Origin of the sequence: Streptomyces sp. NPDC096193, from assembly GCF_040302905.1 — a bacterium.
In the GTDB taxonomy this organism is placed as follows: domain Bacteria; phylum Actinomycetota; class Actinomycetes; order Streptomycetales; family Streptomycetaceae; genus Streptomyces.
Window position 1 is genome coordinate 172,093 of the sequence record NZ_JBEOSJ010000006.1, and the last position, 57,671, is coordinate 229,763.

Here is a 57,671-nt window from a genome sequence, read left to right on the forward strand (position 1 = left end):
CGGGCATGGCCGCGGTGTTCGTGCTGATGGCGCGCGAGGCGGAGACGCGGACGCAGCTCCTCTACACGGGCGGGCTGACGCTCGCGCTGGCGGCGGTCGGATACGCGCGGCAGGTGCACGCACGCCGTTCGCAGGCCTGATCACGTCCCACTGATCCACTGTCCGTGGCCCGCCCCCGACCGGGGCGGGCCACGGCGCGTCTTCAGCCCCCGGACGGGCCGGTGTCCACCGGCACGTTCAGGGACAGCAGCGCGGCCGTGCCGCCGGACAGACGCAGTTCGCTGAGCGCCGCGTTGCGCAGTGCCGGGAACACCCGCCGGTACGCGGACAGTTCGATGCCCAGCAGCTCGCACAGCACCAGCCGCAGCAGGGTGTTGTGTGCCACCACCAGTACCCGCTGTCCCTCGTGCTCCCGCGCGATCCGGCTCAGCGCGCCCGCTCCTCTGGCCGCCGCCGCCCGTGGGTCCTCCGCCTCGGGGAACGGGTGGGCCGCGGGATCCCTGGTGAACGCCGCCGCCGCGGAGGGGTTCCGGGCGGCGAACTCCGCGAGCGTGCGGCCCTCGACCACACCGAAGTCACACTCCCGCAGGGCGGGTTCGCGCCGCGCCGTCAGCCCGAGCGCCCGGCAGGCGGGTTCGGCCGTCTCGATCGCGCGGGAGACCGTCGAGGTCCACACCGCGTCGACCGGATGCCGCGCCACCCACTGCCCCAACTGCTCGGCCTGTCTGCGGCCTTCGTCGGTGAGGGCGACATCGCTCACCCCGGCGTAGCGGTTCTCGGCGTGCCACACCGTCCGGCCGTGCCGGGCGATCAGCAGGGTCGTACTCATGTCGGCCTCTCCGTGCTTCCTGGGCTCTCTGTACGTGCCGTGCTTCCGGCGTTTCCCGGGGGCTCCGTGTTTCCGGCGCGTCCCGGGGGCTCCGTGTTTCCGGCGCGTCCCGGGTTCTCCGTGCGCGCGCGGGCGTGTGCGGCCAGCGGGCCGGGCAGCCAACCGCGCCGTTCCAGCTCGCCCACCATCGTCAGATACGGCTCGGTGAACCGTTCGCCGCCACGCGGCCGCACCACATGGCGCAGCCGGACCATGCGCTGTGCCGCGTCGGCGACCGTGTCCGCGGCCCCGGCCCCGTACGCGGCGAGTACGGCCATGCCCAGGGCCGGTTCGCTGTACTGCGGGACGCGCACCGGCCGCTGGAGGACCTCGGCCCGCAGCCGGGTCCAGTAGCCGCTGCGGACCGCGCCGCCGGTGAAGGTCAGCGGGCCGTCGACGGGCGCGCCCAGCAGGTCCAGACAGTCGAGACACAGCCGCTCGGTGAAGGCCACGCCCTGGAGCAGCGCCGCCCAGTGGTCCGCGTCGGAGGCGGGTCTGCCCAGAAGGAAGGCGGTGGCCTCGGGGGCGGTGAAGGGGAACCGTTCGCCCGGGGAGCCCAGCGGATAGGCGACCGCGCCCGCCGGCTCGAAATCCGCGGCGCGCGCGTCGAGGGCTGCCGGGTCGGCGTTCGGGAAGGCGGCGCGCAGCGCCCCGCCGCCGACTCCGGACGCCCCGCCGGGCAGCCAGGTCCCGTCCGCGGACAGATGGCTGTAGACGACGCCGGAGGGGTCGCGCAGCGGCCCGGCCGTGACCCCCTTGAGAACGAGAGTGGTGCCGAGGACCGAGTTCCAGGAGCCGACGGTGAGCGAGCCGGAGGCGATCTGGGCGGCGCATCCGTCGGTCATGCCGGCCACGACCGTCGTACCGGCCGGGATGCCGGTCTCCTCGGCGGCCTCGCGCGACACCTCGCCGAGCGGGGTGCCGGGGCGCACCACGCGGGGCAACACGCCTTCCGGCAGGCCCGGTCCGGCGAAGACACCGCGCTCGGCGTCGTACCCGGTCTTCAGGGCGTGGCTGGAGTCCGTGGGCAGCAGCCGGCCCGCCAGCCGGGCCACGATCAGATCGGCCTGGTGCAGGACGCGTGCCTCGCCCCCGGCGCCGTACTTGCGCAGCAGCCACAGCGCCCGCCCGGGTCCGCGGCCCGGCGCCCTCCCGTCGTCGTACATCAGGGCGGGGGTGAGGGGGTGTCCGCTGCGGTCGGCGAGCAGAACCGTGCCCGAGGTGGAGCAGACGGCCAGGGCGCGGGGACGGTGGCCGTCGCGCAGGGTCTCGCGGGCCGCCGTGCGCACGGCACTCCACCAGTCGTCCGGGCTCTGTTCGTGGCGTACGCCGTCGCGGCGGCCGTTCAGTGGCGCCGAGCCGCTGCCGAGGACCGCGCCGTCGTCGGAGGCGACGACCGCGCGGACGCTCTGGGTGCCGAGATCGATGCCCATCCACATGGCGGCTCCGTAAGTTGTTAGGCGGCCCGGGAGGGCCGGGTGTGGCTGATGGCAGCTTGTCTTGTGTGACTCGGCAGGAGTGGCCGCCCGGCTCTTCGGGGCGCCCTGGCTGCTGATTGAGATGTGCGTTGTAGTCGCTGTTTACGGAGATGACAGCGGGGTGTTCCTCGGGCCGACGGCATGCTGCGCGGAACGAGGAGGGGCGAGTGAGCAAGCGGCGGGCCCGAGTCTGGGCCAGGATCGACGCAGGCAAGGGCCACCACTGGGTTGCGGTGGTCGACGAGGCCGGTGCCACGCTGTGGTCAAAGCAGATCGACAACGACGAGTCGGCAATTCTGGCCGCGCTCGTCGAGATCCTGGACCTGGCGGGCGAGGTCTACTGGGCGGTGGACATCTCTGGGACGTCGTCCGCGCTGCTGCTGGCCCTGCTGGCAGTCCATGGCCAGCGTGCCGTCTACGTGCCCGGTCGGACGGTCAACCGTATGTCGGGCGCCTACCGAGGCGAGGCGAAAACCGATGCTCGCGATGCCTACGTCATCGCCGAGACTGCGCGTCACCGCCGGGACTTCGCCGCCATTGACGTGCCCGCCCAACTGGCCGCCGACCTCGCGCTGCTGACTGCCCACCGCACCGACCTCGTGGCCGACCGGGTGCGGATGATCAACCGCCTGCGGGACGTGCTGACCGGTATCTTCCCCGCGCTGGAACGAGCCTTCGACTACAGCGCGCAGAAGGGTGCACTCGTGCTGTTGACCGGTTACCAGACGCCGGCCGCGATCCGCCGCCGCGGCCGCGCCCGACTGACGGCCTGGCTGACCAACCGCAATGTCCGAAGCGCCGACGCGGTCGCCGCGACCGCGCTGGAGGCTGCGCAGGCCCAGCAGACCGCGCTGCCTGGGGAGGACGTCGCCGCGCAGATCGTCGCCGACTTTGCGGCGCAGATCCTGGCCCTGGACGACCGGTTGAAGCGGATCGACAAGCAGATCCGCGAGACGTTCCGCAGCCACCCGCAGGCGGAGATCATCGAGTCCCTGCCCGGCATGGGCCCGATACTCGGGGCCGAGTTCGTCGTCGCGGCAGGCGACCTGTCGGCCTACACCGACGCCGGTCACCTGGCTTCGGCGGCCGGGCTGGTGCCGGTCCCGCGCGACTCCGGCCGCCGCACCGGCAACCTTCATCGCCCGAAGCGCTACAGCCGCCGACTGCGCAGGGTGTTTTACCTCTCCGCGCAGACCAGCATCATCCGCGAAGGACCGAACCGGGACTTCTACCTCAAGAAGCGCGGCGAGGGCTGCAAGCACGTCCAGGCCGTAATCGCTCTGGCCCGCCGACGGGCGAGCGTGTTGTGGGCGCTGCTGCGTGACGGACGGGTCTTCACCGCCGCCCCGCCCGTCACGCAAGCGGCTTGACATCGTCATTGAGACTCCTTCCGTGGGCCTCTCACTGTGCACCGGCGGAAGGGCGTGCCGGAGGGATTGACGCTCCCGAGCCGCTGTCCCACGCTCGGTTGACCGGTCGGCGGACGCTGCGGCGTCCGTGCGTCGTCCGGTGCCGGCCGCGCGCCGTCCACCGGACGGGGTGCGGCGGCGGCTACGATCCGCTGCGTTCCTCCTTCCCCGGCCGCGCGCGTGGCGGCCGTGCGGTCGGTGCACGAGCACAAGGTCCCTTGTCAGGTCTGCGCTCAGGGCCGTTGGAAGGCGCCCCGGCACAGGCCGCGTACGACCCCCGCGGAGGCACTGCATGAAAGTCCTGGCTGCCGGCGACCACTTCGTCCTCAACTCCCTGATCGCCGAGGCCCTGCGCCACGATCTCGCCGGCTCCCCGCCCGACCTGACCGAGCTCACGCTGCCGTGGCCGCTCGAACCCTTCGGCAGGGTCGCCGAGGTCGACGAGGCGAGCGACGTCGAGGACGCGCTGATCGAGGCGCTCGACGGGGTGGAGGTGTGCGTGACGCAGATGGCTCCCTTCACCGAGCGGGTACTCGCCGCGTCGCCCTCGCTGCGGATGATCGCCGTCTGCCGCGGCGGCCCGGTCAACGTCAACACCGAGGCGGCCGGGGCGCGGGGCGTCAAGGTCTGCTTCGCGCCCGGCCGCAACGCCGCCTCCACCGCGGAGTTCACCGTGGGGCTGATGGTGGCGGCCCTGCGCTCGATCCCCGAGGCGCACAACGCGCTGACCGGCAAGGCCGGCTGGGACGGCACGTACTACACGTACGAGCGCAGCGGTCTGGAGCTGGAGGACACCCCGGTCGGTCTGGTCGGTTACGGCGCGGTGGGCAGCCGGGTCGCGCGGGTGCTGTGCGCGTTCGGCGCCGAGGTGGAGGTCTACGACCCGTATGTGCGCGGCGATCTGCACGGCATGCGCGCGCCGACCCTGGACGCGCTGCTCTCCCGCTCCCGTGTCGTCACCCTGCACGCCCGCCTCACCCCCGAGACCCAGGGGCTGATCGGCGCCCGTGAACTGGCCCTGATGCCCCGCGGATCGGTGCTGGTCAACGCGGCACGGGGCGGGCTCGTGGACACCGGAGCGCTGTGCGACGCGCTGGACGACGGGCAGCTGGCCGCCGCCGCGCTCGACACCTACGAACAGGAGCCGCCGTCGCCAGGCTCACGGCTGTTCGACACCCCGAACCTCGTGCTCACCCCACATCTGGGCGGCGCGAGCCGTGCCGTCGCCCGCAAGGCCGCCGCCATCGCGGCGGCGGAGGTGGCCCGCTACGTCCGCGGAGAACCGCTCGCGCACTGCCTCACCTGAGAGGACTTCTGCGATGACAGCCACGGCAGCCACGCCGGCGTACGTCGGGATCGATGTGGGCACATCGGCGGTGAAGGCGGCGGCCTTCGACGCCGGGGGCCGTACGCTCACGGTCGAGTCCCGGCCGGTCGGTCTCGACATCGGCGACGGCCGGGTCGAGCAGGACATGGACGAGGTGTACGGCGCGGTCGTGGACGTCCTGGCCGCGGTGACGGCCGCCGTGCCGGGGCGCCTCGAGCTGATCGGGCTCACCGGGCAGGGTGACGGCGTCTGGCTGGTCGACGACGCCGGCCGACCGGTGCGGCCCGCGATCTCCTGGATGGACGGCCGCGCGCATGCCCTGGTCGACGCCTGGCAGGAGTCGGGGGTCCTCGCGTCGGTGTTCCGGCGCAACGGCGGTGCGATGTTCCCCGGGTCCCCCGGCCCGGTGCTCGCCTGGCTGGACCGGCACGAGCCCGCGTCGCTGGACGCGGCGTCGGCCGCCCTGTCCTGCAAGGACATGGTCTTTCAGCGGCTGACGGGCACCCGGGCGACGGACGTCTCGGACGCGTCCATGCCGTTCCTCGACCCCCGCAGCCGCACCTACGACGACGCGGTGCTGAAAGCGCTGGGGATCGCCCACCGCCGGAGGCTGCTGCCGGAGGTCAGCGACCCCGCCGCGACCGGCGAACTCGCCTCGGGGACGCGGATCACGAGCGGCCCCTACGATCTGGCCGCCTGCGCGCTCGGCGCGGGTGTCACCTCCCCGGGCGACGGTCTGCTGATCGTCGGCACCTGTCTCGCCTCGCTCGTCGCCACCCGCGAGCTGGATCTCACGGGTGAGCCCGCCGGGCTGTACATCTCCACCGACCGCAGGGGGCGGTGGCTGCGCGCGATGCCGGCGATGGTCGGCACGGCCGCCCTGGACTGGGTGCTGAGGACCACCGGCGTACGGCACACCGAGGTCGACGCCCTGCTCGACGCCACCCCACCGGGCTCGCACGGGGTACGGGTGCTGCCGTACTTCGCGCCCTCGGGTGAGCGTGCGCCTTTCGTGGAACCGCGGCTGCGGGCCGAGGTGACCGGGGTGTCGCTGGAGTCGACCACGGCGGATCTGGTGCGTGCCACCTGCGAGGGCATCGGGTTCGCGGCCCGGCACTGTCTGGACGCGGCGGGGCTGTCGGGGTCCCTCGCGATCTGCGGCGGCGGCACCCGCTCCCCGGCCTGGATGCGGCTGTTCGCGGAGGTGCTGGGCAGGCCGCTGCGGATCGTCGAGGGCGAGGTCGGAGCGCGCGGCGCCGTGCTGGCGTCGGCGGAGCGGCACGGTGTGGAGCTGGACACCGCCGCCTGGACCGCACCGACCGCGGTCGTCGAACCGGACCCGGAGCGCTCGGAGTTCTACGCGCAGGCCTACGAGGAGCATCTGGAACGGCTGGCCGGCTCACGGGCCCGCGCCCGCGCCGTCCGGACATGACCTGGACACCTCCCATCTCCCCGGCCGCCACCCGGCGTGGCGAGCGTGGTGCTCCGCGTCACCCACCACGACCCCGTGCCTCAGAGGGAGACCCGTATGTCCGCAATGCCGAGACGCCGTTCGGTCCTTCTCGCGGCAGGCGCGGCGACCGCCGCGTCCGCCCTTCCGTCCCCCGCCCTGGCGGCCCGTCAGCGGCCGCGCCCCGGACGTCCGTTGGTGATCGGCCACCGCGGCGCCGCGGGCTGGCGGCCCGAGCACACCGCCGCCTCGTACATCTTCGCCGTCCGGGCGGGTGCCGACTGGATCGAACCGGATCTGGTGCCGACCAAGGACCATGTGCTGGTCGTCCGACACGAGAACGAGATCTCGCAGACGACCGATGTCGCGAAGCGCCCGGAGTTCGCCGGCCGCCGCACCACGAAGACCGTCGACGGGCGGGCGGTGACCGGCTGGTTCACCGAGGACTTCACGCTCACCGAGCTGAAGACCCTGTGGGCCGTCGAGCGTCTTCCCCTGGTCCGCAACCGCAACACCGTCTTCGACGGCACCCAGCGGATCATGACGTTCCAGGAGGTCGTCGATCTCGCCCGCCGGCTGTCCCGGAGCCACGGCCGCACGGTCGCCGTGTTCCCGGAGACCAAGCACCCCACCTACTTCCGCTCGATGGGGCTGCCGCTGGAGCCGGAACTCGTGCGGGTGATGTGGCGCAACAGGCTCGGCGCGCGCGAGTGCGTCGTCCAGTCCTTCGAGCCGTCGAGCCTGTTGCACCTCGCCGAGGCCCGGCTGCGTCTGCCGCTGTGGCAGGCCCTCGGGACCACGGGCGGTCCCTTCGGGCACGACACGACCTACGCGCGGATGATGACGCCGGAGGGACTGCGGAGCATCGCGGAGTACGCGGACTGGATCGGGCCGGACAAGTCCTCCCTCGTCGCGCCCTCTCCCCTCTTGGCGGACGCGCACGCGGCGGGCCTGCGGGTGGGCGCCTACACCTTCCGGGCGGAGAACCAGTTCCTGCCGCAGGCGCTGCGCCGGGGCACGGACCCGAACGGCTTCGGAGACGCGTTCGCCGAGTACGCCCTGCACTACGGATCGGGCGTGGACGCGGTCGTCACCGACTTCCCGGATCTCGCGGTGATCGCTCGGGACGCGGCGGACACCGGGGCGCGGTGACGGTTGCGGGACAGAGCACCGGCGGAAAGTCCTAGGACGTACGCCTGATCACCTCCGGTCCCTCTTGCTGCTAGCGTGCACTTGCATAAGATGTGCAATAAGCAGTCGGAGGGACCGGTCATGGCCATTTACACGCTTCCTGAACTTCCGTACGACTACGCGGCGCTCGAACCGGTCATCAATCCCCTGATCGTCGAGCTCCATCACGACAAGCATCACGCCGCCTACGTCAAGGGCGCCAACGACACCCTGGAGCAGCTGGAGGAGGCGCGCGACAAGGAGGCGTGGGGGACGATCAACGGGCTGGAGAAGAACCTCGCGTTCCATCTGTCCGGCCACATCCTGCACAGCATCTACTGGCACAACATGACCGGTGACGGCGGCGGCGAGCCGCTGGAGAAGGACGGAGTCGGTGACCTCGCGGACGCGATCGCCGAGTCGTTCGGCTCCTTCGCCAAGTTCAAGGCCCAGCTCACCAAGGCCGCCGCGACCACGCAGGGCTCCGGCTGGGGCGTGCTCGCGTACGAGCCGGTCAGCAGGCGGCTGATCGTCGAGCAGGTCTACGACCACCAGGGCAACGTCGGCCAGGGCTCCGTGCCGATCCTGGTCTTCGACGCGTGGGAGCACGCCTTCTATCTCCAGTACAAGAACCAGAAGGTCGACTTCATCGACGCCATGTGGGCGGTCGTCAACTGGCAGGACGTGGCGAAGCGCTACGCCGAGGCCAGGGAGCGCACTCCGCTCATCGCCCCGTGAATCCCTGAACCGCCCCTCGGACGGGGGCACCGGACGTCCTGCTCGTGATCGTCTTCTCAACCTTCGCGCGCGGACGGAATGACGAAGGACCCCCGCGAGGACATGACTCGCGGGGGTCCTTCCGGACCGGGGGCCGGGCCGGGGGCCGTGCCGTCCGGGGGGCGGGACGGCCCCCGGACGGACGACTCGGCGCCGGAGCGACGCCCCGGCTCAGAGGTTGGAGAAGTCCGGGCCCTTGGTGCGGGTGCGCTTGATCTCGTAGAAACCGGGGACCGAGGCCACCAGCAGCGTGCCGTCCCAGAGCTTCGCCGCCTCCTCGCCCTGCGGGGCGGGGGTGACGACGGGACCGAAGAAGGCGATCTGGTTGCCGTCGGCGCCGGGGACCGCGATGACCGGGGTGCCGACGTCCTGGCCGACCTTGTCGATGCCCTCCTGGTGGGAGGCCCGCAGCTCGGCGTCGTACTCGGTGGAGTCGGCGTAGTCCGCCAGCTCGGCCGGGAGACCCACGTCCTTCAGGGCACCGGCGATAGCCTCGGGCGTCGGACCCTCGCCCTGGTTGTGGAAGCGGGTGCCGAGCGCGGTGTAGAGCCGGCCGAGGACCTCGTCGCCGTGCTTCTGCTGGGCCGCGATGACCACCCGGACGGGGCCCCAGGCCTGCTTCATGCCCTCGCGGTAGTCCTCGGGGAGCTCGTCGAGCCTGTGCTCGTTCAGCACCGCCAGGCTCATCACATGCCAGTGGACCTCGATGTCCCGGACCTTCTCCACCTCCAGGACCCAGCGGGAGGTCATCCAGGCCCACGGGCACAGCGGGTCGAACCAGAAGTCCACGGGTGTCTTGCCGTTCTCGGACATGTCTCTCCTCATCGGGAACACGGCGTGCGCCTGGATCGCACAACGCCGCCCGTCACCGGTCGATTCCCGGATACCGGCCGCCAGGTGCACATGGGAAGATCGGTGCTGTCGAACGAGTCACGAAGGAGTGCCCGTGCCCGGTGAGAATCTGTCCCGTGACGAGGCCCGTCGCCGGGCCGAGCTGCTGTCCGTCGACGGGTACGAGGTCTTCCTCGACCTGCGGTCCGCGGTCGGGGAGCTCCCGGAGGGCTCGGGGCCGCGCACCTTCCGTTCGGTGACGACCATCCGGTTCCGCTGCGCACAGCCGGGCGCCTCGGCCTTCGCCGATCTGATCGCCCCGTCCGTCACCGAAGTGACGCTGAACGGCGAGAAGCTGGACGCGGCCGCCGTCTTCGACGGGTCCCGTATCGCGCTGGACTCCCTCGCCGCCGAGAACGTGCTGGTGGTGGACGCCCAGTGCGCGTACAGCCGCACGGGTGAGGGGATGCACCGGTTCGTCGACCCGGAGGACGGCGAGGTCTACCTCTACACCCAGTACGAGCCCGCGGACGCGCGGCGGGTGTTCGCCTGCTTCGAGCAGCCGGACCTCAAGGCACCGTTCCGCTTCGAGGTGACCGCGCCCGAGGCGTGGACCGTCTGGAGCAACGGCGCCGGAGAGCGGGAGGCCGACGGGGTGTGGCGGTTCGCCGGGACCAAGCCGATCTCGACGTACATCACCGCGGTGGTGGCGGGCCCGTACCACTACGTCACCGACCTCTACACCCGCACTCTGGACGACGGCACGACCCTGGAGATCCCGCTCGGCGCCATGTGCCGCAAGGGGCTCGCCCGGCACTTCGACGCCGGTGACATCTTCCTGGTGACCAAGCAGGGCCTGGACTTCTTCCACGACCGGTTCGACTACCCGTACCCCTTCGGCAAGTACGACCAGGCCTTCGTGCCCGAGTACAACATCGGCGCGATGGAGAACCCCGGCTGTGTGACCTTCCGCGAGGAGTTCGTCTTCCGCGGCCAGGTGACCCGGGCCTCCTACGAGCGCCGGGCCAACGTCATCCTGCACGAGATGGCGCACATGTGGTTCGGCGACCTGGTGACCATGGTGTGGTGGGACGACCTGTGGCTGAAGGAGTCCTTCGCGGACTTCATGGGCACCTTCTCCATGGTCGGCGCCACCCGCTTCACCAACGGCTGGATCACCTTCGCCAACAACCGCAAGTCCTGGGCGTACCGAGCCGACCAGCTCCCCTCCACGCACCCGGTCACGGCCGACATCCGCGACCTGGAGGCCGCCAAGCTCAACTTCGACGGGATCACCTACGCCAAGGGCGCGTCCGTCCTCAAGCAACTGGTGGCGTACGTCGGGCAGGACGCCTTCCTGGAGGGCGCCCGCCGGTACTTCAAGCGGCACGCGTACGGCAACAGCCGGCTCGGCGATCTGCTCTCCGTGCTGGAGGAGACGTCCGGGCGCGACATGGCCGCGTGGTCGCGCTCCTGGCTGGAGACCGCCGGGGTCAACTCCCTGACCCCGCTGGTGACCTGTGACGCCGCCGGCCGGATCACCGAGCTCGCCGTCCTCCAGGACGGCGACCAACCCCGGCCCCACCGGGTGGCGGTGGGCCTCTACCGACGCGAGGACGGCGACCTGGTGCGCTACGCACGCGCCGAGGTCGATGTCACCGGCGCCTCGACGGCCGTCGACGAACTGGCCGGTGAGGAGCGGCCGGAGCTCGTCCTGGTGAACGACGAGGACCTGACCTACTGCAAGATCCGCTTCGACGAGAGCTCGCTCGCCACTCTGCGCGCCCACCTCGGCGATCTCACCGACCCTCTGGCGCGGGCGCTGTGCTGGTCGGCGCTGTGGAACCTCACCCGGGACGCGCTGATGCCCACGCGCGACTTCGTGGACCTGGTACTCCGGTTCGCCGGCCGGGAGTCGGACATCGGCGTGCTGCAGATGCTGCACGCCTGGGCCCGCTCGGCGCTGGTGCACTACGCGGCGCCCGAGTGGCGCGAGGAGGGCGGCCGGCTGCTCGCCGAGGGCGCGCTGCGCGAGCTTCGGGTCGCCGAGCCGGGCAGCCAGCACCAGCTGACCTGGGCGCGGTTCTTCGCGACGACGGCCGCCTCGGCAGCCGATCTCCAGCTCATCCAGGGCGTGTTGGCGGGCACGGCGAAGATCGACGGCCTCGATGTGGACCAGGAGCTGCGCTGGGCCTTCCTGCTGCCGCTGGCCTCGCACGGGGTCGCGGACGAGGCGGAGATCGCGGCGGAACTGGCCCGCGACGACACCGCGTCGGGCAGGCGCCACCAGGTGCGCTGCCTCGCCGCCCGCCCCTCTCCCGCCGTCAAGGACCAGGCGTGGGCGCAGGTCGTCGAGTCGGACGCGCTCTCCAACGCCATGGTGGAGGCCACGATCTCGGGCATGGTGCAGCCGAACCAGCGCGAGCTGCTGGCGCCGTACGCATCCGCCTACTTCGCGGTCGTCGCACGGGTGTGGGAGGAGCGCTCCATCCAGATCGGCATGGACATCGTGCGGGGGCTCTACCCCTCGCTCCAGGACAACGCCTCCACCCTGGCCGCGACGGACGCCTGGCTGTCCGCGCACGAGGACGCGCCGCCCGCGCTGCGCCGGCTCGTCCTGGAGTCCCGGGACGATCTCGCACGCGCGCTCCGCGCTCAGGAGTGCGACGCGGCGGCGGCGCTGTGACCTGCCGGACCACGGGCGTACCCCCGTTCGGGGGAACCGTACTCGGCTGTCGAACGTCCGTACTTTAGGACGGCGTTGTCCTGAATTGTCGACGAGCGTGTAACAGCGGTTAGCGAGGGGGTCGGGCGCGGGCATCTCGGCAGCATGAACAACACCCCGCTCTCACCCCTCCCCCTCAGTCACCCGTCCGACGTGCACAGCCGCGTGCTCTCCACCGCGCAGCTGCGGGCCCGCGGTGTCTCCCCCGCCCGGATCACCGCGCAGTGCCGGCCCGGCGGGCCCTGGCAGCCGCTGCTGCCCGGGGTGTACCTGCTGCACCCCGGGGCGGCCACCAGCGAGGAGCGGCTGCACGGCGCACTGCTGTACGCGGGGCGGCCGGTCATCCCCGCCCAGGGCGACCACCCGGACACCCCCCAGTACGGCGAGGCCATGGTCACCGGGCTCGCGGCCCTCGCGCTGCACGGGTTCTCGTCCGCCCCCGCGCTGCTCGCGCTCGACAGCATCGACATCCTCGTGCCGCGTACCCGGCGGCTGCGGTCGACCGGCTGCGCCCGGATCGTACGCGCGCACTCCCTGCCGAGACCACAGGAGATCACCGGCCTTCCGGTGGCGCCCGTGCCCCGCGCGCTCGCCGACGCGGTCACGGACCTCACCGACGCCAACGCCGTACGGCGGCTGCTCACCGAGGCGGTACGCGGCGGCCACTGCGAACCGGCCGCCGTCGTCGCCGAGTTGAACCGGGCGAGGCTGCTGTCCCGCACCCATGTGGTCGACGCGGTCGACTCGCTGCTCGCCGAGGGACGCTCGCTGGCCGAGGACCGGCTGTACGAGATGGTGCGGCTGCACGGTCTGCCGGACCCGGTCTGGAACGTGGATCTGCGGCTGCCCGGCGGTCCGCATCTGGGCGGCGTGGACGCCTACTGGCCCGAACAGTCCGTCGCCGTCGAGCTGGACACCCGTGCCCCGCGCCACGACGAGGACGCGCTGTGGTCCGAATACGCCCGCAAGCGGGAGCATCTGGAGCGGCTCGGCATCACCGTCGTCCACATCACGCCGAGGAAGCTGCGGGAGTCACTGGAGCAGCAGGCGACCGTGGTGCGCACCGCCCTGATGGCGGCGGTGGACCGCGACCCCGCCGCGTACGTCGTGGTACTGCCCCGCTGACGGCGTTCAGTCGCAGAACTCGGCCTCGGCGACCGCGAGATCGTCCTCGGACCAGTCGCCGTTGACGTTCACGGCGAGGGAGTGGAGCGCGTCCCGGGTGGTCAGGGCCTGGGACGAGGAGCCGAGGACATCGCCCCGGTGACCCCAGACGGCGGTGCCACAGCTCAGCTCCAGGCGCATCAGCCCGAGCCCGTACCGCCGGCCGGGCCTGCGCGGGTCCATGGCGACGGTGGTCGTCATCTCCTTCAGCTGCCGCGGCGGCAGGAGACCTCCCTTCAGCAGTGTCCGGTAGAAGCGCTGGAGATCGGCCGAGTCGGAGATCATCTCGCCGGCCGCCCCGGCCATCGACGGGTTGACGGCGCTCACGTCGTGGACGCTCGCCGCCGGGTCGTCGGAGAGCCTGGAGTACGCCCGGCTGCCGGGACGCGGCGGCCGCGGGTCGGTGCCGGGGACGGAGGTGGCGTGCAGACGGAGAGGGCGCAGGATGCGGCGCTCGATCTCCTCGGCGTACGAGCGCCCGGTCACCTTCTCGACGATCATCCCGGCGAGGACGTAGTTGGTGTTGGAGTACTTCCAGTCCGTGCCGGGGGCGAAGTCGGGCGGGTGACGCAGGGCGATGTCCACCAGCTGCCGGGGGGCCCAGGTGTCGTAACGGTGCTCGAAGAAGCCGTCGCGGAGCACCTGCTCCACGAAGGTCTCGTCCCTGGTGTAACTGGCTGTCCCGCTGGTGTGGTTGAGCAGCTGCCGCAGGGTGATACGGCTCCCGTCGTGGCCGTTCCCGTGGACCACGCCGGGCAGCCACCGCTCCACGGTGTCGTCGAGGCTCAGCCGGCCCTCGGCCTCCAGCTGGAGCAGCACGGTGGCGACGAAGGTCTTGGTGATGGAGCCGACGCGGTAGCGGTCCTGCGGCGAGCGTTCGCGTCCGCTGCGCAGATCACCGGTGCCCGCGGTGCCGCTCCACCGGCCGTGGCGGTCGCGCGCCTCCACGACGACTCCGGGGGCGCCGTCGCGCACGGCGGCCTCGATGGCCTGACGGGTGGGGAAGTGGCGGTCGGCGGCGCTGCCGGCGACGGCCGGGGTCACCAGGGCGCCGGCGGCCATGCCCACCAGCGCCAGGGTGGTCGCGGTCCGGATCCGGCGGGCCGTCATGTCGGCCCCCCGCCTCCCGCGGGCCGGGACCGGGACTGGTCACTCATGCGCAGAGAATACGAGAGCGCCGATCCGCGACACCTCGTCGGTCGGCGCCCTTCGACGGTGCCCGGCGGCCCCGTTGCGGCGGTTCGTGAAGATGTCGTGGTGCCGTATCCGCCGCGAGAGTTGAATCTCGTTCGGTAACTCCCTGTTTGTCCGCGGTGGCGCGTTGTCCGCAGTGGCGGATGTATGCCATGGCCACATCACGCCTCCGCCAACTCTCCACAAACCCCTGTCACTTACGAAAGGCTGAGCGGTCATCCGGCACCGAATTCCGGACCCTCTCTTTCACCGACCAGGGATGCTGATGACCCTCGAATCCCAGAGCTCCATATCCGGGCGCTCCGTACCAGGTCACAGACGCGTCGCCCGCATTGCGGCCGCCGCGTCGATGGTGACCGCACTCGTGGCCGCAGGCGCCGTACCGGCGTTCTCCGCCACTCCCGCCGACGACCCGGGTACCACCGCGGGCGTCAAGGCGGCGAAGTCCTCCGACAAGCTCGGTGCGGCCGACGCCGAACTGCTCGCCCAGGCCGAGGCCAAGGGCGACGCGAGCGTCACCGTCATGGTCGCCACCGCCCCCGGCGCCACCGAGCAGGTCGCCGGCCAGCTCGACGACGTCAAGGGCGCGGTCCTCGGCAGGACCTACGACAAGCTCGGCTACGTACGGGCCACCCTCCCGACGGGCACCGCCAAGAGCGCGCTGAAGGCCGCCGCCAAGCTGTCCAGCGTGCACGGGATCGACCTCGAGCACGAGGTGAAGCTCGACGACCCGACGCCGGCCGCGGACACCACCAAGGCCGCGCGCACCGCGTCGCGGCAGGCCGCCGCGTACCCGGCCCCCGGCAAGAGCACCCCGGCGAAGAACCCGTACAACCCCTCCTTCGAGACGGGCGCGGTCGACTTCGTCAAGCAGAACCCCAAGGCCGACGGCCGCGGCGTGACCATCGGCATCCTGGACTCCGGTGTCGACCTCGGTCACCCGGCGCTCCAGAAGACCACCACCGGCGAGCGCAAGATCGTCGACTGGGTCACCGCGACCGACCCGGTCTCCGACGGCGACGCCACCTGGCGCCAGATGCGCGTCGACGTGGCGGGCCCGACGTTCGCCGTCAACGGCCGTACGTACACCGCTCCGGCGGGCGCGTACAAGTTCAACCTGTTCGCCGAGGCCGCCACCCGCGGTGGCGACATGGCCGGTGACCTCAACCGCGACGGCGACACCACCGATGTGTGGGCGCTGCTGTACGACCCGGGCACCCGGACCGTGCGCGTCGACCTCAACAACGACGCGAACTTCGCCAACGACACCGTGATGAAGGCCTACAAGAACGGCTTCCAGATCGGTTACTTCGGCAAGGACAACCCGGCCACCGAGGTCGTCGAGCGCATCCCGTTCGTCATCGAGGTGCGCGAGGACGTCGTCTACAACGCCGCGGGCGCCACCGCCGACTACGTCAACATCGGCGTCATCGAGTCCGAGCACGGCACGCACGTCGCCGGCATCACCGCGGCCAACAGCCTCTTCGGCGGCAAGATGAACGGCGCGGCGCCCGGCGCCAAGCTGGTCTCCTCGCGCGCCTGCACCTGGAGCGGCGGCTGCACCAACATCGCGCTCACCGAGGGCATGGCCGACCTGGTCATCGACCGTGGCGTCGACATCGTCAACATGTCCATCGGCGGCCTGCCGCCGCTGAACGACGGCAACAACGCGCGCGCCGAGCTCTACAACCGCCTCATCGACACCTACGGTGTCCAGCTGGTCATCTCGGCCGGCAACGAGGGCCCGGGCACCAACACGCTCGGCGACCCCGCGGTCGCCGACAAGGTCATCTCGGTCGGCGCGTCCATCTCCAAGGAGACCTGGGCCGCCAACTACGGCTCCGGCGTGACCAAGAAGTACGCCATGCTGCCCTTCTCCTCCCGCGGTCCGCGCGAGGACGGCGGCTTCACGCCCACGATCACCGCGCCCGGCGCGTCGATCAACACCACCCAGACCTGGCTGCCCGGCGGCCCGGTCGCGGAGGCGGGCTACCAGCTCCCGGCCGGCTACTCGATGCTGCAGGGCACCTCGATGTCCTCGCCGCAGGCCGCCGGCGCGAGCGCGCTGCTGCTCTCGATGGCCAAGCAGCGCGGCATCGACCTGACCCCCGCGAAGCTGCGCACCGCTCTCACGAGCACCGCGCACAAGATCGCCGGCGTGCAGGCGCACGAGCAGGGCTCCGGCCTGATCAACGTCGTCGACGCGTGGGACGCCATCAAGAACGGCGCCACCGCCCACGAGTACAGCGTCAAGGCCCCGGTCGACACCGCGATCGACTTCGCGCTGAAGACCCCGGGCTTCGGCACCGGCCTCTACGACCGCGAAGGCGGCCTCAAGGCGGGCAAGGCCAAGACGTACGACGTCACGGTCACCCGCACCACCGGTCCCAAGGGCGCGCTCGCGCACACCCTGAACTGGAAGTACAACGACGGGACCTTCCGTCTGCTCGGCGGCGACCTGGTCAGGCTGCCGCTGAACCAGCCCGTCACCGTCACCGTCCAGGCCCGTCCCAAGACGGCCGGCGTGCACAGCGCCATCCTGGAGGCGGACGACCCGCGCACCGAGGGCGTCGACAAGCAGATCCTCGCGACCGTGGTCGTCTCCAAGCCGCTCGCGAAGCCCGCGTACAGCTTCTCGGCCGCCGGTTCGGTGCAGCGCAACAGCCACACGTCGTACTTCGTCACGGTGCCGGAGGGCGCGAAGACCCTCGAGGTCGCGCTCGGCGGGTTGGCCGACAAGAGCCAGACCCGGTTCATCGGCATCCACCCCTACGGTGTGCCGGTCGATGACAGCTCGACGATCAACTGCTACCCGAACTACCCGAACCCGGCCAACACCTGCCGCCCGGACGTGCGCTCGTACCCCGAGCCCACGCCCGGTGTCTGGGAGATCGAGGTCGAGTCGCGCCGTACGTCCCCGCTGCTGGACAACCCCTACAAGCTGGACGTCACGGTGCTGGGCGCCACGTTCGATCCGGCCGTGAAGACGCTCCCCGAGGCGAAGATCGGCACGCCGGCCCCCGTCGAGTGGAAGGTCACGAACGACTTCGCGCCGATCGACGGCAAGCTCGCCGGCGGCCCGCTGGGCTCCGCCAAGGTCGCCCGGCCCTCCATCGGCGACGGTGACTCGCAGGAGTCCACGGTCACCGTCGGCGAGGGCGTCGAGCGTCTGGACGTCGCCATCGGCGGTGTCTCGGACACCAACGCCGACCTGGACCTGTCGGTCTTCCTCAACGGTGTGCTCGTCGGCCAGGCCGCCGACGCGGACTCCGAGGAGGCCGTCAGCCTGCTGAAGCCCGCCGCGGGCACGTACACCGTCGTGGTCGACGGTTACGCCGTCCCGGCCGGTACCACCGAGTACGACTACCGCGATGTCTTCTTCGCGCCGTCGCTCGGCGAGGTCAAGGTCCCCGCGACCCCGGTCAAGCTGGCCAGCGGCGCCTCGGCGCAGGTCACGGCCGAGGTCGTGGTGGCCGGTGCGGCTCCCGAGGGACGTCAGTTCTTCGGCGAGGTGCGCTTGGAGAACGCGCGCGGCACCGCCGCGGGCGCCGGTAGCGTCGTGATCGAGAAGGTCACGCCGTAACCACCGGATGAAGCGAACAGGGGCGGGCGTCCGGCAACGGGCGCCCGCCCTTCGCTGTGTCCCCGTCCATCGCTGTGTCCTCTTCCTTCGCTGTGTCCTCTTCCTTCGCTGTGTCCTCTTCCTCGCTCTGGCCCGCTTCTCGACCGCTCCCGTCCCTCACCATGTCCTGTGTCACACATTCCGCCCTTCGGACAATGGATTGGACAAGGCGCCCGGTGGCATACGCATCATGGAGCAGCACCAGGCCAGCGAAGATGCACGAAAAGTCACGAAGGAGACGTCCGTGAGGGTCGGAATCGTCGGAGCCACCGGTCAGGTCGGCACAGTCATGCGCAAGATCCTCGCCGAGCGGAAGTTCCCGGTCGACGAGCTGCGACTGTTCGCCTCGGCCCGTTCCGCCGGTTCCACGATCACGTGGGAAGGCACCGACATCACCGTCGAGGACGCTGCCGCCGCCGACTACTCCGGTCTGGACATCGTGCTCTTCTCCGCCGGCGGCGCGACCTCCAAGGTGCTCGCCGAGAAGGTCGCCTCGCAGGGTGCCGTCGTGATCGACAACTCCTCGGCCTGGCGCCGCCACCCCGATGTGCCGCTGGTCGTCGCCGAGGTCAACCCGCACGCGATCAAGGACCGCCCCAAGGGCATCATCGCCAACCCGAACTGCACGACGATGGCCGCGATGCCGGTCCTCAAGCCGCTGCACGTCGAGGGCGGGCTCACCTCCCTGGTGGCCACCACCTACCAGGCCGTCTCCGGTTCCGGCGTCGCCGGTGTCGCCGAGCTCGACGGCCAGGTGAAGCAGACCGTCGAGCGCGCCGCCGAGCTCACGCACGACGGCGAAGCCGTCGACTTCCCCGAGCCGGGCGTCTACAAGCGGCCCATCGCGTTCAACGTCCTGCCGCTCGCGGGCAACGTGGTCGACGACGGTTCCTTCGAGACCGACGAGGAGCAGAAGCTCCGCAACGAGTCGCGCAAGATCCTGGAGATCCCCGAGCTCAAGGTCTCCGGCACCTGTGTGCGCGTGCCCGTCTTCTCCGGCCACTCGGTGCAGGTCAACGCCCGCTTCGAGCGCCCCGTGAGTGTCAAGCGCGCCTACGAGCTGCTGGAGCACGCCCCGGGCGTGGAGCTGTCGGAGATCCCGACCCCGCTCCAGGCCGCCGGCAAGGACGCGTCGTACGTGGGACGCATCCGGGTCGACGAGACCGTGGACAACGGCCTGGCGCTCTTCCTGTCCAGCGACAACCTCCGTAAGGGCGCGGCGCTGAACGCCGTGCAGATCGCGGAGCTGGTGGCTGACGAGCTGCGCGGCTAAGCGCCGTGGGCGGCCTGGGGCCGCCGTACCTCGAAGTGGAAGCAGCCGTACTCGACGGCACGTACGTGCACCAGCGCGACGGCCGGGTCGGCGAACGCTTCCGCGATCGCCTCGTCGAAGGCTTCGGTGGCCGCCTCCGGGATCTCCAGGAGGCGGCCTCCCGCTATCCGGCCGTCGGCGTCGTAGCGGCGCAGTGTGCGCAGCGCACCCGGCCGGGCGAAGGGGTAACCGTCCTGGGGCACGGGCCCCTCGCACTCCTCGGCGTGGATGAAGACGGGTCCCTGCTCGTCGTAGGCGCCGGGCCGCGCCCAGCTCTCGGCGGCCCAGCGGCGCAGCGGGGCGTAGGAGACGAGGGCGATCGACTCGCCCACCCTGCTGGGCCGGAGACAGCAGCGCAGCGGTGCGCCGCCCTCCGGGTCGCTGAAGGGTTCGCAGGCGTGGCCCGCGTCGTCGGCGGCGCGGAGCTGTCGCAGGGCGGCCGGTTCGACGGCTCGGACGGTCCACCGTGCAGCTGCCGTTGCCGTTGCGGTCGCCGTTGCAGCGGGTGCTGCTGCCGCGGGTGCGGACGCCGTTGCCGCGGGTGCACGTGTCAGGGGTGTCTGTGTCATGGCTTCAGCGTGGCCCTGTCCGGGCCCGGTTTCCGGCGGGATTCGGACGTGACGTTCGCCTGTGGCACGGACGTGACGTCGGCCTGCGTCACGGACGCGACGTTCGCCTGTGTCAGCTGTGTCGGCCAGGGCCGTGCGACGGGCCGGCGCCCGCGTCGCCCGGGCCCGAGGTTCGGCGGTAGGCCGCGTCGATGGAGGCCAGTTCCTCCGCGGTGAGCACGTCCTCCACGCGCTCGAAGCCGTCCGGGGCGCGCTCGGCCACCGCCTGGAGCAGCCGGTCGGCGGGCATCTCCCGCATCACGCGCACCAGGGCACCGGTCAGCGGAGCGCGCTCGCTCTCGTACGCCCGCAGCGCGGAGGGGACGGACGCGCCCGACGTCAGGGCGCGGGCGAGCGCGCGGGCGTCGAGCACGGCCTGCGAGCCGCCGTTCGAGCCGATCGGGTACATCGGGTGGGCCGCGTCCCCGAGCAGTGTCACCCTGCCCCGGCCCCAGCTCGTGAGCGGATCACGGTCGGCCATCGGGTACTCCAGGATCTCCTCGGTCGCCGCCAGCATGGCCGGCACGTCGAGCCCGAGCCGGTCCAGCTTCCAGTCCGCGTAGTGCGCGAGGACGTCGGCGAGCCGTCCGGTGCGGTTCCACGCGGCACCCTCGACCGGGCCGCCCTGGGCGACGCGCACCTCGCACACCCAGTTGAGCAGCGCCTCCCCGTGCTCCTCGGCGCGGCGCGAGATGGGGTAGACGACCAGCTTGGCGGTGGCGTTGCTGCCCACGATGGCCATCGTGCGACCGCCGAGGAACGGCTCGGCGCGTACCGTGCCGCGCCACATCCGGATGCCGTTCCACAGCGGGAGCGGCTGCTCGCCGGGGTGCAGCAGGGCGCGCGCCCGGGAGTGCAGCCCGTCCGCTCCTATCAGTGCCTCCGCCCGATCGGTGGTGCGGGCGCCGGTCACCGTCGACCGCAGGGTGAGGCGCAGCCCGTCCGCGTCCTTTGTGAAGCCGTCCAGAGCCGTGCCGGTGCGCACGGCGTCCGCTCCGAGCCGGTCCCGGACGGCCTCGTACAGAAGGGTCTGGAGCTCACCGCGATGGAGCGCGTACTGCGGCCGGGGATGGCCCTGGGCGAGGCCGCGGGGTTCGGACCAGATGCGGTTGCCGTGCCGGTCGAAGTGCGCCATCTCGGCGATGGGCACGGCGGTCTGTGCGAGAGCGTCGCCGAGGCCGAGGGCGGTGAGTTCCCCGACGGCGTGCGGCAGCAGATTGATGCCGACGCCGATCGGCCGGAGCTCCGCCACCGCCTCGACCAGCCGGGCCGGTATCCCGGCCCGGTGCAGCGCGAGGGCGGTGGTGAGCCCTCCGATGCCCGCCCCCGCGACGAGCACGTCGACACCCATGACGCTCCCCCCTCAGGTCCCCGGTCCCCCGCAGCGTACTGGCGCGGCTCCTCGGCGCCGTTACTCACGGGCGGTGGACGGGGGCACCGTGAAAAGATGGGTGGAACCGTCACGAACCGAGGAGATGACCGCGTGCCTGGCACGAATCTGACCCGCGAAGAAGCGCAGCAGCGGGCGCGCCTGCTGACCGTGGACTCGTACGAGATCGATCTCGATCTGAGCGGTGCGCAGGAGGGCGGGACCTACCGGTCCGTGACCACCGTGCGCTTCGACTCCGCCGAGGACGGCGCGGAGAGCTTCATCGACCTGGTCGCCCCCGCGGTCCACGAGGTCGTGCTGAACGGCAAGGCGCTGGACGTCGCGGCCGTGTTCCGCGACTCGCGCATCGCGCTGAAGCATCTGCACGCCGGCCGCAACGAGCTGCGGGTGGTCGCCGACTGCTCGTACACCAACACCGGTGAGGGCCTGCACCGCTTCGTCGATCCGGTGGACCAGCAGGCGTATCTCTACACGCAGTTCGAGGTGCCGGACGCCCGCCGGGTGTTCGCGAACTTCGAGCAGCCGGACCTCAAGGCGACGTTCCGGTTCACCGTCCTGGCCCCCGAGGGCTGGACCGTGATCTCCAACTCGCCGACGCCGGAGCCGAAGGACAACGTCTGGCGCTTCGAGCCGACGCCCCGGATCTCCACGTACGTCACGGCGCTGATCGTCGGTCCGTACCACGCGGTCCACAGCTCGTACGAGAAGGACGGCCAGTCCGTCCCCCTGGGCATCTACTGCCGGCCCTCGCTGGCCGAGTTCCTGGACGCGGACGCGATCTTCGAGGTCACCCGGCAGGGCTTCGACTGGTTCCAGGAGAAGTTCGACTACGCGTACCCCTTCGCCAAGTACGACCAGCTCTTCGTCCCGGAGTTCAACGCGGGCGCGATGGAGAACGCGGGCGCGGTGACCATCCGCGACCAGTACGTCTTCCGCTCGAAGGTGACGGACGCGGCGTACGAGGTACGGGCCGAGACCATCCTGCACGAGCTCGCGCACATGTGGTTCGGCGACCTCGTCACCATGGAGTGGTGGAACGACCTGTGGCTGAACGAGTCGTTCGCCACCTACACCTCCATCGCCTGCCAGGCCGCCGCACCCGGCTCCCGCTGGCCGCACTCGTGGACCACGTTCGCGAACTCGATGAAGACGTGGGCGTACCGGCAGGACCAACTGCCGTCCACGCACCCGATCATGGCCGAGATCGGTGACCTCGACGACGTCCTGGTCAACTTCGACGGCATCACGTACGCCAAGGGCGCCTCGGTGCTCAAGCAGCTCGTCGCGTACGTGGGCGAGGACGAGTTCTTCCGCGGCGTGCAGGCGTACTTCAAGGCGCACGCCTTCGGCAACACGCGGCTCACCGACCTGCTCGGCGCGCTGGAGGAGACCTCGGGCCGGGATCTCCAGACCTGGTCGCGGAAGTGGCTCCAGACGGCCGGCATCAACATCCTGCGCCCGGAGATCGAGGTGTCAGAGGAGGGCCATGTCACCTCCTTCTCCGTACGCCAGGAGGCTCCCGCGCTGCCCGCCGGTGCCAAGGGCGAGCCCATCCTGCGTCCGCACCGGATCGCGATCGGCTGCTACGACCTCGACGCCGCCGGCAAGCTGGTCCGCACGAGCCGGATCGAGCTGGACGTCGACGGCGAGCTCACCGATGTGCCCTTCCCGCGGAACACCCGCCGTCCCGCGGTGATCCTGCTCAACGACGACGACCTGACGTACGCGAAGGTCCGGCTCGACGAGGAGTCACTGAGGGTCGTCACCGAGCACCTCGGCGACTTCACCGAGTCGCTGCCGCGTGCGCTGTGCTGGGCCTCCGCCTGGGACATGACGCGCGACGGCGAACTGCCGGCCCGCGCCTATCTGTCGCTGGTCCTCTCCGGTATCGGCAAGGAGTCGGACATCGGCGTGGTGCAGTCGCTGCACCGCCAGGTGAAGCTGGCGATCGACCTGTACGGCGCGCCCGAGTGGCGTGAGGCGGGCCTGACCCAGTGGACCGAGGCGACCCTCGCGCACCTGCGGGCCGCCGAGGCGGGCAGCGACCACCAGCTGGCGTGGGCGCGGGCGTTCGCCGCGACGGCGCGGACCCCGCAGCAGCTGGACCTGCTCCAAGCGCTGCTGGACGGCACCGAGTCGGTCGAGGGCCTGGCCGTGGACACCGAGCTGCGCTGGGCGTTCGTGGAGCGCCTGGCCGCGGTGGGTCTGCTGGAGGAGGACGAGATCGCGGCGGAGTACGAGCGGGACAAGACGGCCGCCGGTGAGCGTCATGCGGCGACCGCGCGTTCCGCCCGGCCGACGCCGGAGGCCAAGGCCGAGGCGTGGGCGTCCGTCGTGGAGAGCGACAAGCTGCCCAACTCCATGCAGGAGTCGGTGATCGCGGGCTTCGTCCAGAGCGACCAGCGTGAACTGCTCGCCCCTTACGCGGAGAAGTTCTTCTCCTCGGTCAAGGGCGTGTGGGAGTCCCGCAGCCACGAGATGGCCCAGCAGATCGCGGTCGGTCTCTACCCGTCCCTCCAGGTCTCCCAGGACACGCTGGACGCCACCGACGCGTGGCTGGACTCCGCGGAGCCGAACGCGGCGCTGCGGCGGCTGGTCTCGGAGTCGCGCGCCGGTGTGGAGCGGGCGCTGAGGGCGCAGGCGGCGGACGCGGCCTCCGCGTAGCGGCTTTCACCTCGGGCCGTCGAACGGCCGCGGCGGCCCGGGCGCACCGGGCCGCCGCTGCGGGGATCGAGGGTCACGCCTCGGGCGCCCGGACCGCAGGGTCCGGGCGCCTTCGCCTTGTCCGGGCGCCTTCGCGTTGTCCAGGCGCCGTCGCCTGCGGCCTTCGCGTACTCCGGGGCGGGCCGTCGTTCAGACCGCGCGCAGGCCGCCCGGCCGGCGCCCGGTGAGGCGGTCCAGGGCGGCGGCCGTGGCGTCATCGGCGGGGAGATGGACCAGCAGACGCTGGTCGTCGTCGGCCGGCAGCTCCAGCGTCTCGTGAGCGAGGCGCAGCTCGCCCGCCTCGGGGTGGGCGAACCGCGTCACGCCCGTCGACCTCGGCAGCCCCGGCAGGCTCTCCACACGCTCCGAGAAGCCGGTCCCCGCCGTGAGCGCCAACTCGTCCGCGAGCAGGGCGATATGAGAGTCGGCACGGAACGGGCCCTCCTTGAGCGTGGCGACCAGTTCGTCCGCGACCAGGTCCCAGGCGGGGTACAGCGTCCGTGCCCGCTCGTCGGTGAACACGAAGCGCGCGAGGTTGGGCGGAGTGCCGTCGAGGAGTCCGGCGGAGCCGGCGAGACGGGCGTATCCGTCCGTCCAGGCGAGCTGGTCGCTCAGCCGGTTCAGCAGCACGGCGGGTGTGGGCTCCAACCGCTCCAGCAGGGCGCGGACGGTGCCGCGGACCGTCCTGCTCGGTCCCGCCTCCCCGCGGCAGGTGAAGCCGCCGTCCGCCGCCTTGATCAGCCGGTGCAGATGCATGCGTTCGGCCGGGGCGAGCCGCAGCGCCTCGGCGAGCGCGGACAGCACCTGCGGGGACGGCCTGCGGTCGCGCCCCTGCTCCAGCCGGGTCACGTACTCGACGCTCACTCCCGCGAGGGTGGCCACCTCGGAGCGGCGCAGACCGGGCGTACGGCGGCGGGAGCCGGCCGGCAGGCCCACCTCGGCGGGCGTGACGGCTTCGCGGCGGGTCCGCAGGAACAGCCCGAGTTCGTTGTCGCTCACCTTTCGAACGTAACAGCCGTGACCGGCCGGATCGTGGCCCTGCCACTACCAGCATCGGCCCGGTCTTCCTGGCACGGGCGCCGAAGCGCAGGTTGGTGGCACACCCCGGCTCGACAGGCCGGCCCGTTCGACGAGGAGCACCGCATGTCCGACCTCACGTCCGACTCCATGTCCGACTCCATGTCCGACTCCATGTCCGACTCCATGTCCGAAGCGGCTCTGCGGCTCGCGGTGATCATCGGCAGTGTCCGGGAGGGGAGGTTCGGCCCGGTGGTGGCGCGCTGGTTCGCCGAACAGGCCGAGCAGCACGGCGGGTTCGCCGTCGACGTGATCGATCTGGCCGAGACGCCGCTGCCGTTGGAACTGCCGCCCGTGCCTCCCGCGCTGGAACCCGACATGACCCGCCCGGCCGGGATGGCGGACCTGACGCGGCGGCTGGCGGCGGCGGACGCGGTCGTCGTGGTGACGCCCGAGTACAACCGCAGTTTCCCGGCGTCCCTGAAGGCGGCCGTCGACTGGCACTACACGCAATGGCAGGCCAAGCCGGTCGGCTTCGTGGGCTACAGCGGGGGCAGCGGCGGCATTCTGGCGATGGAACAGCTGCGCCAGGTCTTCGGCGAACTGCACGCGCACACGCTGCGGGACGTCGTGTCCTTCCCGCGCTACTACCTGCTGTTCGACCAGGACGGCACGCTCAAGGAGCCCGAGGGTCCGGCGGAGGCGGCGAAGGTGATGCTCGACCGGCTGGTGTGGTGGGGCTCGGTGCTGCGGGACGCCCGGCGCGAGAGGCCGTTCGCCGCGCAGCTCTAGGCCGGAGCCGCACGGCCTGCCGTCGGGTCGGCGCGTCAGGGCGTCCGGCCCGCGGCCGCGCTCCTCAGCGCGTCCAGCACCCTCCCGGTTCCCCGCCCCTCCTCCGCTCCCCTGCGCACCGCCGCCACGACGTGCCGCCGCGGCTGGTCGGCGGTGGGCGCCCGCAACACCACGCCCGGCCGTGCGTCCCGTTCCGCCGTCGCCATCCGGGGGACCAGCGCGACGCCCATCCCGGCCTCGACCATCGAGAGGATCGCCGTCCAGCCCGCGGCCGAGTGCGCCTGGTCGGGGACGAACCCCGCGCCCTCGCACGCCGCGAGCGTGATCTCGGACCACGGCCCGCTGCCACCGAAGATCCAGGGCTCGCCGGACAGGTCCGCCAGCCGCAGGGCCGGCGCGCCGGCCAGCGGGTGGCCGGCCCGCAGGGCGACGTCCAGGGGGTCGGCGAGCAGCGGGACGCGGCTGAACTTCGGGTCGCGCGCGGTCGGCGCGTGCGCGGCCAGCGACAGGGCCACGTCCACCTCCCCGGCGAGCAGCAGGTCGTAGGCCTCCGCGGCTTCCGCCTCGCGGACGCGTACCTCCAGGGCCGGATGGTCCCCGCGCAGCCGCTGGACCGCCGGTACGACCAGTGCGGGCACGGCCGTCGAGAAGGCGGCAAGGCGCACCTCCCCCACCTCGCCGTGCAGATAGCCGGTCAACTCGGTTTCCGCCCGCTCCAGTTGGGCGAAGACGGCCTCCGCGTGCCGCAGCACGAGATGAGCGGCGTCGGTGAGCCGGACGCGGCGGCCGTGCGCCTCCAGCAGCGGAACGCCCAGCTGCTTGGCGAGGTTGGCGAGCTGCTGCGAGACGGCCGAGGGGGTCATCAGCAGAGCCTCGGCGGTGGCCGTCACGGTCCCCCGCTCGCCCAGCGTGCGGAGGATCCGGAGCTTTCTGATGTCCCACTCGGTCATGTCCGCACCGTATCCGGGGCGCGGCCCGGCCACGCGCTACCGCTTCCTGGCGTACGTCGTGAAGATCATCCCGTTGTCGAAGACCCGGCTGCTCGTCACCGCGAGGTCCGTCACGGCGAAGCCGGCCGAGAACATCGGGATGCCGGAGCCGAGGACCACGGGGTAGGCCTTCACCTGCAGTTCGTCGATCTCCTCGCGCAACTGCCCCGCGAGGTCTCCGCCGCCGCAGAGGTAGATGTCCCGGCCGTCCTGCGCCTTGAGGTCGCGGACCGCGGCGACCGGGTCCCCGGAGACGATCTCCACCGCCGGGTCGGGCGACACCTTCAGGCTGCGGGAGACGACGATCTGCCGGATATGGACGTAAGGGCTGGTCACGCCCATGTCCAGCGCGGGCTGGTAGGTGCCGCGGCCCATCAGCAGGGTGTCGAAGCGGACGTTCTCCGCGTGCTCGATGCCGAGCAGGCGGCGTATGTGCGTGGGGAGGGTCTCGGGGTACTCCGCTGTCGCGTACCGGGTGAACTCCTCGCTGATCGGATAGATGTCACCGTCGCCCGCGGGGTCGGCGATGAAGCCGTCGACGGAAGAGGCGATGTAGTACACGAGCTTGCGCAAACCGGGTCCTGTTCGTCGGGATCGAAGGCGGTCGGCTAACCACGACACTTATAGTGCTCCGATCGTAGTGGTCAGCGCAAGGCCTTTCCCGGAGCCTCACCGCCCCCTGCTCGACCCCAGCGCCACGCCGCCGAGAATCAGGGCCATGCACAGGAGCTGCAGCGGCCCCGTCGCCTCGTCGAGCAGGGCGAAGGAGAGAGCAGCCACGCACACGGGCTGGAGGTAGTAGACGATTCCGGCGCGCGCCGCGCCGATGAGGGCGATCGCCTTGTTCCATGCGAAGAAGGCGATCGCGGAGGAGAAGACCCCGACGTACACCAGCGGCCCCGCCGTGCCCACCGTCACCGCGAAACCGCCCTGGACGGCGAGGCTGACGCCGTACGCCGGGGCCAGCATCAGCGCACCGAGGACGAAGGTCGTGAACAGGAAGGCCAGTCCGCCGATCTCGGCGGGCCGCCGGCGCAGCAGGACGCTGTACGAGGCGAAGCTGAGCGCCGCTCCGAACATCCACAGGTCGCCGGCGCCGAACGACGGAACCGGGGAACCGTCGCCGACGAGCAGCAGGACGCCCAGCAGGGCGACCGCCATCCCGGTCACCCGGCGCGGACCGAGCCGCCGGCCGCCGAGGCGTTCGTACACCGCCATCACGACCGGCGACGCCGCCATGATCATGCCCATGTTCCCCGCGGTCGTGGTCACTCCGGCCTGGTTGACGAGCGTGTTGTAGACCGTGACACCGAGGAGGGCGGCGAGGGTGATCCGCCCGAAGTGACGGCGGATCAGGGCCCGTTGCCGCCAGGCCTCGCGTGCCGCGAAGGGCGCCACGGCAACGATCGCCACCACCCAGCGCCAGAAGGCGGCCTGCACCGGAGGAACCGTGTCGTGCAGGGCCCGCGAGGTGACGAAGCTCCCCGACCAGACGACCGTCGCGACGGCGGCGAGCAGGAGCCCGAGCCCGGAAGCCCGCCGCATCCTTTCCGCCGCCGTCGTCCCGCTGCTGCGAACGTGGTCATGGTCGAGGACTGTCATCGGCTGTCACGCACCTCTCCCCCGAAGGGGGGCCGACCGGGGTTTACGTGATCCACCGTCGCAGCGACCGAATGCTCAGGTCCATCGAAAACTTTCGATCATTCCTTGAAGGAAAACTGAACGATCCGATGGGGGGGACGCGTCCGGGCACGACAAGGGGCGCCCCGGGGGTGCGTGCGCACCCCGGGGCGCCCCGGAGAATCTCGGTGCAGCTACCTGTGGGTCAGGTCTGCTTCCTGGACTTGTCGAGCACCATCACGAGGCCCACGATCAGCAGGAAGATGCCCGCCGGCGCGGCGACGAACAGACCCAGCGTCTCGGCCACACTCAGGCCCGGGCCCGGGTCGTCGCCGTCGTCACGCATCGCGGCGACCGCGGGCGACGACAGGAGCAGCATCATCAGCGTCGTACCGGCCGCGACGGCGCCGGCGCGCAAAGCGTTCTTCTTGTCCACGGTGCCAAAAGTAGCGAACGCCTAACACGGGCGCGCGCCCGGGGGTGCCGTACGGGGGCCGAAGACCTCCATCAGCGCATGCAGCCGGGGTGAGGCGGCCAGCTCCTCCAGCGTCACGGGATGGCCACCGGCGTCCGCGATCGGCAGCCGCCAGTTCGGATACTGGTCCCAGGTGCCGGGCAGATTCTGCGGACGCCGGTCCCCCACCGCGTCCGGCAGCCAGACCCCGACCATCCGGGCGGGTGTCCGCAGCAGGAAGCGGTAGACCGCGCGGATCTGCCCCTCCTCGTCGCTCGTGCCCTCGGGCAGCAGACCGAGACCGCTGAGCAGCCCGAGCCATTCGCCGACGTCCGCCAGTTCCTCCGTACGCTCCTGCTCCAGGGGGCGGGTGAGCAGGCCGAGCCGATGGCGCAGCTCCACGTGCTCACCGGTCAGCCGGGCCGCTGTGGAGGGCAGATCGTGGGTCGTCGCGGTGGCCACGCAGCCCTCCCGCCACTGTTCGGGCGGCAGCGGGCGGCCGGTGCGCGACCAGTCCCGTTCGAACCAGAGCACGGAGGTGCCCAGCACACCGCGGCGGCTGAGGGCCTCCCGGACGCCCGGCTCGACGGTGCCGAGGTCCTCCCCTATGACCACGGCCCCGGCGCGGTGGGCCTCCAGCACCAGGACGGCCAGCATCGCCTCGGCGTCGTAGCGGACATAGGTGCCCTCGGTGGGCGGACTGCCCTCGGGGACCCACCAGAGCCGGAACAGGCCCATGACGTGGTCGATGCGCAGAGCACCGGCGTTCTTCAGGAGGCCGCGCAGCAGACCGCGGTACGGGGCGTACCCGCAGGCCGCGAGCACGTCGGGGCGCCACGGGGGCAGCCCCCAGTCCTGGCCGCGTGCGTTGAACGCGTCCGGCGGGGCGCCGACCGACATCCCGGCGGCGAAGGCGTCCCGCTGGGCCCAGGCGTCCGCGCCGCCCGGGTGCACTCCGACGGCCAGGTCGTGCACGATGCCGACGCCCATGCCCGCCTCGCGTGCCGCCTGCCCCGCCGCGGCCAGCTGCTGGTCGGTGAGCCAGGCGAGCCGGCAGTGGAAGTCGACCCGGTCCATCAGCTCGTGCCGGGCGCGGGCCGTCTCCGCCGAGCGGGGTTCCTTGAGCCCCTCGGGCCAGGCGTGCCAGTCCGAGCCGTGCACCTCGGCGAGGGCGCACCAGGTGGCGTGGTCCTCCAGCGCACGGCCCTGGGCGGCCAGGAAGTCCCAGTAGGCGGCGCGGCGCCCGGGCCCGAGCGGCACGCGCTGCACCAGGTCCAGTGCTTCGCGCTTCAGCTCCCACACCGCGTCCCGGTCGATCAGCGCGCCCTTCTGGAGCACGGCGGCGCGCAGTCCCGCTGCCTTCTCGCGCAACTCGCCCAGTCGTTCGCGGGCGCGCTCGTCCACGTATCCGTACTCGGGGATGTCCTCGATGCGCAGGTGGACGGGGTCGGGGAAACGGCGGGATGAGGGGCGGTACGGCGAGGGGTCCGTGGGCGCTCCGGGCACGGCCGCGTGCAGCGGGTTGACCTGCACGAAGCCGGCGCCGAGCGCGCGTCCGGACCAGGTCGCGAGCTCGGCCAGGTCGCCGAGGTCGCCCATGCCCCAGGAACGGTCGGAGAGCAGGGAGTAGAGCTGGACCAGGAAGCCGTGGGAACGGCCGTCGGGCTGCGGCACCCCGGCGGGTGCGACGACGAGCGCGCTGCGGGCGGTGCGGCCGTCGGGCGCCTCGGCCCGCAACTGGTGCACACCGCACGGCAGTTCCGCCCAGGACGGAGCGACGGCCTCGGCCTGCCCGGTCTCCTCGGCGGGCCCCGCGCTGTCCTCGGCGCTCCCGGTCAGCCATGCGACGGCCGGCTCGTCGTCCGCGGCGTCCTCGATGTCGATGCGCAGGGCCGTGCCCGCGGGGAGATCCGCGAGCACGCGAGGCAGGGCGAAGGGCGCGGTGTCCTCGCGCCACAGGACCACGGTCGGGGGCAGCAGCCGGCTCGCTGCGACGGATTCCGCGTGGTCCAGCGCGTCCCGGACGGCCGCGGCGTCGGACGCGTCGACGCCGAGCGCGGCGAGGACGGCGACGACCGTGGTCTCGGGAACGGGGACGGTCACACCCTCCGAGGGCGTGTGGTCGGTGGCGACTCCGTGCAGCGCGGCGAGCCGGGCAAGGCCCATTCAGACTCCTGGGGACTCCGTGCCGCCGGCGGTCCGGGCGGCGGTCGGCTCGCTGGTCAGGGGCGTGAGGTCGGCGAGCGGGGGTTCGCTGGTCAGGGGGGTCACGTCGGGAAGCGGGGGTTCACTGGTCAGCGGGCCGGGGCCCGGGACCTGTTTGGACAGGGCGGAAAGCAGCAGATGAGCGGATGCGGGCACGACGGTCACTCCCAAAGGACGGTAACGGGTCACACGAGCCCTACCCAGCGGGCGCGACGGCAGACGTGTCGATGCCCTCCTCGTGTTTCCTGTCACATCCCGTCCGGGCGGCCCCAGTTGGATCACATCGCCCATACCGCCCGGCAAAAGGTGCACAACGGCCACACGCATTGACACCTTCCGTGCGGTGGTGGTGGGCTCGAACCGACCGGTACGGCAAGGGGACGAGGGGAGACCGGCGTGCGGCTCGCGCGCGGCAGGCGTACGGCCACGGCGGTCGCCGTCGCCGTCATCGGAGGTCTTCTCGGGGGTGCGCAGGGCGCGGTCGCCGCGCCGGGCGACCCCGGCACCCCCGCTCGTACGGCCAAGGACCCCGAGGGCGAGTCCGCGCTGCCTTCCGTGTGGCCGCGTCCGCAGCGGATGACGGCCACTGGGCCCGCGATACCGCTCGGCGACGAGGCGACGGTCATCGCCGGCGAAGGCGCGGATCCGCACGCCGTGGAGCTGGCGCAGCGACTGCTGCGCGACGCGGGCGTACGCACCCTCTACACCACCGCTCCGGGCCGCGGCCCGGTGCTGCGCATCGGCGGGACAGGTGCCCAGGACGCCCTGCGCACCCTGCGCTCGCCCGAACCCGCCGACCTGCCCGCGGGCGGCTACCGGATCGCCGTCGGCACCGTCCAGGGCCGTGACACGGTCGCGCTCGACGGCGTCGGTGAGGACGGTCTGTTCCACGGCGTCCAGACGCTGCGGCAGCTGATCACCGAGCGCCGTGGCGGTGCGGCGGCGGGCCGGGCCGTCGCCGGAGTCGTCGTACGCGACTGGCCGGGCACGGCGGTGCGCGGGATGACGGAGGGCTTCTACGGGCAGCCGTGGAGCCACCGTCAGCGGCTCGCCCAGATCGACTTCATGGGCCGGACCAAGCAGAACCGGTACCTCTACGCCCCGGGCGACGACCTGTTCCGGCAGGCGCGCTGGCGCGACCCCTACCCGGCGGCCCGGCGCGCCGAGTTCCGCGAACTGGCGGAGCGCGCGCGGCGCAATCACATCACCCTCGCCTGGGCCGTCGCGCCGGCGCAGGAGATGTGCATGGCCAGGGACGGCGACATCAAGGCGCTGACCCGCAAGATCGACGCCATGTGGGCGCTGGGCGTGCGGGCGTTCCAGCTCCAGTTCCAGGACGTCAGCTACAGCGAATGGCACTGCGGAGCGGACGCGGACGCCTTCGGCTCGGGCCCGGAGGCGGCGGCGCGGGCGCAGGCCCGGGTGGCGGGCGCGGTGGCCCGGCATCTGGCGGAGCGGCACCCGGACGCCGCACCGCTGTCGTTGATGCCGACGGAGTTCTACCAGGACGGCGCCACCGACTACCGGCGGGCACTGGCCGAGAAGCTCGACAGCCGCGTCCAGGTGGCCTGGACGGGTGTCGGCGTCGTGCCGCGCACCATCACCGGGCAGGAACTGAGCGGCGCGCGCGAGGCGTTCGAGCACCCGCTCGTCACCATGGACAACTACCCGGTCAACGACTACGCGCAGGACCGGATCTTCCTCGGCCCCTACACCGGCCGGGAACCCGCGGTGGCGACCGGCTCCGTCGCCCTGCTGGCCAACGCGATGGAGCAGGCGTCGGCCTCCCGCATCCCGCTGTTCACCGCCGCGGACTACGCCTGGAACCCGAGGGGGTACCGGCCGCAGGAGTCCTGGCGGGCCGCGATAAACGACCTCGCGGGAGGCGACACCAAGACCCGTGAGGCGCTCACCGCCCTGGCGGGCAATCACTCCTCGTCCATCCTCAGCCCCACCGAGTCCGGCTACCTCCAGCCGCTCCTGGACGACTTCTGGCGCGCACGCACCGGCACGGACACCGCGGCCCGGGACCGGGCGGCCGGCGCGCTGCGCGCGGCCTTCACGGTGATGCGGGAGGCGCCCGAACGGCTGAAGCGCCCCGCCGACGGCCTGCTGGACGACGAAGTGCGCCCGTGGCTGGAGCAGTTGTCGCGCTACGGCCGGGCCGGTGAGCTCTCCGTCGACATGCTCCAGGCGCAGTCCCGGGGCGACGGCGCGGCGGCCTGGCGCGCCTCGCTGGACCTGGAACCGCTGCGCAAGCAGCTGACGGCGGGGCAGGTCACGGTCGGCAAGGGTGTGCTGCAGCCGTTCGTGGACCGGGCCGTGAAGGAGTCGGCGGCCTGGACGGGCGCGGACCGCGTCGACGGCACCGCCGGCGAGGACACCGTCCGCCTGGGCCGTGCCCGTCCGGTCGGCGCGGTCACCGCGATGACCACACCGGGCACCGCGCCCGGCCGACTGGAGGCACACGTCCCGGGCCAGGGCTGGCGCCCGCTCGCCGCCCTCTCGCCGAGCGGGTGGACGCAGGCCGACGCGAAGGGCCTGCGGGCGGACGCGGTGCGCGTCGTCCCGGACGGTGCCGAGCCCGTGGCCGTGCGGTCCCTGGTGCCGTGGTTCGCCGACGAGCCGCCCGCCGGACTGGACCTGGTGCGCGACGAGACCGACGCGGAGATCGGCGGCGGCCCGCAGCGGGCCGGAGTCCGGCTGACCCCGCAGCGCCCCGGCGAGGTACGCGGCACGCTCACCGCCAAGGCCCCGGCCGGGATCAAGGTGACGGTGCCGAAGGAGACGACGGTCCCGCGCGGCCTGCGCACGACCGTGCCGGTCGAGGTCTCCGTCCCGGCGGGGACGCCGGCGGGTGAGTACCGGGTGCCGCTCTCCTTCGCCGGCGAGGAGCGCACGCTGACCGTGCGCGCCTATCCGCGCACCGGAGGTCCGGACCTGACGAGGCAGAGCGGCGCCGCCGCGTCCTCGTCGGGCGACGAGACGCCCGATTTCCCGGCCCCGGCCGCGGTCGACGGCGACACGAAGACCCGCTGGTCCTCCCCCGCGGAGGACGGCGCCTGGTGGCAGCTGGAGCTGGCCCGCCCGGGCCGCGTCGGCCTGGTGGTGCTGCACTGGCAGGACGCGTACGCGAAGAAGTACCGCATCCAGGTCTCGGCGGACGGCCGCACCTGGCGCACCGCGGCGACGGTCCAGGACGGCAGAGGCGGACGCGAGTCGGTCCGCATGGACGCGCGCGACACGCGTTTCGTCCGGGTCCAGGGCGAGACGCGGGCCACGCAGTACGGCTACTCGCTGTGGTCGGTGGAGGCGTACGCGGTCGCGGAGTAGGTTCCGCGGTCGCGTACGGGGCTTCGCCCGGCCCGGCGCAGGGGGCGCTGAGGGCGCGAGGGACGGGCGGCCGCGCGGCACCGACCGCCGTCACACGCTTCCGTGCCCCTCGGGGCGGACCGCCGTCACACGCTTCCGTGCCCCCCGGGCCGGATCGGGGCACAAAAAGAGGCCTGGTCCTCAGGCAGAGATGCCGTCGATCCGGGCCATCGCGTCGTCCGCGCCGTACGGCTGCAGGTATGGCAGCCAGCGCGGGTCCCTATGTCCGGTCCCGATGATCCGCCAGGCGAGTCCGCTCGGCGGCGCGGGTTGATGGCGCAGGCGCCACCCCAGTTCCCGCAGATGCCGGTCGGCCTTGACGTGGTTGCAGCGGCGGCAGGCCGCCACGACGTTGTCCCAGACGTGCTGTCCGCCGCGGCTGCGCGGTACGACATGGTCGACGCTGGTTGCGACGCCACCGCAGTACATGCAGCGCCCGCCGTCACGGGCGAACAGTGCTTTGCGGGTGAGAGGAACGGGCCCCCGGTAGGGGACCCGGACGAACCGCTTCAGCCGGACGACGCTGGGTGCGGCGATGACACGGGTGGCACTGTGCATGAAGGCGCCGGACTCCTCGAGGCAGAGAGCCTTGTTCTCCAGGACGAGGATGAGCGCGCGGCGGAGCGGTACGACGCCGAGCGGCTCGTACGACGCGTTGAGAACCAGGACGTGCGGCACGGTGGATGCCTCCTTGTACGCCGGCGGCGCGTGGCTCGCGCCGGGACGATCTGCTCTTCAGTCTCTCCTCATGCCTGCTCCGAGCGCCACCACGTAGTGGTAACGGGCTCGAGGTGTTTTCGACCACATGGGATACGACGCCTTTCTCCCCGGGTTTCATCCCCAGGTGAGCCTCGTCTCTCCCTCGAACATGACAACGGAGCACACGCCATGCCCCGTTAGTGTGGTTGGGCCGTCGTCCGCAATGCCTGGAGGCTTCCCTCGTGACCGCGTTCTTGTCATCTGTCCCCTGGGCAGCCGATCCGTCGACCGAGCCGGTCTCGCTCGACGAGGCCGCCAAGCAGGCCGGAGACGCCGCAGGCTGGGTGGAGCAGAACTGGTCCACCTGGTTGAACACGGGCCTGCGCATCGCCCTGATCATCGTCGTCGCGCTGGTGCTGCGGATGCTCCTGCGCCGCGCGCTGACGCGGCTGATCGCGCGGATGAACCGGTCGGCGCAGGCCGTGGAGGGCACCGCCCTGGGCGGCCTCCTGGTCAACGCCGAGCGCCGCCGGCAGCGCTCGGAGGCCATCGGCTCGGTGCTGCGGTCGGTCTCGTCCTTCGTGATTCTCGGCACAGCGGGTCTGATGATCCTCGGCGCCTTCAAGATCGATCTGGCGCCGCTGCTGGCCTCGGCGGGTGTCGCGGGTGTCGCGATCGGCTTCGGCGCGCGCAATCTCGTGACCGACTTCCTCTCCGGTGTCTTCATGATCATGGAGGACCAGTACGGCGTCGGGGACTCGGTCGACGCGGGCGTCGCCTCCGGCGAGGTCATAGAGGTGGGCTTGCGGGTGACCAAGCTCCGCGGTGACGACGGCGAGATCTGGTACGTCCGCAACGGCGAGATCAAGCGGATCGGCAACCTCAGCCAGGGCTGGGCGACCTCCGTGGTCGACGTCACGGTCCGCCCGACGGAGAAGCTGGACCGGGTGAACGCGGTGATCGGCGAGGTCGCGGACGACCTGGCGAAGGCCGAACCGTGGAACGAGCAGCTGTGGGGCCCGGTGCAGGTGCTGGGCCTGACCGAGGTGTTGCTGGACTCGATGACGGTCCGGGTCTCGGCGAAGACGATGCCGGGCAAGGCGCTCGGGGTGGAGCGCGAGCTGCGCTGGCGGATCAAACACGCGTTCGACGCGGCGGGCATCCGTATCGTCGGCGGACTCCCCCAGGTCGCCGAGGAGTCCGTGCCGGACCCGTCGGCCTCGATGGCCGCCCCCTCGGCGCTGGCGAGCCCGACGTCTCCGCAGTCGCTCGCGGCGTCCCCGATCCCGCCACCGGCGAACATCTCGAAGTAGGTAGGACGGGTCACCGCAGGACCCGACGACGGACCTGCCGCGGGAGCTGTAGACGGAGCACCACGAGGACGGGCATCCGGGCCGTATCGGCCGGGGTGCCCGTTTCGCGCTCCCCGCCCGTCCGCCACTACGGGCCTTCGTACACGGGGCCGCTCATGCCCCCGGCGCCGCACCCCCCGCTCCCTGCCGGGCCGACCATCAACCTGCTCCGCCAGCTGCACTGGCAGACCGGCAGCCCGAGCATCGCGCACCAGCACGACCAGCTCATCGACGACTTCCCGGCGTACATCCTCAAGGCCGGAGCCGTCGCCGCCTTCGCGGCGGGCACGCACACGCTGTACAAGCTGGACACCCTCGGCGCCGACAAGAGCTTCGGCTGGTCCGCGTCGAAGGCCGACAAGCAGCTCGCCACCAAGAAGGTGACCTTCGCCAAGGCCACCCAGGCGCCGGTGAACATCCGCCGCCGCATCCAGGGCCGCGGCATCTACTACCGCATCAACGCCGGTGCCTACGCGGGCTGGTGGGTCGGCGAGGCCTACCCGAAGGTCTTCCTGCGCGGCGAGTACGTCTCGACCACCTACCGTCCGCTGCGCACCGCGACCTTCCCCGCGAACGTCGAGGTCACTTGCGTCAAGTTCGGTACGAACGGGACCACCGGCACGATGAAGACGGTGAAGTTCACGAAGCCGTCGAACGCCCCGTTCGACCGCCGGGCGGTCGTGAACGGCCGGCCGATGGTCCGGATCACCGCCGGCGGTCTCGCCGGCTACTGGGCGCCTGTCGCCCAGGTCCTCACCGACGGGCGATGAGCGCGGCGAACGGGCCCCTGCCGAACGGCGGGGGCCCGTTCGCATGCCCCCGTCCGGCGCCGTCCAGGTAACGCTTTGGTTGCCTCGGCGGCATCGGCCATTGACGCCCGCCCGACGTCCGGCTTACTTTCCTCTCACTGAATAGGAAACTTTCCTAACAGTGCAGTCGAGGACATCGTAGCCGAAGGGCAGGTGCATCCGTCGTGGCCGGAACCACACCCGGTACACCGCGCGTACTGCGCGCCATGAACGACCGGGCCGCGCTCGACCTGCTGCTGGAGCACGGTCCCCTCTCGCGCACCAAGATAGGGAAGCTGACGGGCCTCTCCAAGCCCACCGCCTCGCAGTTGCTGGCACGGCTGGAATCCGCCGGCCTGGTGGTCGCCACCGGCACCACGGAGGGGCGGCCCGGCCCCAACGCCCAGTTGTACGCGGTCCATGCGGGAGCCGCCTTCGCCGCCGGACTCGACGTCACCCCGCTGCGGATCCGCGCCGCGGTCGCCGACATCACCGGGACCACCGTCGGCGAGTACGAACTGCCGACCCCCGGCCGGCGCGCCGACAGCGTCGTCAAACAGGTCACCGAGGCGCTCGACGGAGCCGTGAAGGCCGCCGGGCTGACCCGCGCCGACCTCCACCGCATCGTCATCGCCACCCCCGGCGCCTTCGACCCGTCCACCGGACGGCTGCGGTACGCCTCCCACCTGCCCGGCTGGCACTCACCGACCCTGCTCGACGAACTGGCCGCGGTGCTGCCGATGCCCGTCGAGTACGAGAACGACGTCAACCTCGTCGCCGTCGCCGAGCAGCGTCTGGGCGTCGCCCGCGGTCATGAGAACTTCGTGCTGCTGTGGAACGAGGAGGGCCTCGGCGCCTCCCTCGTCATCGGCGGCCGGCTGCACCGCGGCTTCACCGGCGGCGCCGGCGAGGTCGGCTTCCTGCCGGTGCCCGGCACCCCGCTGGTGCGCCAGGTGACCAAGGCCAACAGCGGCGGCTTCCAGGAACTGGCCGGCGCCCAGGCACTGCCGCGGCTGGCCCGTGACCTCGGTGTCGAGAGTGTCGGCCACGGCCACTACACGGAGGTGGCGAGCGCGCTGGTGGCCCGGGCGGCCGAGGCCGACTCCGGTCCGTACCGGCTGCTGCTGGACGCGTACGCGACCGGGCTCGCCACCGGTCTCGCCTCCATGGTCGCCGTACTCGACCCCGAACTCGTCGTCCTGTCCGGCGACGTGATCACCGCCGGCGGGGAGCCGCTGCGAGCCCGCGTCCAGGCGGAACTCGCCGAACTCGCCGCATCCCGCCCCCGTCTCGTCCTCGGCTCCGTCCGTGAACACCCGGTCCTGCGCGGGGCCTTGGAGAGCGCCCTCGCCACCACCCGCGACGAAGTCTTCGACACCTCTCGCTGAATACAGAGACACCACGCAACGCTCCAGCCCCCAAGACCCCGCTCCCAGGGAGACATCGCCATGCCCAGAAGCCGCCGCACCTCGGCCGTCGCGCTGGCCGCGACCGCCTCGATAGCCCTGCTTACCACCGCCTGTACGGGGTCGGCCGACGCGGGCGCGAGCGACGACCCGAAAGCGAAGACCACGCTCACCTTCTGGCACGGCTGGAGCGCCCCCAGCGAGGTCAAGGCGATCGAGGCCAACATCAGGACCTTCGAGGACGCGCACCCCAACATCAAGGTCAAGATCGTCAAGGGCATCACCGACGACAAGATCAACCAGGCGCTGCGCGGCGGCGGTTCGCAGGGCCCTGACGTCGTGTCGTCGTTCACCACCGACAACGTCGGGCGCTTCTGCACCTCCAACGCCCTCGCGGACCTGAAGCCGTTCCTGGACAAGGCGAAGATCGATCCCGCCACGACCTTCCTGCCGCAGATGGCCAAGTACACCGAGCACGACGGCAAGCGCTGCACCGTGCCGCTGCTCGGCGACGCGTACGGCCTCTACTACAACAAGGACGCGTTCAAGGAGGCCGGGATCACGGCGCCGCCCAAGACGCTCTCCGAGTTCTCCGCGGTGGCGAAGAAGCTCACCAGGACCAAGGGCGACACCATCGAGCGGCTCGGCTTCAACCCGAGCTACCAGGCGTACGAGACCACGGTGGAGCACTACGGCTCGCAGTTCGGCATCACCTACCTGGACGAGAACGGCAAGTCCAACACGGCGAAGGACCCGGCCGTGAAGGCGATGTTCACCTGGCAGAAGAAGCTGCTCGACGACCTCGGCGGCTACGCGAAGATCAACAAGTTCCGTACCGCCGTCGGCGACGAGTGGGGCCCCAAGCACCCCTTCCACACCGGCCAGGTCGCCATGCAGCTGGATGGTGAGTGGCGCGGCAAGATGGCCACCGACGCCAAGCTCGGCTTCGAGATCGGCGCGGCCCCCTTCCCCGTCCCGGACGCCCAGGTCGCCGACTACGGCAAGGGCTACCTGTCGGGCACCATCCTCGGCATCGCCAACAACAGCGCCAAGAAGAACGCCGCCTGGGACCTGGTGAAGTACCTCTCCACCGACACGGACGCGGTGGTCTCCTTCGCCAACGCCATCCACAACGTGCCCTCCACGGTCGCCGCGCTCAAGTCGCCGAAGCTGAACAACGACCCGCTGTACCGCACGTTCGTCGACATCGCCCAGCACCCGAAGTCCTCCCACGCGCCCTCGTCGGTCAACGGCGGTGCGTTCCTGCTGACGCTCCAGGACTTCGGCATCTCCTACGAGCAGGGCAAGCAGAAGGACCTGGACGCGCTGCTGAAGAAGAACGACGCGCAGGTCGACAAGGACAACGAGCAGGCCGGCTGAGATGAGCGCTGTCCCGCTGGGACTGAGGGCGAAGCGCCGCCGCTCGGCGCTTCGCACCCTCGGTTTCCTCTCCCCCTGGCTGATCGGCCTCTGCGTCTTCTTCCTCTACCCGCTCGTCTCGACGGTCTACTTCTCGTTCATGAAGTACGACGGGTTCACCGCACCCACCTGGGTGGGCCTCAAGAACTGGTCGTACGTCTTCCAGGACAACCCGTTCTTCTGGCCGGCGCTGCGCAACACCCTGTGGCTGGTCCTGGTGATGGTGTCGCTGCGGGTGCTCTTCGGGCTCGGCATCGGACTGCTGATCACCAAGATCAAGACGGGCGCGGGCGTCTTCCGCACCCTCTTCTACCTGCCCTACCTGGCGCCGCCGGTCGCCGCGACCATGGCGTTCGTCTTCCTGCTCAACCCCGGCACCGGCCCGACCAACACCATCCTGGAGAAGGCGGGCCTCAGCCCCCCACAGTGGTTCAACGACGCAGCCTGGTCGAAGCCTTCACTGACCATCCTCGCGCTGTGGGGCATCGGCGACCTGATGGTCATCTTCATGGCCTCGCTCCTCGACGTGCCGAAGGAGCAGTACGAGGCGGCCGAACTGGACGGCGCGGGAGCCTGGCAGCGGTTCCGCTTCGTCACCCTGCCGAGCATCTCGCCGATCGTGCTCTTCGCCGTGGTCACCGGAGTGATCGCGACCATGCAGTACTACACCGAACCCCTGGTGGCGGCGAAGGTCGCGAGCGGGGTGATCGGCGGATCGGGCCAGCAGTTCGAACCCGGCTATCCGGAGAAGAGCACGCTGACCGTTCCGCAGGTCGTCTACAACCTCGGGTTCCAGCGCTTCGACACCGGCGCCGCCTGTGTCGTGGCCCTGGTCCTGTTCGCACTCGCCATGGTGTTCACGGCGTTCCTGATGCGCCGCCGCAGTGGCTTCATGTCGGCGGAGGACTGATGACTCGTACGACACTCGCACCGGTGGAAAGTCCCGAGGTCACCACCCCGGGGACGGCCGCCACCGAGGCCCGTCGCACGGCACGGCGACGGGCCGCCCTGGAGTGGATCGGTGTCCACTCCCTCGCGATCACCGCGTCGCTGTTCTTCCTGCTGCCCTTCGTGTTCGTGTTCCTGACCGCCGTGATGAGCGACGACCAGGCGCTCACCCGCGACCTGTGGCCGGACACCTGGGAGTGGGGCAACTTCGCCGACGTCTGGAACACCCCGGGCTTTCTGACCTGGTGGCGCAACACGCTTCTGTACGCCGGGCTCGGCACCGTCCTCGCGGTCGGCAGCAGCCTGCCGGTGGCGTACGCGCTCGCCAAGTTCCGCTTCCGCGGCCGGAATCTGATGATGATGCTGGTCATCGCGGCGATGATGCTGCCGCCGCAGGTGGTCATCGTCCCCATGTATCTGTTCTGGGCACGGCAGATGGACCTGGCCGGCACCCTGTGGCCGCTGATCATCCCCTTCGCCTTCGGCAACGCGTTCACCATCTTCCTGCTGCGCCAGTTCCTGCTGACGATTCCGCGGGAGTACACGGAGGCGGCCAGGATCGACGGCTGCGGGGAACTGCGGACCCTGCTGAAGGTGGTGGTGCCGATGGCGAAGCCGGGCATCGCGGCATCGGCGCTGTTCCACTTCTTCTACTGCTGGAACGACTACTTCGGGCCGCAGATCTACGCCTCGGAGAATCCCGCCGCATGGACCCTCAGTTACGGCCTGGAGTCCTTCAAGGGCGCGCACCAGACGGACTGGAATCTGACCATGGCCGCGACCGTGCTGGTCATGGCCCCTGTGATCGTCGTCTTCTTCTTCGCCCAAAAGGCGTTCGTCGAGGGCGTCACATTGACCGGAGTGAAGGGCTAGAGACACATGCTGCGTTCCATCGGGGGACAGCCCCCGAACACCCGGCCGACGAAGATCGCAGTGGTGGGTGGCGGATCCACCTACACCCCCGAGCTGATCGACGGCTTCGCCCGGCTCCGGGACACACTCCCGATCGGTGAACTGGTCCTCATCGACCCCTCCGAGGAGCGTCTGGAGCTGGTCGGCGGGCTGGCACGGCGGATCTTCGCCAAGCAGGGCCACGACGGGAAGATCGTCACCACCTCGGACGTGGACGCCGGGGTGGCGGACGCCGACGCCGTCCTGCTGCAACTGCGCGTCGGCGGACAGGCGGCCCGCAACCAGGACGAGACGTGGCCGCTGGAGTGCGGCTGCGTCGGCCAGGAGACGACGGGCGCGGGCGGTCTCGCCAAGGCGCTGCGCACGGTCCCGGTCGTCCTCGACATCGCCGAACGGGTACGGCGGACGAACCCGGACGCCTGGATCATCGACTTCACCAACCCGGTGGGCATCGTGACCAGGGCGCTGCTCCAGGCCGGCCACAAGGCCGTCGGGCTGTGCAACGTCGCCATCGGCTTCCAGCGCAGATTCGCGAAGTTCCTCGACGTCTCCCCCGCCGATGTCCATCTGCGTCATGTGGGCCTCAACCACCTGACGTGGGAGACCGGTGTGCACATCGGCGGTCCCGAAGGAGCGGACCTGTTGCCCAAGGTGCTGGCCGAGCACGGCGACGAACTCGCCGACGATCTGCGGCTGCCGCGCGAGATCCTCGACCGGCTCGGCGTCGTCCCCTCCTACTACCTGCGCTACTTCTACGCGCACGACGAGGTCGTCAGGGAGCTGGGCACCAAGCCGTCCCGGGCCGCCGAGGTCGCGGAGATGGAGAAGCAACTGCTGCGGATGTACGGCGACCCCTCGCTCGACACCAAGCCGGAGTTGCTCGCCAAGCGCGGCGGGGCGTTCTACTCGGAGGCGGCCGTGGATCTCGCGGCCTCCCTGCTGGGCGCCGCCGGCAGTCCGTACCAGGTGGTCAACACCCTCAACAGGGGCACACTGCCGTTCCTGCCCGACGACGCCGTGATCGAGGTGCAGGCCGCGGTCGGCACCCAGGGCGCGACCCCGCTCGCGGTGCCCGACGTCGACCCGCTGTTCGCCGGGCTGATCTCCCATGTGACGGCGTACGAGGACCTGGCGCTGGAGGCCGCCCTGCGCGGAGGCCGCGACCGCGTGTTCAAGGCGATGCTGTCGCACCCGCTGATCGGCCAGTTCGAGTACGCCGAGGCGCTCACCGACAAGCTGATCGCTCACAACCGGGAGCACCTGGCGTGGGCGTGACCGCTTCAGTCCTCGCCATCGACGCGGGCAACAGCAAGACCGACGTCGCGCTCGTCGGCGCCGACGGCTCGGTGCTCGCGTCCGCCCGGGGGCAGGGCTTCCAGCCGCCGAAGGTCGGCATCGGGGCGGCGCTCGACGGGCTCGCCACGACGGTCGGCCAGGCGCTGGCGGCCGCCGGCACGCGCGGGGCACCGGCCGGGCCCGTCGACCATGTGTCGGCGTGTCTCGCCAACGCCGATCTGCCGGTCGAAGAACGGGAGTTGACCGAAGCCCTGCACGCCCGCGGGTGGGGTCGTACGACCGAGGTGCGCAACGACACCTTCGCGATCCTGCGGGCGGGCGTGGACGAACCGCGCGGCGTGGCCGTGGTGTGCGGCGCGGGCATCAACTGCGTGGGCATGCTGCCCGACGGCCGGACCGCCCGCTTCCCGGCGATCGGCAAGATCTCCGGCGACTGGGGCGGCGGAGGGGGGCTCGCGGAGGAGGCGCTCTGGTACGCGGCGCGGGCGGAGGACGGCCGCGGCGAGCCGACGGCTCTCGCCACCACGCTGCCCGCCCACTTCGGTCTCGGGTCCATGTACGCGCTGATCGAGTCGCTGCACCTCGGGCACATCGCCGCGGTGCGCAGACACGAGCTGACACCGGTGCTGTTCGCGACCGGCGCCGAGGGCGACCCGGTCGCCCGCTCGCTGGTGCACCGGCTCGCGGAGGAGGTCGTCGCCATGTCGACCGTGGCCCTGGCGCGGCTCGATCTGCTGGACGAGGAGGTGCCGGTGCTGCTGGGCGGCAGTGTTCTGGCGGCCCGGCACCCCCAACTGGACGAGCACATCCGCAGGTTGCTGGCGGCGAAGGCGCCCAAGGCGGCGGTCGACTGGGTGACCGCGCCGCCGGTGCTGGGGGCGGCACTGCTGGGTCTCGACCACACGGGTGCGCCGCCCGAGGCCCACGCCCGGCTGCGCGCGCACTACGGCCGGGACTGACCGGGTGCCGCTTCCCGACTGACCACGTCCGCCCCCGCCTTCACAGGGCGCGCCGTCCCAAAACGGGTTCCTCGCCCCTCCGGACACAGGGGGCTCTCTCGTCCCGTCACGGGTCCCTCGTCCCTCCCGTCACACGGTGCGGCGCCCGCACGGTCACAGCCCGTCGCCCGTCCCTCCGGCACCTGCCCGAGGGACGGGCAACATCGTGTTTCCAGAGGCCGACCGGCCGCGTCCGTGGGAACCGATCATGGTCGTGAGGCGTATTCATGAGGAGGAGTCGGACACCGTGCGGCTGCGAAGGAACAAGATCCAGTCAATCCTGCTGTGATTGTCAGTCACTGCGGCCATACTGCTGGCCAGGGGGACATCCCCTCAACCCGCCGGGGGGCGGGCCGGCGTCAGCGACCGAGGGGGAGGTCACGTGACATACCCGCCGAATGTGCGCACCGCGCCCCAGTCGGCTCCGGCGTCCGCGCCCGCGCAGCCACCGGGCCGGCCCCCGGCGCAGCGAGGCGCTCTGGACGAGGCCAAGGACCGGCTGCGCACGGCGGCGACGACCGAGCCCGGACGGCTCCAGATCATCGGGGCCGTACTGGCCGCGCTGGTGGTCGTGTTCGGGGCGGTGACGGCCTTCGAGATCTCCGACCGGGCCGCCGCGGCCGACGATGTCGTGAGCCGCAGCCAGCCGCTGAGCGCCGACGCGGCGTCCGTGTACCGCTCGCTGGCCGACGCGGACACCGCGGCCTCCAGTGGCTTCCTCGCCGGCGCCGACAAGGAACCCCCCGGGGTCCGCGAGCGCTACGAGAAGGACATCGCCCTCGCCTCCAAGCTGCTCATCAAGGCCGCGACGAACACGGACAGCGCCAGTGAGTCGGGCCGGCAGATAGCCACGCTCAACGAACAACTGCCGGTCTACACCGGCCGTATCGAGACGGCCCGCACCTACAACCGCCAAGGCCTGCCGCTCGGCGGCGCCTATCTGCGGTTCGCCAACGAGCAGATGACCAAGGTGCTGCTGCCCGCCGCGCAGAAGCTGTACGACGCCGAGACGGCCCGGCTCGACCGGGACGACGCCGACGCCCGCTACTGGCCGGTCCTCTCCCTGGTGCTCGGCGTCGCGGCGCTGGGCGGCCTCGCCTGGGCCCAGCGGCGCAACTACCGGCGGACGAACCGCGTGTTCAACCGCGGGCTGGTCGCCGCGACCGCCGCCTCCACCGTCGTCCTGCTGTGGCTCGCCGTCGGACACACGGTGGCACGCGCGGAGCTCGATGACGCGAGGGAGCACGGTCAGAAGTCCCTCAAAGTGCTGAACGACGCGCGGATCGACTCCCTGAAGGCCCGCGCCAACGAGAACCTCGTTCTGGTGGCCCGTGGCGCCGTGCTGACCGACGACGGCCAGAACGACAAGTACGAGACGGAGTTCAGCTCCGGGATGAAGGAGCTCGGCGCCGGGCTGGAAACGGCGCGGAAGCTCGCGGACGACGAAGAGGGCCGCGACCCGGTCACGGTGGCCTCCAACAGCATGGCCGAGTGGAAGAAGCGCCACGTCACCGCCAGTTCGACCGACCGGGCAGGCGACTACGAGGGCGCGGTGGACAAGGTCATCGGCCCGAAGGCGTCCACCGGCGAGTGCTTCGACCTGGTCGACAACGCTCTGGCGACGGCCCTCGCGCACGAGCAGAGTGAGTTCACCCGGGCCGCCGAGGACGGGCGGGGCGCGCTGGGTGGGCTTCCGATCGGCGCGGCGGTGCTGGCGGTGCTGGGAGCGGCGGGCGCCATTCTCGGCATCAACCGCAGGCTTTCGGAATACCGGTGAGAGGAGGCGTGATGACGGACACAAGGGCCGACAGGACCAAGCTCAGGTTCCGCGGCTGGGGCGGTGTCGCGGGAATGGCCGCCGCGTGCGCGGTGACCGCCGCCGTCACCCTGCTCCCGCTGTCCCACAGCGGCGAATCCCAGCTGTCCGGCCAGGGGACCGGCACCGCGACTCCCGTGAAGGCGGACACCTGCACGACACCCGAGGCGTCCCTGCGCCCCTCCGCCGCGGACGGTCCGAACATCGCGGCGATCAGGGATCGGGGCAAGCTGGTCGTCGGCGTCGACCAGAACAGCTACCGCTGGGGATACCGCAATCCGGCGAGCGGCGCTCTCGAAGGCTTCGACATTGACCTCGCCCACGCCATCGCCGAGGACATCCTCGGCAGCCGCGACGCCGTCATCTTCCGCGCCATACCCACCAACCAGCGCATACCCGCGCTGAACAACGGCACGGTGGACATCGTCGTCCGCACGATGACGATCAACTGCGCCCGGATCAAGCAGGTCGCGTTCTCCACCGCCTACTTCCAGGCGGGCCAGCAGGTCCTCGCCTCCAAGGGGTCGGCCATCACCGGCTTCGATGAATCGCTGAAGGGCAAGCGGGTCTGCTCCGCGGAGGGCTCGACGGCCTACGAGGCGCTCGAGAAGAACTCCTTCGGCGCCGTCTTCAAGGACCCCCACGACGAGCAGCCCACCGACGAGGACGTGCTCACGGTGCCCAACCAGCTCGACTGTCTGGTGCGGCTCCAGGAGGGCCTGGTCGACGCGGTCGTCACGGACAACGCCCTGGCGGCCGGGCAGGCGGCCCAGGACCCGGCGGTCGAGCTCAAGGGCGGCAAGCCCTTCACCACCGAGTACTACGGCGTCGCCACCAAGCTCGGCAAGGACGATGTGGTCCGCCGGGTGAACCGCGTCCTGGACAACTACCGCCGGGGCCCCTGGACCGACGCCTACAACAAGTGGCTGGCGGCCGACCTGCCCGGGATAGCCGGACCACCGGCCCCCAAGTACCGCGGCTGACCGTCACCGGCCGACCCCGGGGCAACGAGTCCGAGGAAGAACCAGTCCTTCAGGGAGAACAGTCCTCAAGGAAGAGCAGAGAGGTGATCGATGGGCGGCGTCGCGGGACCGTTCCCCAGCTCCGCGGGTGGACCCCCTGGGCCGGCGATGGACCGGGACGAGGTCGACCGTGCCCTGGCGCGCCTCGGCGCGGAGCACGAGGCGATCGAGACCTCCCTGCTCGCCCTTCAGGACCACGCCGGGCGCAGGCTCCTCGAAGGCGCCGAGCTCACCGGCGTCACCAAGGACCGGTGGGCCTCGGCCGAGCAGGCGATCACCCTGTTGTGGGGCTACTTCGACACGTACGCCGCCGCCCTGGAGGAGGCCCGCGAGGTGCGGGCCCGCCGGCGCTGGCCGAACCGCGACGACCTCATGGAGCTCACCGACCGGCTGCGCGGCCGCAGCGTCACCGTGGCGAGCCCGGCCACCCACACCGCGCCGACCCTGACCGGACCGGCCAAGCTGTCCGAGCAGTTCACGCTCGAAGAGCTGGTCGCCCGGATGAACGAGCTGTACGCGAGCTCGCTGAACATGGTGGTGACGGCGGACTCCGTGTGGTCGGCGCTGCCCGCCCGGATAGATCTTCTCTCCGCCGAACTCCAGCGCACCCGCTCACTCGCCCACTCGGTGGGCGTGCGGCCGGGTGAGCACCCGGCCGGCGACGAGCTGGAGTCCATCACGCACGAGCTGTCCACGCTGCGCGCCCAGGTGATATCCGACCCGCTGGCGTTCTGGCGCCCGGCGCCCGGCAGCTCCGCGCCGGGCGGCGGCCGTCCCGACACCGATCGCTACGACCGCTCCGCCCGGGCCCTGGAGGACATCCGCCGGGAGATCGAGGCCGTGCTGCGGGTCCGGCAGGACTCCGAGGAGCGGCTGATCCGGCTGCGGGACGTCCTCTCGCGCGCCGACCGCACGCTGGCCGAGGCACGTTCGGCCCGCGGCGAGGTGCTCGCGAAGATCGCCGCGACCGAGGTGCCCGCCGTCAGCGGCCCGCCGACCGCGCTCCAGGAACGGCTGTCGACCGCGGCCGAGTACCGCAGGCACTCCCAGTGGAACCGTCTGTCGCCCCTGCTGGAGTCGCTGGAGCGCGAGGCGGAGGACGAACTGCTGCGCGCCCGCGAGTCGTTGACGGCCGTCACGGCGCCGCTCGCGGTCCGTGCGGAGCTGCGGGGCCGGCTGGACGCGTACAAGGCGAAGGTGGCCCGGCACGGGCTGGCCGAGGACAGGCTGCTCATCGAGCGGTACGACGCGGCCCGCCGGATGCTGTGGAGCGCGCCGTGCGATCTGCGCGTCGCCGGGCAGGCGGTGCTGCGCTATCAGCAGGCCGCGGTGGAAGCCCTGGCCAACCGGGAACCCGGACCGTCCGGGCCCGCCGACCGCAGGGGGGACGCGTGAGCGAGAACAAGAGCTGTCAGCGGCCCGGTTGTGAGGGCAGCTACGAGGACATGGGCGGCGGCGAGCTGTACTGCGACACCTGTGGTCTCGCACCCGTCGTCTCGCCGAACGGCATGGTCTCCTCCCCGCCCACGGGCATCACGGGCGGCGGGGCACGCGGCAGCGGTTCCGGCCAAAGCAGTTCGCGCTCCTCCCGGGCGTCCTCGCGCTCGTCGACCTCGCGACGCTCGGTCTCGGGACGGCTGTCGCGGTCGCTGACCGGGTCGAGCACCTCCACGCGCTCGGTCTCGGTGCGCAGTTCGGGCGCCGTCACCGGCCAGTCGGGGCGCAACCGCCTGGGCGCGGGCCTGGTGTCCATCCCCGAGGTGCCGCGTCCCGACCCGCGCTCCGCGGTCATGGAGAACCCCGAGGTCCCCGAGCGCAAGCGGTACTGCTCCCGCTCCGACTGCGGCGCTCCGGTGGGGCGTGCACGCGGTGAACGTCCGGGGCGTACGGAAGGGTTCTGCACCAAGTGCGGCCACCCGTACTCCTTCGTGCCCAAGCTCGCCGCGGGCGACATCGTGCACGGCCAGTACGAGGTGGCGGGCTGTCTCGCGCACGGCGGTCTGGGCTGGGTCTACCTCGCGGTGGACCGTGCCGTCTCCGACCGCTGGGTGGTGCTCAAGGGCCTGCTGGACACCGGCGACCAGGACGCCATGGCCGCGGCGATCTCCGAGCGCCGCTTCCTCGCCGAGATCGAGCACTCCAACATCGTCCGCATCTACAACTTCGTGGAGCACCTCGACCAGCGGACCGGCTCCCTCGACGGCTACATCGTCATGGAGTACGTGGGCGGCAAGTCGCTCAAGGAGATCGCGAACGAGCGGCGCGGCCCGGCGGGCAAGCGGGATCCGCTGCCGGTGGAGCAGGCGTGCGCGTACGGCATCGAGGCGCTGGAGGCGCTCGGCCATCTGCACAGCCGTAATCTGCTCTACTGCGACTTCAAGGTCGACAACGCCATCCAGCAGCAGGACCAGCTCAAGCTCATCGACATGGGCGCGGTCCGCCGGCTGGACGACGAGGAGTCCGCGATCTACGGCACCGTCGGCTACCAGGCACCCGAAGTCGCCGAGGTCGGCCCGTCGGTGGCGTCCGACCTGTACACCGTCGCACGCACCCTCGCCGTCCTGACGTTCGACTTCCAGGGCTACACGAACGTCTTCGTGGACTCCCTGCCGGACCCGGACAACATCCAGGTCTTCCAGACGTACGAGTCGTTCTACCGGCTGCTCGTACGGGCGACGGACCCGGACCCCGCGCGCCGGTTCTCCTCGGCGCAGGAGATGGCCGAGCAGCTGACCGGCGTGCTCCGGGAGGTCGTCGCACTGCAGACGGGCCGTCCGCGGCCCTCGCTCTCCACGCTGTTCGGCCCCGAACTGCGGGTCACGGACACCGGCTTGTTCGCCGAGATGACGGACGACGTGTCGACGCTCGGCGCCCGGCGGCCTCCTTCCCGGCGCTCCCGCAGGGCGACGCCGGCGGAGGCCAGGATTCCGCACCAGGCGGGCCCCGCGGCCCTCGGTGCTCCTGCCGCACCGCCCCCGCCGGGTGCGCCCGGTGCGGTCGGTGCGCCCGGTGCGCCCGGTGCGCCCGGTGTGGTCGGCGCGCCGGGTATGTCCGGTGTGCCTGGTGGCTCGCACCTGCCGGGTGCTCAGGCCGTGCCGGCCGCTCCCGCCCCGCAGTCGCCCGCGCCCCTCCCGCTCGCACCGCATCTGGCCGCGCTCGACGCCCGTGCGACGGCCCTGGCGCTGCCCGTGCCACGGGTCGACCCGAACGACCCCAACGCGGGCTTCCTCGCCGGCCTGATGGCCTCCGCACCCGCCGAGCTGATCGCCGCGCTCCGGTCCGCACCGGCGCCTTCCCCCGAGACGCGGCTGCGCGAGCTGCGCGCCCGGCTGGAGATGGCCGAGGTCCAGCCGGCGACCAAGGCGCTGGAGAAGCTGGAGAGCGCGCACCCCGACGACTGGCGCGTCGTCTGGTACCGCGGACTCACCTCCCTGGTGACCGGGGACCGTGAGGTCGCGGCGCTGTCCTTCGACGCCATCTACGACGCGTTCCCGGGCGAGCCCGCCCCGAAGCTGGCCCTCGGCGTGTGCGCGGAGGTTCTCGGCCAACTGGACAACGCCGCGGAGTACTACCGTCTCGTGTGGACGACCGACCCGAGCTATGTGAGCGCCGCCTTCGGGCTCGCCCGCGTCCAGCTCGCCGCAGGTGACAGGCCCGGAGCCGTGCGGACCCTGGAATCGGTGCCGGAGGCGTCGATCCACTACACGGCCGCCCGGGTCGCCGCCGTCCGGGCGAGGCTGCGGCGACGCGCCGCGCACGAACCTCTCATCGGGGATCTGTCCGCGGCTGCCGCCCAGGTGGACGCCCTGAAGGAGTTCGGTCTGGACCCCGTGCGCCGCGAGCAGTTGTCCACGGAAGTACTCGGCACGGCGCTCGACTGGGTACTCTCCGGTAGTCCCGGAGTCCCGCCGTCCGTACCGGACGCGTCGAGCGCACCGCGGCCCGGTGGTGCACCGGCCGCACTGCTCGGCAGCGAACTGGACGAGCGCGGCCTGCGCTTCGGGCTGGAACGCTCCTACCGGGTGCTCGCCCGGCTCGCCCAGCGCGGCGAGGAGCGGATGGACCTGGTGGAGCGCGCCAACCGCTTCCGCCCCCGGACGTGGGTGTGATTGATGTCGTCGCAGATGCACGAGCCTGCCGCGGGGTCGTCCTGCCCCAGCTGCGCCGAGCCGCTGGAGGCGGGTGACCGCTTCTGCGGAGCGTGCGGGTACGACCTGTCCGCGGAACCGGCGATGCCCGGTTCCGACCGCCCGACGCTCGCGATCGGCTCCCCGGTCGACTGGCCGGCGGCCACCGGCACGGACACCGCGGGCACTCCCGCCCCGGTCCATCTGCCCGGCGATCTGCCGGGCACGGACTCGGGCGGTGGCGAGCTGCCCGTGTCCGGTGGATCGGGTCAACTGCCCGCCTCGGCCGTTCGGTTCGACGGACCGCCGGCGGCCCGCGCCGCAGCCGCGACCCCTCCCGGTGCGTCCGGTGCCTCCTCCGGCTCCTCCGCCTCCGGTGCGTCCGGGGCCTCCGGGGCCTCCTCCGGCTCCGGGGACTTCGAGCTGCCCGCGCCTGAGGCCACCCCTCGCGAGGCCGCCCCCGACCCACGAGCGGCCGCTCCTGTCACCCCCGCGTCCGGCACCAAGCTCTGTGTGGCGTGCCGGGCCGGCCGTGTCGACGACGACGGCTACTGCGAGAACTGCGGTCACGCCCAGCCGCGCGAGCGCGACCACATGGAGGAGGAGCTCGGCTCCGTCGCCGCGGTCAGCGACCGCGGGCTGCGCCACCACCGCAACGAAGACGCGTTCGCGGTGTCGTCGACCGCGCTGCCGGACGGTTCGCCGGCCGTGATCGCGATCGTCTGCGACGGCGTGTCCTCGGCGACGCGCCCGGACGAGGCGTCCCTGGCCGCATCGAGCGCCGCCAACGATCTGCTGCTGGAGAGCCTGCCGCGCGGCACCCAACCGCAGCAGGCGATGCACGAGGCGATCGTCGCCGCGTCCGAGGCGGTCAACTCCCTCGCCGCCCAGAACGCTCAGGGCGAGGCGATGGAGCACGACCCGCACCGCCACCAGAACGCCCCCGCCTGCACGATCGTCGGCGCGATCTCCGCCGGTGGTCTGCTGGTCGTCGGCTGGGTCGGCGACAGCCGCGCCTACTGGGTGCCCGACGACCGCACCGGCCCGGCCGCGCGGCTCACCGAGGACGACTCCTGGGCGGCCCAGATGGTCGCGGCCGGCCTGATGAACGAGGAGCAGGCTTACGCGGACGAGCGAGCCCATGCCATCACGGGCTGGCTCGGCGCCGACGCGTACGAACTGGAGCCGCACACCGCCGCGTTCAAACCGGACCGTTCCGGCGTGGTCGTGGTCTGCACGGACGGCCTGTGGAACTACGCCGAGGGCGCCGACGAGATGGCCCGCGCCGTCCCGGCGGACGCCGCGGACCGGCCGCTGCACAGCGCGCAGGTACTGGTCGGGCACGCCCTCGACGGCGGGGGCCACGACAACGTAACAGTGGCGGTCCTGCCGTTCACCGTCGCGCCGCAAGGGGCAGGATCGGCCTACAACACGGCCTGAAAACCGATTTGTCCGGCGAGTCACCCTCGCCGGGCCCCCACACCTTTCGACACCAGCACGCTTTTCGAGACCACCACGCTTTTCGACACCACTACGTCCCTCGACCAGCACGTCACGTGACCCGTAGCTCACGTGTCCCGTAGGTCACGTGTCCCGTACGTCGCATGACCAGCTCTCCCGAGTGGAGCCCTCAAGGAGCCGATCAGATGGCAGTTTTCTCCAAGTCCCAGGTGCCGCAGTTCTCCGTCGAGGTGTACCAGAACGAGTATCTGCCCGAGGGCGGCCGGGAGGTGAACGCCATCGTGACCGTCACCTCCACCGGTGGCGGCACCAGTGGCGGGGCTCCGCTGACCGGTGCTTCGACGACACCGTCCGCGATACCCGCGCAGGCCCCGGGCGCCGCCGTCGCGATCATGGTCGACTGCTCCGGCTCGATGGACTACCCGCCGACCAAGATGCGCAACGCCCGTGACGCCACGGCCGCCGCGATCGACACCCTGCGCGACGGCGTGGAGTTCTCGGTGATCGCCGGTACGCATCTGGCGAAGGAGGTCTACCCGGGCAACGGGCGGCTCGCGGTGGCCGATCCGCAGACCCGCGCTCAGGCCAAGGACGCCCTGCGGCGGCTGGCCGCGGGCGGCGGCACCGCGATCGGCACCTGGCTGCGGCTGGCGGACCGGCTGCTGTCCACCACGGAGAGCGGAATCCGGCACGGCATCCTGCTGACCGACGGGCGCAACGAGCACGAGACGCCCGAGGACCTGCGGGCCGCGCTCGACTCCGTGACGGGCCGCTTCACCTGTGACGCCCGCGGAGTCGGCACCGACTGGGAGGTGAAGGAGGTCACCGGTATCGCCTCCGCGCTGCTCGGCAGCGCCGACATCGTCGCCGACCCGGCCCATCTGTCAGCGGACTTCACCAGCATGATGGAGAACGCGATGGGCAAGGAGGTCGCGGATGTCGCCCTGCGGCTGTGGACCCCCGTCGGCGTGGAGATCCGGTTCGTCAAGCAGGTGGCGCCCACCGTCGAGGATCTGACCGCCCGGCGCACCGAGGCCGGTCCGCGGGCGGGCGACTATCCGACCGGCTCGTGGGGCGACGAGTCCCGCGACTACCACGTGTGCGTACAGGTGCCGCAGGCCGGCATCGGCCAGGAGATGCTTGCCGCCCGCGCCTCCCTCATCATTCCGTCGACGGACGGCGGCGCTCCTCAGCTGCTGTCCCAGGGACTGGTCCGGGCGGTGTGGACGGACGACATGGCGGCATCGACCTCGATCAACCCGCAGGTGGCGCACTACACCGGCCAGGCGGAACTGGCACAGGTCATCCAACAGGGTCTGGATGCCCGCAAGTCGGGTGATTTCGACGGCGCCACGGCCAAGCTGGGACGGGCGGTGCAGCTCGCGTCGGCGTCCGGGAACGCGGACACCGCGAAACTGCTTGCGAAGGTGGTGGACGTGGTCGATGCGGCGACAGGTACTGTGCGACTGAAGGCGAAGGTCGCGGAAGCCGACGAAATGACCCTCGAAACACGCTCCACCAAGACGGTGCGTGTGAAGAAGTAGCCGGCGACAGCACCGAAATCGACACGGCCCGCGGGCCGGACGGAGAGGGGGAAGGGCCGACATGCCGACCTGCCCGAACGGACACCAGTCGGGTTCCGACGACTGGTGCGAGGTCTGTGGCCACCGCATGACCGGCCCCGGCGCCCCCGCAGGCGCCGTGCCGCCTCCCCCGCCGCCCTCCTACGGCTACCCGGGGCCGGGGGATCCGAACGCCACCGCCCAGGCCGAGCTCTGCCCGCAGTGCCGGACCCCGCGCGAGGCCATGGCCCCCTTCTGCGAGGAGTGCCGGTACAACTTCCTGACGCACACGGCCACGTCGTACACGCCGCTCGCGCCGGCTCCGCAGCCCCCCGGGCTGAACCTGCCCGCCGGCTTCACCAACCAGCCGTCGCCGCCCGCGCCCCCGCAGGGCCGCGGCGGGCCGGGTCCCGGTCAGCACGACCCGTACGACTACCAGAGCTCCCGGCCGTCGCAGATGAACCGGCCCGCCGAGCCGCTGATGAACGAGCCGCCGGGGCACCAGCCGCCCCAGGGCTTCCAGCCCGGGCCGCCCCCGCAGTCCTTCCAGCAAGGACCGGGTCAGCAGGGGCCGGGTCAGCAAGGACCGGGCGGACAGGTGCCCGGCGTGCCGGGACCCGGAGCCGGGCAGCAAGGGCCGCCGCCTCCGCCGTACCAGCAGCAGTCCGCTCCCCCGGCGCCGCCGCGACCTCAGCACGGCGACGCGGATGACGACTGGATGCTGCCGCCGCCCGCACAGCCCCGGGCCCCCCAGGCGCAGGCAGCCGGGACGCAGACCCCGCAGGCACCGCCGCAGCAGTTCCAGCAGCAGTCCGTGCCCCAGCAACCGCTGTATCCGCAGCAGGGCGGGCCGCAGGGCACCCGGCCCGGTGCCGCACAGCAGCCTCCTCAGTACGGGACGCCCGCCGGGTGGACGGTCGTCGTCGCGCCGGACCGCGAGTACTTCATGGCGATGATGCAGCGCAGCGGGCCGGACGCCGGCGGCCTCAATCTGCCCGCGTACTCCCCCGAGCAGCAGCTGCCACTGTCGGGCAACCAGGTCACCATCGGCCGCCGCCGGCACTCCACCGGCGAGGCCCCGGACATCGATCTCTCGGTTCCGCCGGAGGACCCGGGCGTCTCGCACCAGCACGCCGTGCTGGTGCAGCAGCCCGACGGCTCGTGGGCGGTCGTGGACCAGAACTCCACCAACGGCACCACGCTGAACGGCGCCGAGGACCCGATCCAGCCCTATGTGCCGGTGCCGCTCAACGACGGTGACCGCGTACACGTCGGGGCCTGGACCACGATCACCATCCGCCGCGGCTAGGCGGGCGCGGCGCGGTCTGCCGCGCCGGCCCCAGCGGCCAGGCGTACGGCCCTTCCGGGTCGTCCAGCCAGGCCCACTGACGGTCTCCGCTCACCGTGACTCCGAAGCGCTCGCGCTGCGGACGCCGCTCACGTTCCCACAGCGAGAGGGCCTCGTGCGGGTCGAGGCTGCCCGCGGTCAGGGTGAGCAGGAACCGGAAGAGGTCGTTGTCGATCACACGGCGGGGCAGTCCGCCGACGTGCCCCTCCGCCGCGGCCTCGCTGCCGCGCAGCGGGACGAAGTAGGCGGACGTCCGCAGGAAATGACCTTCCGCGCTGGGGGTGGTGCCGTCGTCGCTCACCCGTAGCGCGATCAGACCCGTGGAGAGCGGGGCGAGGATCCGCGCGCCCGGCCGGCACTGCGGCAGCCAGTCGAAGGGCACGGACGGCAGGGTGCACGTCGCGATGATGCGGTCGAAGGGCGCGCGCTCGGGACAGCCGCGGGCTCCGTCGCCGGTGACGACGGTGGGGTGGTAGCCGGCGGCGGCGAGGTGCCTGCACGCGGATTCGGTGATCTCCGGCTCCATGTCGATGGTGGTCACGCGGTCCTCACCGAGCCGGTGGGAAAGCAGCGCCGCGTTGTAGCCGGTGCCCGCACCGATCTCCAGGACGGTGTTGCCGTCCTCGACCTGGAGCTCGTCGAGCATGCGTGCCATGAGGGACGGCTGGCTGCTGGAGGAGATCAGTTCGCCGTCCCGGACGCGGGTGGCCAGCGGCATGTCGTAGTAGGCCCCGCGCAGCCACCGCTCACGCCGGGCCCGGTCGGGATCCAGGCACCACATCCGCTCGTAGGTGCCGCCCCGGCCGACGAAGTAGTAGGGCACGAACACATGCCGCGGGACCTCCTCGAACGCCGCCCGCCAGGCGGGGTCGCCCAGTCCGCCCTCGTGCACGATCGCCCGCACCAGCGCGTGGCGCGCCTCGGCTGCGGGCCCGGCATCGGGCTCCAGGTGCGTTCCCATAAGTCCACTGTCCTGCGCCACGGCCCGCCAGGCGAGCGCCCGGCGGGGACGGAGGCCCGGGAGCGCCGGCGAACCGGGCGGGTCGCCGGGTGGAAGTCCTGTCGGGAGTCCCGTCCGGAGTCCCGTCCGGAGCCCTGTCGGGAGTCCCGTCCGGAGTCCCGTCGGGAGTCCCGTCGGGAGGAAGTCCTAGGGCCTGGGTCCTCGGCCGGGGTGTCTGAGACCATGGAGGCGTGAATGAGATTCCGCGCGGCACGCTTCAGGAGCAGACCTTCTACGAGCAGGTCGGCGGCGAGGAGACCTTCCGGCGCCTCGTCCACCTCTTCTATCAGGGCGTGGCCGACGATCCGCTGCTGCGGCCGATGTACCCGGAGGAGGACCTGGGTCCGGCCGAGGAACGGCTCACGCTCTTCCTGATCCAGTACTGGGGCGGACCGCGCACCTACAGCGACAACCGCGGCCACCCGCGGCTGCGGATGCGGCACGCACCGTTCGCGGTCGACCGGGCCGCGCACGACGCCTGGCTGAAGCACATGCGCGCGGCCGTCGACGGGCTGGGGCTGACCCCGGAGCACGAGCGGCAGCTGTGGGACTACCTCGTCTATGCCGCCGCCTCCATGGTGAACACCGCCGAATAGGGCCGGCCCGCCGCACCGAATCCTTTAGCCGCCCAGCTTCTCCGTCACCCAGCTGTGGAAGTCACCGATGTGATGCTCACTGGGCACCAGCACCCCGCCCGCCCGGTAGGCGCGTGAGTCCATCGCCGGCTGGGTGCGCTCGCAGGCGGCGAAGTCCTGCACATTGACCCGGTGGAAGAGCTCCACCGAACGGGAGATGTCCGCGCCGGTGGCGAGCACCTCGGGCGTGTAGAGCCAGTCGCACTCGACGACCGTACGGTCATGGTTCATCGGAAACATCCGGTGCACGATCACATGGTCGGGCACCAGGTTGACGAAGACCTGCGGCTTCACGGTGACGGCGTAGTAGCGGCGGTCCTGTTCCTCGGCCAGGCCCGGCAGCCGGCCGAAGCCCTCGCTGCCGTCGACGGTGAAGCCCTGGGCACCCTCGGAGAAGGCTGCGCC

Annotated in this window: 45 protein-coding genes (2 of these 45 only partly in view); 29 read left to right on the forward strand and 16 right to left on the reverse strand. The window is 71.7% G+C overall.

Annotated features, from left to right (window positions below):
- Positions 1 to 140, forward strand: the 3' end of a protein-coding gene (locus tag ABTX78_RS12385) for an amino acid permease (RefSeq protein ID WP_352206735.1). 1,258 nt of this gene lie to the left of the window's left edge; only the last 140 of its 1,398 coding nucleotides appear in the window; its start codon lies off the left edge, out of view; the stop codon is at positions 138 to 140.
- Between the two features lie 62 nt (positions 141 to 202).
- Here the strand turns inward: ABTX78_RS12385 and ABTX78_RS12390 are convergent, their stop codons facing one another.
- Positions 203 to 829: a histidine phosphatase family protein gene (locus ABTX78_RS12390; RefSeq protein WP_352206736.1), complete on the reverse strand. Its 627-nt coding sequence runs from the start codon at positions 827 to 829 to the stop codon at positions 203 to 205.
- Positions 826 to 2,307: an FGGY-family carbohydrate kinase gene (locus tag ABTX78_RS12395; protein WP_352206737.1), complete on the reverse strand. Its 1,482-nt coding sequence runs from the start codon at positions 2,305 to 2,307 to the stop codon at positions 826 to 828. Before ABTX78_RS12395 ends, ABTX78_RS12390 begins: the two co-directional genes overlap by 4 nt.
- Positions 2,308 to 2,513: 206 nt before the next feature.
- Between ABTX78_RS12395 and ABTX78_RS12400 the strand changes: the two genes are divergently transcribed.
- The 5 genes from ABTX78_RS12400 to ABTX78_RS12420 all read left to right on the forward strand — a co-directional run bounded on the left by ABTX78_RS12400 (position 2,514) and on the right by ABTX78_RS12420 (position 8,440).
- The gene (locus ABTX78_RS12400) at positions 2,514 to 3,716 is read left to right on the forward strand and encodes an IS110 family RNA-guided transposase (RefSeq protein WP_352206738.1); all 1,203 of its coding nucleotides are present in this window, start codon (positions 2,514 to 2,516) and stop codon (positions 3,714 to 3,716) included.
- 331 nt (positions 3,717 to 4,047) lie between these two features.
- Entirely contained in the window at positions 4,048 to 5,061 is a 1,014-nt protein-coding gene (locus ABTX78_RS12405; protein ID WP_352206739.1) for a 2-hydroxyacid dehydrogenase, read from the forward strand.
- A 13-nt stretch (positions 5,062 to 5,074) separates the two neighbouring features.
- The gene (locus ABTX78_RS12410) at positions 5,075 to 6,514 is read left to right on the forward strand and encodes an FGGY family carbohydrate kinase (protein WP_352206740.1); all 1,440 of its coding nucleotides are present in this window, start codon (positions 5,075 to 5,077) and stop codon (positions 6,512 to 6,514) included.
- 96 nt (positions 6,515 to 6,610) lie between these two features.
- On the forward strand, positions 6,611 to 7,684 hold the full coding sequence (locus tag ABTX78_RS12415; protein ID WP_352206741.1) for a glycerophosphodiester phosphodiesterase family protein: 1,074 nt from the start codon (positions 6,611 to 6,613) through the stop codon (positions 7,682 to 7,684).
- A 120-nt stretch (positions 7,685 to 7,804) separates the two neighbouring features.
- Positions 7,805 to 8,440: a superoxide dismutase gene (locus ABTX78_RS12420; protein ID WP_352206742.1), complete on the forward strand. Its 636-nt coding sequence runs from the start codon at positions 7,805 to 7,807 to the stop codon at positions 8,438 to 8,440.
- A 210-nt stretch (positions 8,441 to 8,650) separates the two neighbouring features.
- Here ABTX78_RS12420 and ABTX78_RS12425 read toward each other — a convergent pair whose 3' ends face one another.
- Complete coding sequence (locus ABTX78_RS12425) at positions 8,651 to 9,292, reverse strand: DsbA family oxidoreductase (protein ID WP_352206743.1); 642 nt, start codon at positions 9,290 to 9,292, stop codon at positions 8,651 to 8,653.
- Positions 9,293 to 9,419: 127 nt separating this feature from the next.
- Between ABTX78_RS12425 and pepN (ABTX78_RS12430) the strand changes: the two genes are divergently transcribed.
- Positions 9,420 to 11,996, forward strand: a complete 2,577-nt coding sequence (pepN, locus tag ABTX78_RS12430; RefSeq protein WP_352206744.1) for an aminopeptidase N — start codon at positions 9,420 to 9,422, stop codon at positions 11,994 to 11,996.
- A gap of 144 nt (positions 11,997 to 12,140) precedes the next feature.
- Positions 12,141 to 13,160: a PDDEXK family nuclease gene (locus ABTX78_RS12435; RefSeq protein WP_352206745.1), complete on the forward strand. Its 1,020-nt coding sequence runs from the start codon at positions 12,141 to 12,143 to the stop codon at positions 13,158 to 13,160.
- 6 nt (positions 13,161 to 13,166) lie between these two features.
- Here ABTX78_RS12435 and ABTX78_RS12440 read toward each other — a convergent pair whose 3' ends face one another.
- On the reverse strand, positions 13,167 to 14,309 hold the full coding sequence (locus ABTX78_RS12440; RefSeq protein ID WP_352206746.1) for a serine hydrolase domain-containing protein: 1,143 nt from the start codon (positions 14,307 to 14,309) through the stop codon (positions 13,167 to 13,169).
- A 343-nt stretch (positions 14,310 to 14,652) separates the two neighbouring features.
- Here ABTX78_RS12440 and ABTX78_RS12445 point away from each other — a divergent pair, with 343 nt between their 5' ends.
- Both ABTX78_RS12445 and ABTX78_RS12450 read left to right on the forward strand, forming a co-directional pair.
- Entirely contained in the window at positions 14,653 to 17,976 is a 3,324-nt protein-coding gene (locus ABTX78_RS12445; protein ID WP_352206747.1) for a S8 family serine peptidase, read from the forward strand.
- 283 nt (positions 17,977 to 18,259) lie between these two features.
- A complete protein-coding gene (locus tag ABTX78_RS12450) occupies positions 18,260 to 19,288 on the forward strand; it encodes an aspartate-semialdehyde dehydrogenase (protein ID WP_352206748.1) in 1,029 nt (342 codons plus the stop codon).
- On the opposite strand, the gene ABTX78_RS12455 is transcribed toward ABTX78_RS12450, so the two are convergent.
- Both ABTX78_RS12455 and ABTX78_RS12460 read right to left on the reverse strand, forming a co-directional pair.
- Complete coding sequence (locus tag ABTX78_RS12455; RefSeq protein ID WP_352206749.1) at positions 19,285 to 19,896, reverse strand: DUF1203 domain-containing protein; 612 nt, start codon at positions 19,894 to 19,896, stop codon at positions 19,285 to 19,287. The genes ABTX78_RS12450 and ABTX78_RS12455 overlap by 4 nt on opposite strands.
- A 112-nt stretch (positions 19,897 to 20,008) precedes the next feature.
- Entirely contained in the window at positions 20,009 to 21,286 is a 1,278-nt protein-coding gene (locus tag ABTX78_RS12460; RefSeq protein WP_352206750.1) for a flavin-dependent oxidoreductase, read from the reverse strand.
- 132 nt (positions 21,287 to 21,418) lie between these two features.
- Here ABTX78_RS12460 and pepN (ABTX78_RS12465) point away from each other — a divergent pair, with 132 nt between their 5' ends.
- Positions 21,419 to 23,989, forward strand: coding sequence for an aminopeptidase N (gene pepN, locus ABTX78_RS12465; RefSeq protein WP_352206751.1), 2,571 nt, complete (start codon positions 21,419 to 21,421; stop codon positions 23,987 to 23,989).
- Between the two features lie 189 nt (positions 23,990 to 24,178).
- Here pepN (ABTX78_RS12465) and ABTX78_RS12470 read toward each other — a convergent pair whose 3' ends face one another.
- A complete protein-coding gene (locus ABTX78_RS12470; protein WP_352206752.1) occupies positions 24,179 to 25,027 on the reverse strand; it encodes a helix-turn-helix domain-containing protein in 849 nt (282 codons plus the stop codon).
- 204 nt (positions 25,028 to 25,231) lie between these two features.
- Between ABTX78_RS12470 and ABTX78_RS12475 the strand changes: the two genes are divergently transcribed.
- Positions 25,232 to 25,837 carry an NADPH-dependent FMN reductase gene (locus ABTX78_RS12475; RefSeq protein WP_352206850.1) on the forward strand — a complete coding sequence of 202 codons (606 nt, stop codon included), beginning with the start codon at positions 25,232 to 25,234 and terminating at the stop codon, positions 25,835 to 25,837.
- A gap of 35 nt (positions 25,838 to 25,872) precedes the next feature.
- Here the strand turns inward: ABTX78_RS12475 and ABTX78_RS12480 are convergent, their stop codons facing one another.
- The 6 genes from ABTX78_RS12480 to ABTX78_RS12505 form a co-directional block, all read right to left on the reverse strand.
- Positions 25,873 to 26,787 carry a LysR family transcriptional regulator gene (locus tag ABTX78_RS12480; protein ID WP_352206753.1) on the reverse strand — a complete coding sequence of 305 codons (915 nt, stop codon included), beginning with the start codon at positions 26,785 to 26,787 and terminating at the stop codon, positions 25,873 to 25,875.
- Positions 26,788 to 26,823: 36 nt separating this feature from the next.
- Positions 26,824 to 27,399: a dihydrofolate reductase family protein gene (locus ABTX78_RS12485; protein WP_352206754.1), complete on the reverse strand. Its 576-nt coding sequence runs from the start codon at positions 27,397 to 27,399 to the stop codon at positions 26,824 to 26,826.
- A gap of 96 nt (positions 27,400 to 27,495) precedes the next feature.
- Positions 27,496 to 28,428: a DMT family transporter gene (locus tag ABTX78_RS12490; protein WP_352206755.1), complete on the reverse strand. Its 933-nt coding sequence runs from the start codon at positions 28,426 to 28,428 to the stop codon at positions 27,496 to 27,498.
- Positions 28,429 to 28,651: 223 nt separating this feature from the next.
- The gene (locus ABTX78_RS12495; RefSeq protein WP_352206756.1) at positions 28,652 to 28,882 is read right to left on the reverse strand and encodes a hypothetical protein; all 231 of its coding nucleotides are present in this window, start codon (positions 28,880 to 28,882) and stop codon (positions 28,652 to 28,654) included.
- A 21-nt stretch (positions 28,883 to 28,903) separates the two neighbouring features.
- Positions 28,904 to 31,066 (reverse strand): 4-alpha-glucanotransferase, encoded by a 2,163-nt coding sequence (gene malQ, locus ABTX78_RS12500; protein WP_352206757.1) that lies wholly within the window; start codon positions 31,064 to 31,066, stop codon positions 28,904 to 28,906.
- The gene (locus tag ABTX78_RS12505) at positions 31,067 to 31,261 is read right to left on the reverse strand and encodes a hypothetical protein (RefSeq protein WP_352206758.1); all 195 of its coding nucleotides are present in this window, start codon (positions 31,259 to 31,261) and stop codon (positions 31,067 to 31,069) included.
- 240 nt (positions 31,262 to 31,501) lie between these two features.
- Here ABTX78_RS12505 and ABTX78_RS12510 point away from each other — a divergent pair, with 240 nt between their 5' ends.
- Complete coding sequence (locus ABTX78_RS12510) at positions 31,502 to 34,438, forward strand: beta-N-acetylglucosaminidase domain-containing protein (protein WP_352206759.1); 2,937 nt, start codon at positions 31,502 to 31,504, stop codon at positions 34,436 to 34,438.
- 180 nt (positions 34,439 to 34,618) lie between these two features.
- Here the strand turns inward: ABTX78_RS12510 and ABTX78_RS12515 are convergent, their stop codons facing one another.
- Positions 34,619 to 35,155, reverse strand: a complete 537-nt coding sequence (locus tag ABTX78_RS12515) for an HNH endonuclease (protein WP_352206760.1) — start codon at positions 35,153 to 35,155, stop codon at positions 34,619 to 34,621.
- Positions 35,156 to 35,418: 263 nt separating this feature from the next.
- Between ABTX78_RS12515 and ABTX78_RS12520 the strand changes: the two genes are divergently transcribed.
- From ABTX78_RS12520 to ABTX78_RS12590, 15 genes are all read left to right on the forward strand, one after another.
- Positions 35,419 to 36,489 carry a mechanosensitive ion channel family protein gene (locus ABTX78_RS12520; protein ID WP_352206761.1) on the forward strand — a complete coding sequence of 357 codons (1,071 nt, stop codon included), beginning with the start codon at positions 35,419 to 35,421 and terminating at the stop codon, positions 36,487 to 36,489.
- Between the two features lie 155 nt (positions 36,490 to 36,644).
- On the forward strand, positions 36,645 to 37,298 hold the full coding sequence (locus tag ABTX78_RS12525; RefSeq protein ID WP_352206762.1) for a hypothetical protein: 654 nt from the start codon (positions 36,645 to 36,647) through the stop codon (positions 37,296 to 37,298).
- Between the two features lie 203 nt (positions 37,299 to 37,501).
- The gene (locus tag ABTX78_RS12530) at positions 37,502 to 38,704 is read left to right on the forward strand and encodes an ROK family transcriptional regulator (RefSeq protein WP_352206763.1); all 1,203 of its coding nucleotides are present in this window, start codon (positions 37,502 to 37,504) and stop codon (positions 38,702 to 38,704) included.
- A gap of 60 nt (positions 38,705 to 38,764) precedes the next feature.
- Positions 38,765 to 40,102, forward strand: coding sequence for an ABC transporter substrate-binding protein (locus ABTX78_RS12535; RefSeq protein ID WP_352206764.1), 1,338 nt, complete (start codon positions 38,765 to 38,767; stop codon positions 40,100 to 40,102).
- A 1-nt stretch (position 40,103) separates the two neighbouring features.
- Positions 40,104 to 41,051 (forward strand): carbohydrate ABC transporter permease, encoded by a 948-nt coding sequence (locus ABTX78_RS12540; protein ID WP_352206765.1) that lies wholly within the window; start codon positions 40,104 to 40,106, stop codon positions 41,049 to 41,051.
- Positions 41,051 to 41,962, forward strand: a complete 912-nt coding sequence (locus ABTX78_RS12545) for a carbohydrate ABC transporter permease (protein WP_352206766.1) — start codon at positions 41,051 to 41,053, stop codon at positions 41,960 to 41,962. The genes ABTX78_RS12540 and ABTX78_RS12545 overlap by 1 nt, the downstream gene beginning before the upstream one ends.
- Before the next feature lie 6 nt (positions 41,963 to 41,968).
- Positions 41,969 to 43,276 carry a 6-phospho-beta-glucosidase gene (locus ABTX78_RS12550; protein WP_352206767.1) on the forward strand — a complete coding sequence of 436 codons (1,308 nt, stop codon included), beginning with the start codon at positions 41,969 to 41,971 and terminating at the stop codon, positions 43,274 to 43,276.
- On the forward strand, positions 43,267 to 44,256 hold the full coding sequence (locus ABTX78_RS12555; RefSeq protein ID WP_352206768.1) for an N-acetylglucosamine kinase: 990 nt from the start codon (positions 43,267 to 43,269) through the stop codon (positions 44,254 to 44,256). Before ABTX78_RS12550 ends, ABTX78_RS12555 begins: the two co-directional genes overlap by 10 nt.
- Before the next feature lie 421 nt (positions 44,257 to 44,677).
- Positions 44,678 to 46,072, forward strand: a complete 1,395-nt coding sequence (locus ABTX78_RS12560) for a GlnX family signal transduction membrane protein (RefSeq protein ID WP_502993854.1) — start codon at positions 44,678 to 44,680, stop codon at positions 46,070 to 46,072.
- Positions 46,073 to 46,083: 11 nt separating this feature from the next.
- Positions 46,084 to 47,094 (forward strand): glutamate ABC transporter substrate-binding protein, encoded by a 1,011-nt coding sequence (locus ABTX78_RS12565; protein ID WP_352206769.1) that lies wholly within the window; start codon positions 46,084 to 46,086, stop codon positions 47,092 to 47,094.
- Between the two features lie 147 nt (positions 47,095 to 47,241).
- Entirely contained in the window at positions 47,242 to 48,528 is a 1,287-nt protein-coding gene (locus ABTX78_RS12570) for a hypothetical protein (protein WP_352206770.1), read from the forward strand.
- A gap of 50 nt (positions 48,529 to 48,578) precedes the next feature.
- On the forward strand, positions 48,579 to 51,242 hold the full coding sequence (locus tag ABTX78_RS12575) for a serine/threonine-protein kinase (RefSeq protein ID WP_352206852.1): 2,664 nt from the start codon (positions 48,579 to 48,581) through the stop codon (positions 51,240 to 51,242).
- A gap of 3 nt (positions 51,243 to 51,245) precedes the next feature.
- Positions 51,246 to 52,700 (forward strand): PP2C family protein-serine/threonine phosphatase, encoded by a 1,455-nt coding sequence (locus ABTX78_RS12580; protein WP_352206771.1) that lies wholly within the window; start codon positions 51,246 to 51,248, stop codon positions 52,698 to 52,700.
- 206 nt (positions 52,701 to 52,906) lie between these two features.
- Positions 52,907 to 54,265: a vWA domain-containing protein gene (locus ABTX78_RS12585; protein WP_352206772.1), complete on the forward strand. Its 1,359-nt coding sequence runs from the start codon at positions 52,907 to 52,909 to the stop codon at positions 54,263 to 54,265.
- A 61-nt stretch (positions 54,266 to 54,326) separates the two neighbouring features.
- The gene (locus tag ABTX78_RS12590; RefSeq protein WP_352206773.1) at positions 54,327 to 55,592 is read left to right on the forward strand and encodes an FHA domain-containing protein; all 1,266 of its coding nucleotides are present in this window, start codon (positions 54,327 to 54,329) and stop codon (positions 55,590 to 55,592) included.
- On the opposite strand, the gene ABTX78_RS12595 is transcribed toward ABTX78_RS12590, so the two are convergent.
- A complete protein-coding gene (locus ABTX78_RS12595) occupies positions 55,573 to 56,592 on the reverse strand; it encodes a methyltransferase domain-containing protein (protein ID WP_352206774.1) in 1,020 nt (339 codons plus the stop codon). The genes ABTX78_RS12590 and ABTX78_RS12595 overlap by 20 nt on opposite strands.
- A gap of 230 nt (positions 56,593 to 56,822) precedes the next feature.
- Between ABTX78_RS12595 and ABTX78_RS12600 the strand changes: the two genes are divergently transcribed.
- Positions 56,823 to 57,227, forward strand: a complete 405-nt coding sequence (locus ABTX78_RS12600; RefSeq protein WP_352206775.1) for a globin — start codon at positions 56,823 to 56,825, stop codon at positions 57,225 to 57,227.
- A 24-nt stretch (positions 57,228 to 57,251) separates the two neighbouring features.
- Here ABTX78_RS12600 and ABTX78_RS12605 read toward each other — a convergent pair whose 3' ends face one another.
- Positions 57,252 to 57,671 carry the final stretch of an aromatic ring-hydroxylating oxygenase subunit alpha gene (locus ABTX78_RS12605; protein ID WP_352206776.1) on the reverse strand. Its footprint extends 747 nt past the window's final position, so 420 of the gene's 1,167 nt are visible here — the last part of the coding sequence; the start codon falls outside the window, past its right edge; the stop codon is at positions 57,252 to 57,254.

Excerpts from the sequence above, each read along its gene's own strand:
- ABTX78_RS12390 (WP_352206736.1), bottom strand. The coding sequence starts at position 829 with ATGAGTACGACCCTGCTGATCGCCCGGCACGGCCGGACGGTGTGGCAC.
- ABTX78_RS12540 (WP_352206765.1), top strand. The coding sequence starts at position 40,104 with ATGAGCGCTGTCCCGCTGGGACTGAGGGCGAAGCGCCGCCGCTCGGCG.
- ABTX78_RS12435 (WP_352206745.1), top strand. The coding sequence starts at position 12,141 with ATGAACAACACCCCGCTCTCACCCCTCCCCCTCAGTCACCCGTCCGAC.
- ABTX78_RS12535 (WP_352206764.1), top strand. The coding sequence starts at position 38,765 with ATGCCCAGAAGCCGCCGCACCTCGGCCGTCGCGCTGGCCGCGACCGCC.
- ABTX78_RS12550 (WP_352206767.1), top strand. The coding sequence starts at position 41,969 with ATGCTGCGTTCCATCGGGGGACAGCCCCCGAACACCCGGCCGACGAAG.
- ABTX78_RS12565 (WP_352206769.1), top strand. The coding sequence starts at position 46,084 with ATGACGGACACAAGGGCCGACAGGACCAAGCTCAGGTTCCGCGGCTGG.
- ABTX78_RS12420 (WP_352206742.1), top strand. The coding sequence starts at position 7,805 with ATGGCCATTTACACGCTTCCTGAACTTCCGTACGACTACGCGGCGCTC.
- ABTX78_RS12405 (WP_352206739.1), top strand. The coding sequence starts at position 4,048 with ATGAAAGTCCTGGCTGCCGGCGACCACTTCGTCCTCAACTCCCTGATC.
- ABTX78_RS12410 (WP_352206740.1), top strand. The coding sequence starts at position 5,075 with ATGACAGCCACGGCAGCCACGCCGGCGTACGTCGGGATCGATGTGGGC.
- ABTX78_RS12545 (WP_352206766.1), top strand. The coding sequence starts at position 41,051 with ATGACTCGTACGACACTCGCACCGGTGGAAAGTCCCGAGGTCACCACC.
- ABTX78_RS12490 (WP_352206755.1), bottom strand. The coding sequence starts at position 28,428 with ATGACAGTCCTCGACCATGACCACGTTCGCAGCAGCGGGACGACGGCG.
- ABTX78_RS12440 (WP_352206746.1), bottom strand. The coding sequence starts at position 14,309 with ATGACGGCCCGCCGGATCCGGACCGCGACCACCCTGGCGCTGGTGGGC.
- ABTX78_RS12570 (WP_352206770.1), top strand. The coding sequence starts at position 47,242 with ATGGACCGGGACGAGGTCGACCGTGCCCTGGCGCGCCTCGGCGCGGAG.
- ABTX78_RS12585 (WP_352206772.1), top strand. The coding sequence starts at position 52,907 with ATGGCAGTTTTCTCCAAGTCCCAGGTGCCGCAGTTCTCCGTCGAGGTG.
- ABTX78_RS12460 (WP_352206750.1), bottom strand. The coding sequence starts at position 21,286 with ATGGGTGTCGACGTGCTCGTCGCGGGGGCGGGCATCGGAGGGCTCACC.
- ABTX78_RS12475 (WP_352206850.1), top strand. The coding sequence starts at position 25,232 with ATGTCCGAAGCGGCTCTGCGGCTCGCGGTGATCATCGGCAGTGTCCGG.
- ABTX78_RS12480 (WP_352206753.1), bottom strand. The coding sequence starts at position 26,787 with ATGACCGAGTGGGACATCAGAAAGCTCCGGATCCTCCGCACGCTGGGC.
- ABTX78_RS12395 (WP_352206737.1), bottom strand. The coding sequence starts at position 2,307 with ATGTGGATGGGCATCGATCTCGGCACCCAGAGCGTCCGCGCGGTCGTC.
- ABTX78_RS12595 (WP_352206774.1), bottom strand. The coding sequence starts at position 56,592 with ATGGGAACGCACCTGGAGCCCGATGCCGGGCCCGCAGCCGAGGCGCGC.
- ABTX78_RS12455 (WP_352206749.1), bottom strand. The coding sequence starts at position 19,896 with ATGACACAGACACCCCTGACACGTGCACCCGCGGCAACGGCGTCCGCA.
- ABTX78_RS12415 (WP_352206741.1), top strand. The coding sequence starts at position 6,611 with ATGTCCGCAATGCCGAGACGCCGTTCGGTCCTTCTCGCGGCAGGCGCG.
- ABTX78_RS12525 (WP_352206762.1), top strand. The coding sequence starts at position 36,645 with ATGCCCCCGGCGCCGCACCCCCCGCTCCCTGCCGGGCCGACCATCAAC.
- malQ (WP_352206757.1), bottom strand. The coding sequence starts at position 31,066 with ATGGGCCTTGCCCGGCTCGCCGCGCTGCACGGAGTCGCCACCGACCAC.
- ABTX78_RS12580 (WP_352206771.1), top strand. The coding sequence starts at position 51,246 with ATGTCGTCGCAGATGCACGAGCCTGCCGCGGGGTCGTCCTGCCCCAGC.
- ABTX78_RS12425 (WP_352206743.1), bottom strand. The coding sequence starts at position 9,292 with ATGTCCGAGAACGGCAAGACACCCGTGGACTTCTGGTTCGACCCGCTG.
- ABTX78_RS12575 (WP_352206852.1), top strand. The coding sequence starts at position 48,579 with ATGGGCGGCGGCGAGCTGTACTGCGACACCTGTGGTCTCGCACCCGTC.
- ABTX78_RS12590 (WP_352206773.1), top strand. The coding sequence starts at position 54,327 with ATGCCGACCTGCCCGAACGGACACCAGTCGGGTTCCGACGACTGGTGC.
- ABTX78_RS12445 (WP_352206747.1), top strand. The coding sequence starts at position 14,653 with ATGCTGATGACCCTCGAATCCCAGAGCTCCATATCCGGGCGCTCCGTA.